The organism is Arthrobacter sp. Bi26, assembly GCF_918697925.1.
Lineage (GTDB): Bacteria > Actinomycetota > Actinomycetes > Actinomycetales > Micrococcaceae > Arthrobacter.
The window spans coordinates 1-57,671 of record NZ_CAKKMF010000022.1 but is presented as its reverse complement, the minus strand read 5'-3'; the positions used below and the strand labels follow the sequence as shown (position 1 = coordinate 57,671).

Annotated in this window: 48 protein-coding genes, 4 tRNA genes, 1 pseudogene and 1 riboswitch (1 of these 54 running past the window's edge); of the genes and pseudogenes, 43 read left to right on the top strand and 10 right to left on the bottom strand. The window is 67.4% G+C overall.

All coding sequences use genetic code 11. The features are described from left to right. On the top strand, positions 1-1,277 hold the 3' portion of the coding sequence (gene ettA / locus LQV16_RS08145; protein WP_229993392.1) for an energy-dependent translational throttle protein EttA. The gene continues 406 nt to the left of window position 1, outside the view; only the last 1,277 of its 1,683 coding nucleotides appear in the window; its start codon lies off the left edge, out of view; its stop codon occupies positions 1,275-1,277. Between the two features lie 97 nt (positions 1,278-1,374). On the opposite strand, the gene LQV16_RS08140 is transcribed toward ettA, so the two are convergent. Next, a complete protein-coding gene (locus LQV16_RS08140; RefSeq protein ID WP_229993391.1) occupies positions 1,375-2,355 on the bottom strand; it encodes an acyl-CoA thioesterase II in 981 nt (326 codons plus the stop codon). A 96-nt stretch (positions 2,356-2,451) separates the two neighbouring features. On the opposite strand from LQV16_RS08140, the gene LQV16_RS08135 reads away from it, so the two are divergent. Further along, positions 2,452-3,111: a hypothetical protein gene (locus LQV16_RS08135; RefSeq protein WP_229993390.1), complete on the top strand. Its 660-nt coding sequence runs from the start codon at positions 2,452-2,454 to the stop codon at positions 3,109-3,111. A gap of 22 nt (positions 3,112-3,133) precedes the next feature. On the opposite strand, the gene LQV16_RS08130 is transcribed toward LQV16_RS08135, so the two are convergent. Both LQV16_RS08130 and LQV16_RS08125 read right to left on the bottom strand, forming a co-directional pair. Further along, the gene (locus LQV16_RS08130; protein ID WP_223979482.1) at positions 3,134-3,592 is read right to left on the bottom strand and encodes a globin; all 459 of its coding nucleotides are present in this window, start codon (positions 3,590-3,592) and stop codon (positions 3,134-3,136) included. Positions 3,593-3,596: 4 nt separating this feature from the next. Then, positions 3,597-4,256 (bottom strand): mechanosensitive ion channel domain-containing protein, encoded by a 660-nt coding sequence (locus LQV16_RS08125; RefSeq protein WP_229993389.1) that lies wholly within the window; start codon positions 4,254-4,256, stop codon positions 3,597-3,599. A 136-nt stretch (positions 4,257-4,392) separates the two neighbouring features. Between LQV16_RS08125 and LQV16_RS08120 the strand changes: the two genes are divergently transcribed. Then, the gene (locus tag LQV16_RS08120; RefSeq protein ID WP_229993388.1) at positions 4,393-5,406 is read left to right on the top strand and encodes an NAD-dependent epimerase/dehydratase family protein; all 1,014 of its coding nucleotides are present in this window, start codon (positions 4,393-4,395) and stop codon (positions 5,404-5,406) included. A gap of 18 nt (positions 5,407-5,424) precedes the next feature. Here LQV16_RS08120 and LQV16_RS08115 read toward each other — a convergent pair whose 3' ends face one another. Together LQV16_RS08115 and pepN are read right to left on the bottom strand one after the other, a co-directional pair. Next, positions 5,425-5,910 carry an OsmC family protein gene (locus LQV16_RS08115; protein WP_229993387.1) on the bottom strand — a complete coding sequence of 162 codons (486 nt, stop codon included), beginning with the start codon at positions 5,908-5,910 and terminating at the stop codon, positions 5,425-5,427. Positions 5,911-5,995: 85 nt separating this feature from the next. Beyond that, on the bottom strand, positions 5,996-8,551 hold the full coding sequence (pepN, locus tag LQV16_RS08110) for an aminopeptidase N (RefSeq protein WP_229993386.1): 2,556 nt from the start codon (positions 8,549-8,551) through the stop codon (positions 5,996-5,998). 805 nt (positions 8,552-9,356) lie between these two features. Between pepN and LQV16_RS08105 the strand changes: the two genes are divergently transcribed. The 3 genes from LQV16_RS08105 (at position 9,357) to LQV16_RS08095 (ending at position 11,974) form a co-directional block, all read left to right on the top strand. Further along, positions 9,357-10,358: a hypothetical protein gene (locus LQV16_RS08105; protein WP_229993385.1), complete on the top strand. Its 1,002-nt coding sequence runs from the start codon at positions 9,357-9,359 to the stop codon at positions 10,356-10,358. Positions 10,359-10,508: 150 nt separating this feature from the next. Then, positions 10,509-11,000, top strand: a complete 492-nt coding sequence (locus LQV16_RS08100; RefSeq protein ID WP_290369349.1) for a ribose-5-phosphate isomerase — start codon at positions 10,509-10,511, stop codon at positions 10,998-11,000. Then, positions 11,000-11,974, top strand: a complete 975-nt coding sequence (locus LQV16_RS08095; RefSeq protein ID WP_229993384.1) for a DNA glycosylase — start codon at positions 11,000-11,002, stop codon at positions 11,972-11,974. Before LQV16_RS08100 ends, LQV16_RS08095 begins: the two co-directional genes overlap by 1 nt. 128 nt (positions 11,975-12,102) lie before the next feature. Here LQV16_RS08095 and LQV16_RS08090 read toward each other — a convergent pair. Further along, positions 12,103-12,173, bottom strand: a tRNA-Gly gene (locus tag LQV16_RS08090). Positions 12,174-12,304: 131 nt separating this feature from the next. Between LQV16_RS08090 and LQV16_RS08085 the strand changes: the two genes are divergently transcribed. The 8 genes from LQV16_RS08085 (at position 12,305) to LQV16_RS08050 (ending at position 20,337) form a co-directional block, all read left to right on the top strand. Beyond that, positions 12,305-12,379 (top strand) — tRNA-Pro (locus LQV16_RS08085). A gap of 68 nt (positions 12,380-12,447) precedes the next feature. Continuing rightward, a complete protein-coding gene (gene tig / locus LQV16_RS08080; RefSeq protein WP_229993383.1) occupies positions 12,448-13,839 on the top strand; it encodes a trigger factor in 1,392 nt (463 codons plus the stop codon). 298 nt (positions 13,840-14,137) lie between these two features. Next, the gene (locus LQV16_RS08075) at positions 14,138-14,776 is read left to right on the top strand and encodes an ATP-dependent Clp protease proteolytic subunit (protein ID WP_229993399.1); all 639 of its coding nucleotides are present in this window, start codon (positions 14,138-14,140) and stop codon (positions 14,774-14,776) included. A 38-nt stretch (positions 14,777-14,814) separates the two neighbouring features. Beyond that, a complete protein-coding gene (locus LQV16_RS08070; RefSeq protein ID WP_026266422.1) occupies positions 14,815-15,474 on the top strand; it encodes an ATP-dependent Clp protease proteolytic subunit in 660 nt (219 codons plus the stop codon). Positions 15,475-15,607: 133 nt separating this feature from the next. After that, positions 15,608-16,888 (top strand): ATP-dependent Clp protease ATP-binding subunit ClpX, encoded by a 1,281-nt coding sequence (clpX, locus tag LQV16_RS08065; protein WP_229993382.1) that lies wholly within the window; start codon positions 15,608-15,610, stop codon positions 16,886-16,888. Positions 16,889-17,015: 127 nt separating this feature from the next. Next, positions 17,016-17,621 carry a DsbA family protein gene (locus LQV16_RS08060; RefSeq protein WP_229993398.1) on the top strand — a complete coding sequence of 202 codons (606 nt, stop codon included), beginning with the start codon at positions 17,016-17,018 and terminating at the stop codon, positions 17,619-17,621. A 354-nt stretch (positions 17,622-17,975) separates the two neighbouring features. After that, positions 17,976-19,889: a glycoside hydrolase family 15 protein gene (locus tag LQV16_RS08055; RefSeq protein WP_229993381.1), complete on the top strand. Its 1,914-nt coding sequence runs from the start codon at positions 17,976-17,978 to the stop codon at positions 19,887-19,889. Between the two features lie 154 nt (positions 19,890-20,043). Further along, the gene (locus LQV16_RS08050; protein ID WP_229993380.1) at positions 20,044-20,337 is read left to right on the top strand and encodes an antibiotic biosynthesis monooxygenase; all 294 of its coding nucleotides are present in this window, start codon (positions 20,044-20,046) and stop codon (positions 20,335-20,337) included. Between the two features lie 101 nt (positions 20,338-20,438). Here LQV16_RS08050 and valS read toward each other — a convergent pair whose 3' ends face one another. Continuing rightward, entirely contained in the window at positions 20,439-23,057 is a 2,619-nt protein-coding gene (valS, locus tag LQV16_RS08045; RefSeq protein ID WP_229993379.1) for a valine--tRNA ligase, read from the bottom strand. 94 nt (positions 23,058-23,151) lie between these two features. Here valS and LQV16_RS08040 point away from each other — a divergent pair, with 94 nt between their 5' ends. The 3 genes from LQV16_RS08040 to LQV16_RS08030 all read left to right on the top strand — a co-directional run bounded on the left by LQV16_RS08040 (position 23,152) and on the right by LQV16_RS08030 (position 25,591). Continuing rightward, positions 23,152-23,541: a DUF488 family protein gene (locus tag LQV16_RS08040; protein WP_229993378.1), complete on the top strand. Its 390-nt coding sequence runs from the start codon at positions 23,152-23,154 to the stop codon at positions 23,539-23,541. A 27-nt stretch (positions 23,542-23,568) separates the two neighbouring features. Continuing rightward, complete coding sequence (locus LQV16_RS08035) at positions 23,569-24,360, top strand: SDR family oxidoreductase (protein WP_229993377.1); 792 nt, start codon at positions 23,569-23,571, stop codon at positions 24,358-24,360. A gap of 166 nt (positions 24,361-24,526) precedes the next feature. After that, positions 24,527-25,591, top strand: coding sequence for a glycerophosphodiester phosphodiesterase (locus LQV16_RS08030; RefSeq protein WP_229993376.1), 1,065 nt, complete (start codon positions 24,527-24,529; stop codon positions 25,589-25,591). Here LQV16_RS08030 and LQV16_RS08025 read toward each other — a convergent pair. Then, positions 25,588-26,649, bottom strand: coding sequence for an endonuclease/exonuclease/phosphatase family protein (locus LQV16_RS08025; protein WP_229993375.1), 1,062 nt, complete (start codon positions 26,647-26,649; stop codon positions 25,588-25,590). The genes LQV16_RS08030 and LQV16_RS08025 overlap by 4 nt on opposite strands. Positions 26,650-27,079: 430 nt before the next feature. On the opposite strand from LQV16_RS08025, the gene ileS reads away from it, so the two are divergent. From ileS to ndk, 4 genes are all read left to right on the top strand, one after another. Then, entirely contained in the window at positions 27,080-30,430 is a 3,351-nt protein-coding gene (ileS, locus tag LQV16_RS08020) for an isoleucine--tRNA ligase (RefSeq protein ID WP_229993374.1), read from the top strand. A 3-nt stretch (positions 30,431-30,433) separates the two neighbouring features. Then, positions 30,434-31,792, top strand: a complete 1,359-nt coding sequence (locus LQV16_RS08015; RefSeq protein ID WP_229993373.1) for a folylpolyglutamate synthase/dihydrofolate synthase family protein — start codon at positions 30,434-30,436, stop codon at positions 31,790-31,792. A 3-nt stretch (positions 31,793-31,795) separates the two neighbouring features. Beyond that, positions 31,796-32,251, top strand: a complete 456-nt coding sequence (locus LQV16_RS08010; protein ID WP_229993372.1) for a DUF4233 domain-containing protein — start codon at positions 31,796-31,798, stop codon at positions 32,249-32,251. Between the two features lie 83 nt (positions 32,252-32,334). Then, positions 32,335-32,748 carry a nucleoside-diphosphate kinase gene (gene ndk / locus LQV16_RS08005; protein ID WP_090578496.1) on the top strand — a complete coding sequence of 138 codons (414 nt, stop codon included), beginning with the start codon at positions 32,335-32,337 and terminating at the stop codon, positions 32,746-32,748. A gap of 97 nt (positions 32,749-32,845) precedes the next feature. Here the strand turns inward: ndk and LQV16_RS08000 are convergent, their stop codons facing one another. Continuing rightward, a complete protein-coding gene (locus LQV16_RS08000) occupies positions 32,846-33,517 on the bottom strand; it encodes a vitamin K epoxide reductase family protein (protein WP_229993371.1) in 672 nt (223 codons plus the stop codon). 478 nt (positions 33,518-33,995) lie between these two features. Here LQV16_RS08000 and LQV16_RS07995 point away from each other — a divergent pair, with 478 nt between their 5' ends. The 20 genes from LQV16_RS07995 to LQV16_RS07900 all read left to right on the top strand — a co-directional run bounded on the left by LQV16_RS07995 (position 33,996) and on the right by LQV16_RS07900 (position 54,625). Beyond that, positions 33,996-37,238 (top strand): Rne/Rng family ribonuclease, encoded by a 3,243-nt coding sequence (locus LQV16_RS07995; protein ID WP_229993370.1) that lies wholly within the window; start codon positions 33,996-33,998, stop codon positions 37,236-37,238. Positions 37,239-37,384: 146 nt separating this feature from the next. Beyond that, a riboswitch (TPP riboswitch) is annotated at positions 37,385-37,481 on the top strand. Beyond that, complete coding sequence (locus LQV16_RS07990) at positions 37,464-39,173, top strand: bifunctional hydroxymethylpyrimidine kinase/phosphomethylpyrimidine kinase (RefSeq protein ID WP_290369348.1); 1,710 nt, start codon at positions 37,464-37,466, stop codon at positions 39,171-39,173. (Overlaps the previous riboswitch by 18 nt.) Positions 39,174-39,576: 403 nt before the next feature. After that, positions 39,577-39,885: a 50S ribosomal protein L21 gene (gene rplU / locus LQV16_RS07985; RefSeq protein WP_018773353.1), complete on the top strand. Its 309-nt coding sequence runs from the start codon at positions 39,577-39,579 to the stop codon at positions 39,883-39,885. Positions 39,886-39,947: 62 nt separating this feature from the next. Beyond that, entirely contained in the window at positions 39,948-40,211 is a 264-nt protein-coding gene (gene rpmA, locus LQV16_RS07980; RefSeq protein ID WP_009372867.1) for a 50S ribosomal protein L27, read from the top strand. Positions 40,212-40,328: 117 nt separating this feature from the next. Then, the gene (obgE, locus tag LQV16_RS07975) at positions 40,329-41,918 is read left to right on the top strand and encodes a GTPase ObgE (protein WP_229993369.1); all 1,590 of its coding nucleotides are present in this window, start codon (positions 40,329-40,331) and stop codon (positions 41,916-41,918) included. Next, positions 41,908-43,080 carry a glutamate 5-kinase gene (gene proB, locus LQV16_RS07970; RefSeq protein ID WP_229993368.1) on the top strand — a complete coding sequence of 391 codons (1,173 nt, stop codon included), beginning with the start codon at positions 41,908-41,910 and terminating at the stop codon, positions 43,078-43,080. The genes obgE and proB overlap by 11 nt, the downstream gene beginning before the upstream one ends. 26 nt (positions 43,081-43,106) lie before the next feature. Further along, positions 43,107-44,504 carry a glutamate-5-semialdehyde dehydrogenase gene (locus LQV16_RS07965; protein ID WP_229993367.1) on the top strand — a complete coding sequence of 466 codons (1,398 nt, stop codon included), beginning with the start codon at positions 43,107-43,109 and terminating at the stop codon, positions 44,502-44,504. 80 nt (positions 44,505-44,584) lie between these two features. Next, entirely contained in the window at positions 44,585-44,824 is a 240-nt protein-coding gene (locus tag LQV16_RS07960; RefSeq protein ID WP_229993366.1) for a hypothetical protein, read from the top strand. A gap of 13 nt (positions 44,825-44,837) precedes the next feature. Then, on the top strand, positions 44,838-45,563 hold the full coding sequence (gene nadD, locus LQV16_RS07955; protein WP_290369347.1) for a nicotinate-nucleotide adenylyltransferase: 726 nt from the start codon (positions 44,838-44,840) through the stop codon (positions 45,561-45,563). 7 nt (positions 45,564-45,570) lie between these two features. Beyond that, on the top strand, positions 45,571-46,782 hold the full coding sequence (locus LQV16_RS07950; RefSeq protein WP_229993365.1) for a hypothetical protein: 1,212 nt from the start codon (positions 45,571-45,573) through the stop codon (positions 46,780-46,782). A gap of 183 nt (positions 46,783-46,965) precedes the next feature. Beyond that, positions 46,966-47,367: a ribosome silencing factor gene (gene rsfS / locus LQV16_RS07945; RefSeq protein ID WP_229993364.1), complete on the top strand. Its 402-nt coding sequence runs from the start codon at positions 46,966-46,968 to the stop codon at positions 47,365-47,367. Between the two features lie 154 nt (positions 47,368-47,521). Next, positions 47,522-47,594, top strand: a tRNA-Ala gene (locus tag LQV16_RS07940). Between the two features lie 188 nt (positions 47,595-47,782). After that, positions 47,783-47,858, top strand: a tRNA-Ala gene (locus tag LQV16_RS07935). A gap of 219 nt (positions 47,859-48,077) precedes the next feature. Beyond that, positions 48,078-48,899, top strand: a complete 822-nt coding sequence (locus tag LQV16_RS07930) for an amino acid ABC transporter substrate-binding protein (protein WP_229993363.1) — start codon at positions 48,078-48,080, stop codon at positions 48,897-48,899. A 36-nt stretch (positions 48,900-48,935) separates the two neighbouring features. After that, positions 48,936-49,601: an amino acid ABC transporter permease gene (locus tag LQV16_RS07925; protein ID WP_229993362.1), complete on the top strand. Its 666-nt coding sequence runs from the start codon at positions 48,936-48,938 to the stop codon at positions 49,599-49,601. Then, entirely contained in the window at positions 49,588-50,424 is an 837-nt protein-coding gene (locus tag LQV16_RS07920) for an amino acid ABC transporter ATP-binding protein (protein WP_290369346.1), read from the top strand. The genes LQV16_RS07925 and LQV16_RS07920 overlap by 14 nt, the downstream gene beginning before the upstream one ends. A 71-nt stretch (positions 50,425-50,495) precedes the next feature. Continuing rightward, positions 50,496-50,861 carry a zinc ribbon domain-containing protein YjdM gene (locus LQV16_RS07915; RefSeq protein ID WP_229993361.1) on the top strand — a complete coding sequence of 122 codons (366 nt, stop codon included), beginning with the start codon at positions 50,496-50,498 and terminating at the stop codon, positions 50,859-50,861. Positions 50,862-50,874: 13 nt separating this feature from the next. Continuing rightward, positions 50,875-52,029 carry an NAD(P)-binding domain-containing protein gene (locus LQV16_RS07910; RefSeq protein ID WP_229993360.1) on the top strand — a complete coding sequence of 385 codons (1,155 nt, stop codon included), beginning with the start codon at positions 50,875-50,877 and terminating at the stop codon, positions 52,027-52,029. A 106-nt stretch (positions 52,030-52,135) separates the two neighbouring features. Beyond that, positions 52,136-53,266, top strand: a complete 1,131-nt coding sequence (locus tag LQV16_RS07905) for a class I SAM-dependent methyltransferase (RefSeq protein WP_229993359.1) — start codon at positions 52,136-52,138, stop codon at positions 53,264-53,266. 156 nt (positions 53,267-53,422) lie between these two features. Beyond that, entirely contained in the window at positions 53,423-54,625 is a 1,203-nt protein-coding gene (locus tag LQV16_RS07900; RefSeq protein ID WP_229993358.1) for an ROK family transcriptional regulator, read from the top strand. 52 nt (positions 54,626-54,677) lie between these two features. On the opposite strand, the gene LQV16_RS07895 is transcribed toward LQV16_RS07900, so the two are convergent. Beyond that, positions 54,678-54,881, bottom strand: coding sequence for a hypothetical protein (locus LQV16_RS07895; protein ID WP_229993357.1), 204 nt, complete (start codon positions 54,879-54,881; stop codon positions 54,678-54,680). A gap of 429 nt (positions 54,882-55,310) precedes the next feature. Here LQV16_RS07895 and LQV16_RS07890 point away from each other — a divergent pair, with 429 nt between their 5' ends. Together LQV16_RS07890 and LQV16_RS07885 are read left to right on the top strand one after the other, a co-directional pair. Continuing rightward, positions 55,311-56,318, top strand: a complete 1,008-nt coding sequence (locus tag LQV16_RS07890; protein WP_229993356.1) for a methylenetetrahydrofolate reductase — start codon at positions 55,311-55,313, stop codon at positions 56,316-56,318. A gap of 45 nt (positions 56,319-56,363) precedes the next feature. Then, positions 56,364-57,671: pseudogene (locus LQV16_RS07885) on the top strand (5-methyltetrahydropteroyltriglutamate--homocysteine S-methyltransferase); the annotation flags it as partial.

Sequence of the window (57,671 nt, the reverse complement as noted above, 5' to 3'; positions counted from 1 at the left end):
CCTGGGATATCGATTCCCAGCTGGAACAGGCCATGGACGCACTGCGCTGCCCGCCCGCCGATGCCGATGTCACCCTGCTCTCCGGTGGTGAGCGCCGCCGCGTCGCGCTGTGCAAGCTCCTGCTGCAGAAGCCGGACCTGCTGCTGCTCGACGAGCCCACCAACCACCTCGACGCCGAGAGCGTGCTGTGGCTCGAACAGCACCTCTCCAGCTACTCCGGCGCCGTCCTGGCCGTCACCCACGACCGTTACTTCCTTGACCACGTGGCCGAGTGGATCGCCGAAGTGGACCGCGGCCACCTCTACCCGTACGAGGGCAACTACTCCACGTACCTGGAGAAGAAGCGCGCCCGCTTGGAAGTCCAGGGCAAGAAGGACGCCAAGCAGGCCAAGCGCCTGACCGAAGAACTCGAATGGGTCCGGTCCAACGCCAAGGGACGCCAGACCAAGTCCAAGGCCCGTCTGGCCCGCTACGAGGAAATGGCTGCGGAGGCGGACCGCACCCGCAAGCTCGACTTCGAAGAGATCCAGATCCCGCCGGGACCGCGCCTGGGCGGACTCGTGCTGGAGGCCAAGGATCTCCAGAAGGGCTTCGACGATCGCACCCTGATCGACGGACTGTCCTTCACCCTGCCCCGCAACGGCATCGTTGGCGTCATCGGCCCCAACGGCGTCGGCAAGTCCACGCTCTTCAAGACGATCGTGGGCCTGGAACCGCTCGACGGCGGCGAACTGAAGATCGGCGATTCCGTCAAGATCTCCTACGCCGACCAGAGCCGCGGCGGCATCGACCCCAACAAGACGCTGTGGGAAGTCGTGTCCGACGGTCTCGACTACATCCAGGTCGGCCACGTCGAAATGCCCTCCCGCGCCTACGTGGCCGCCTTCGGCTTCAAGGGTCCGGACCAGCAGAAGAAGGCCGGGGTGCTTTCCGGTGGTGAGCGCAACCGCCTCAACCTTGCGCTGACCCTCAAGCAGGGTGGCAACCTGCTGCTGCTCGACGAACCGACTAACGACCTCGACGTCGAAACCCTCAGCAGCCTCGAAAACGCCCTGCTCGAATTCCCGGGCTGCGCCGTCGTCGTCTCGCACGACCGCTGGTTCCTGGACCGGGTGGCCACCCACATCCTCGCCTACGAAGGCGACGAGGAGAACCCCTCCAAGTGGTACTGGTTCGAGGGCAACTTCGAGTCCTACGAGGAGAACAAGGTCGAGCGACTGGGCCCGGACGCGGCCAAGCCGCACCGCGTAACGCACCGCCGCCTCACCCGCGACTAAGCCCACACGGCTTCAGCGCCATGAAAAAGCCGGCTCCCCGCGGGGAGCCGGCTTTTGTGTGCCGTGGTGTCTAAGTGCCAGCGAGCGGACGGGCGGGCTAGCTGCGCTCGGCCTTGCGCATCTGGTGCTGCAGCACCTTGGACTGGACGGCGCCCTTGACCTTGTTCTTCAAATCGTTCGGGACGCGGACCATGCCTTCCTGGGCCACCGTCGCCACGTGCCGGCCGTCCCGGCTGAAGATCTTGCCGGTGGCGAGGCCCCGTGCGCCCTGGGCGCTGGGCGATTCCTGGACGTACAGGAGCCATTCGTCGACCCTGACCGGCCGGTGCCACCACATGGCGTGGTCCAGGCTTGCCACGGACATCCCGGGCGTAATCCAGCTCATCCCGTGCTTGCGGAGGATGGACTCCAGCAGGGTGTAGTCGCTCGCGTAGGCCAGGGCGGCCCGGTGCACGCCGGCGTCGTCGGGCATCGGGCCGAAGGTCTTCATCCAGACGGCGTTGCGTGCGTCCTTGGGCCCCTTGGCCGAGACATACAACGCCGGATCGACGTGGCGGATATCGAACGGCCGCTCGTACGCCCAGTGCCGGGCCACGGGGTGATCGAACTTGCCCAGCAGGTCGGCAGTGCTGGGCAGCGATTCGGGGTCCGGGATCCCGGCGGGCATCTCGGACTGGTGCTCGATCCCCTCGTCCTCGGCCTGGAAGGACGCGATCATCGACAGGATGGGCATGCCCTCCTGGTAGGCGTGGACCCGGCGGGCCGAGAACGACCGGCCGTCGCGCAGGCGCTGCACGCCGAACGTGATCGGCTTGTTGGCGTCTCCTGGCCGGAGGAAGTAGCCGTGCATGGAGTGCACACTGCGGTCCGGATCGACGGTGCGGCTGCCGGCTATCAGGGACTGCGCCAGCACCTGGCCGCCGAAGACGCGGTGCCTGGGCTGCTGCTGGGAGGGGCCCATGAAGATGTCCTCGTCCGTCCGCGCGCCCTCGAGCTCGCCGAGGTTGAGGAGTTGGATGAGCGAGGAGGTGGGGTCCTGGGTCGGGAGCCCCAGCAGTCCGGCTTCGGCTTCAGTCATGGTCTGACTCTAGACGGCACAGTCACACTGCTCAAAAGGGACACTGCTCAAAAGGCGGCGCGGCTCCCGAGAGGCGCAGCCGGTAGAGTCGGTAGTGTGTCTGATGTCCTAAACCAGCCCCTGCAGTTCTCCGATCCCCGCGACCTCGACGACCTGCGCACCTTCGCCACGCGCGCCAAGTCCATTGACGACGGCGCCATCCGGCTCCAGGCCGCGGGCCCAGTCCTGGCCGCCTACGTCTGCGTCCTGCGGCCCCGGCTCCTGGGCGAATCCACCCCCACCATCCTGGGCCTGCGGACCATGGCGCTGGCGCAGCCGGCGGACACTGACGTCACCGTGCCGCTGTCCGCCGTGCTGGACCGTTTGGCACGGGCGGGGGAGCACGACGTCGAACTCCCCGTCCCGCCGGTGACCGTCAGCGAGTCGTGGGCCGGGATAGGGGCGCCGCGGGCCGGCTGGGAACCGCTCGGCACCGTCCAGGACACCGTCCTGCGGGCCGCCGCCGAGGCCGGCATCAGGGAGATCGCCGCGATCATCCCGGACAAGCCGGGCGCGCTGATCGTCAATAACGCCCGGGCAACGGTCTGGGGCCGGGAACTGCCCGACGCCGCCGGGCTGCCGGCCGGCGCCGCGTTCGCCGCCCTCACCCTGGGCTTCCTGGCCGACGGCGAACAACGGCTCTACCGGGCCGGGCGCTGGTTCCGGCTCAGCGGCACCCGCGGCCACGTGCTGGTCCGGACCGGCACCGGGCTCTAGGAAGCTTCCCGGCACCCTCCGCTCAGGCCTCCGACGGGCTGTTCACCATGGAAAGGGCTGCCCGCTCCATGTAGTCCCAGAGCGTTCCCTCGTACAACGGCGGCAGCTCCAGGGCATCCACCGCGGCGCGCATGTGGAACAGCCACCGTTCCTTGGCCTCCGGCGTCACCCGGAACGGCATGTGGCGCATCCGCAGCCGCGGGTGCCCGCGCTCCTCGCCGTAGGTGGTGGGCCCGCCCCAGTACTGTTCCAGGAACATCAGGAAACGCCGCTTGGCCGGGCCGAGGTCCTCTTCCGGGTACATGGCGCGCAGCAGCGGATCGGTCGCGACGCCGTCGTAGAAGACGTCGATGAGCTTCACAAAAGTCTCGTGGCCGCCCACGGCATCATAGAAGTTGTCTGTGTAGCCGGGCTGGCTGAATGGATCGTTTTGCAGCAGCTGCCTGGGCTGGCTGGGTTCGCCGGCGCTGGGAATCGTCATTTCTCTATTCTCCGGCCTTCTGCTGGGGTGCGCTGTCGGCCTCGTCCGCCGGCGGTGTCTCCGGCGGAATGTAGGTGCCTTGGGAGCGGTTGCCCACGCGCAGGATTTCGCCGTTGCGCAAGTACCAGATGGTGCCGTCGTCGGACCGGACCCGGGTGATCCGCAGGTTCATGGCCTCGACAGTGCCCACCACCTCGGAGGTCTCGATGATGTCGCCAATGCCGTACTGGTCCTCGATCGTGATGAAGATGCCGGCGAGGAAGTCGCGGATCAGCTGCTGGGCGCCGAAGCCGATGGCCACACCGAGGATGCCGACGCTGGTCAGGATCGGGGCAATGTCCACGTTCAGGTTCTTGAGCACATACACGATGGTGAGGACGGCCACCAGGACGCCGACCACGCTGCTGAGCAGTGCGCCGATTGTCTGTGCCCGCTGGACCCGGCGCTCATGGTCCAGGGCGCGGAAGGCCGGAGCCACCCAGCGGAAGTGCGGCTTCTTGAAGAGCGTGCTGCCCGAGGCGACGCGCTTGGTGATGACGGAGATCACGAAGGATGCCACTAGCCACACGGCGACGCCGATCCCCAGGCTGATCAGGGCACCCGGCAGGTTGACGGCCGCGATGTCTTGGGCGGTGATTGGTTCGATGGTGGTAAGGCTGATCATCGGCGGGGGAAAACTCCTTGTTGCTGCGTCCCTGCTGCCGGCCGGCAGCGGGGCTGGGCGTCCGGATAGGCGGCCGGCGTTCGCCGGGCGCATAACACTCTGGTCTACTTCAACATTAGCGCCGTAGCGTGGCTCCATGCGCATCCTGGTACTCGGCGGAACGGTCTTCCTGTCAGCAGAAATAGCCCGGCAGGCCCTGGCCGCCGGCCACGACGTCACCTGCCTGGCCCGCGGTAACGTCGCTGCGCCGCCCGACGGCGCTACCTGGCTGCGCGCGGACCGCTCCCAGGGGAAGGCCGCCTACGAGGAGGCCGCCGGCAGCGGCGGGTGGGACGCCGTCGTCGACGTTTCGCGGGATCCTGGCCAGGCGCGGGAGGCGCTCGAGGCGCTGGCCGGCTCGGCCCGGCACTGGACCTTCATCTCCAGCTGCTCTGTCTATGCGGACCATTCGGTGGCCGGCGCCGCCGAAGATGCCCAGGTGCTTCCGCCGCTGGCGCCGGGGACGGAACTGAGCATGGATAACTACGGCGAGGCCAAGTCCGCGATCGAGCAATGGACCCGCCAACTGGCAGGGGACAAGGCGCACCTCTGCCGTGCCGGCCTGATCGGCGGACCCGGGGACGGCTCCGACCGTTACGGGTACTGGCCGGCCCGTTTCGCCCGGGACAACTATCCCGTCCTGGTCCCGGACATCCCCACCGACGCGACCCAGATCATCGACGTCCGCGACCTCGCGGCCTGGATCCTCACCGCCGCCGAAAACGGGATCACCGGGGCACTGAACGCCGTCGGCGAACCGGTCCCCTTTGCCGCCTACCTTGAGGAGTCGCGTCAGCTCGCCGACGCCGACTCCGAGGCCGTTGTGGCTCCCGAGGACTGGCTGGCGTCCCACGGCGCGAACTACTGGGCCGGTCCGGACTCGCTGCCGCTGTGGCTGCCGCCCGGCCATGATGGCTTCGAGACCCGCAGCAATGACGCTGCCCGGGCAGCCGGGCTGTCCATCCGGCCCTGGATGGACACGCTGCGGGACACCTTGGCGGATGAACGCCGCCGCGGACTCGGCCGCGAACGCAAGGCCGGGATGAGCCCGGAGACGGAACGCCGGATCGTGTCCGAGTACAAGGCAGAGGCCTCAGCCGGGCCCGGCTGACGGTGCCGGCTGACCTGTTCAGTCTGTCTGGCCCTCCACCACAGCCGTGGGCTCGTGCAACACCGGGAAGTTGACGCTGCGGGCAATGAAGCAGAGTTTGTTGGCCAGGACGTGAAGCTCCTCCAGAACATCCGGGGCCGCCGGTCCAGCCACCGTCACCGTGGGCTTCAGCGTGACGGATTCGAACTGCCCGCTGCCGTCCCGGTTGGTCCGCATCAGGCCCTCGGCCCGGTCCTCATAAGCTGTCACCACCACGCCGTGCTTCACGGCCACGTGCAGGAAGGAGAGCATGTGGCACTGCGAGAGCGCGGCCAGGAGCAGCTGTTCGGGGTTGTAACGCTGCCGGTCCCCGTGAAAGGTCGGATCGGCGGAGCCGCGCAACACCGGCACCCCGGGGATCTCGACGTCGTGGTCGCGTGAGTAACCGCGGTATGTGGACGTCCCGGACCCGAGGTTCCCAGTCCAGCGGACAGTCAGCGCGTAGCGGTGTTCGTCAAGGCTCATGCGGCCAGTCTAGAACGACGGAACCCCGGCGCCGCGCGGGGGCGGCACCGGGGTTCCAGGATCGTCGGGGCAGGCTGTTGGCGTCCTAGCCGACGTCAGCCTGGCGGGCCCGCAGGGAGCGGGCCACGCCGTCGCGGTTCTCCAGCATCATCCGGCGCAGCGCCGAGCTGTCCTCCGGCAGCGAGGCCAGGAACTCATCCGTGCGGTCCACGGTGGCCTGCGTGGTCAGCTGGGCCGGGTAGAGACCGACGACGATCTGCGAGGCCAGCGCGTGGGTGCGGTTGGCCACGATGCCCGGGACGGCCTCGAAGTACTTCTCGGCGTACGGCTCCAGCAGGGACGTGTCCAGGACCCGGGTAAAACCGGTCACCGCGGAGCCCTGCAGGGCGTTGGACAGATCGCCCTTGACCACAATCGATTCCCAGGCTTCGGCCTTGGCCTCCGGAGTGGGGATGGCGGCCTTGGCCAGGGCCGCCGCGTTCTGGCCGTTGGAGGTGTTGTCGTGCGCCAGTTCCTCGTCGATCCGCTCCTGCCCGGCGCGGCTGCCTGCCACGAGGGACGCCAGCAGCTCCCACCGCAGGTCCTGGTCCACGCTCAGCCCGTCGAGGGTGAGCGAGCCGTCCAGCAGCCCGGACACCGTGTCCAGCTGCCCGGCGCTGCGGGCCAGCAGGGCGTAGGACTTCACGAACTGCAGCTGTGCGTCCGAGCCGGCAGGCACCGCCGAGGCGAGCTCCCAGAGCTTGTCGGCCGCGGCTACGGCAGTGGCCGCCTGGTGCTCCTCGGCCACGTAGAAGGTCAGCGTGGTGGCAAGCTGGCGGAGCTGGACCATGATCACGGAGGAATCGGATTCCTCGGCAATGTTGGCCAGGATCAGGTCCACGTACCCGCGGGCCGGGGATTCGCCGTCGCGCGCCGCGTCCCAGGCCGAGCCCCACACGAGGGTGCGCGGGAGGCTCTGGCTGAAGTCCTTCAGGTGCGCCGTTGCGGTGGCGAGGGACTTCGGATCCAGGCGGACCTTGGCATAGGCGAGGTCGTCGTCGTTGAGCAGGATCAGGTCCGGCTGGGCCAGGCCGGCCAGGGCCGGAACTTCGGTGCGCTCGCCGTCGACGTCGAGCTCCTCGCGGTGCACCCGCTCCAGCCTGCCGGCGCCGTTGAGGTTGTAGAAGCCGACGGCGAGGCGGTGCGGCCGCAGCGTCGGTTCGCTCTCGATCGCCGACTGCACGATGGCGAAGGAGCCGATGGTGCCGTCCGCGTCCGCCGAGATCTCCGGTGTCAGGGTGTTGACGCCGGCGGTTTCCAGCCAGAGCTGGCCCCACCTTTCGAGGTCACGGCCGCTGGCCTTCTCGAGTTCGGCCATGAGGTCGCTGAGCTCGGTGTTCTGCCAGGCGTGCTTGCTGAAGTACTCGCGCACCCCGGACATGAATTCCTCCGGGCCCACCCAGGCGACGAGCTGGCGCAGCACCGAGGCGCCCTTGGCGTAGGTGATGCCGTCGAAGTTCACCTCAACGTCCTGGAGATCGTTGATCTCGGCAAAGATCGGGTGCGTGGTGGGCAGCTGGTCCTGCCGGTACGCCCAGGACTTCTCCACGGACGCGAAGGTGGTCCAGGCGTGGTCGAACTCGGTGTTCTCCACGGCGGCCAGGTGGGACATGTATTCGGCGAAGGACTCGTTGAGCCAGAGGTCGTTCCACCAGCGCATCGTCACGAGGTCACCGAACCACATGTGCGCGAGCTCGTGCAGCACGGTGATGGCGCGGCGTTCCACCTGGGCATCGGTGACCTTGCCGCGGAAGACGTAGCCTTCAAGAATGGTGACGGCCCCGGCGTTTTCCATGGCGCCGGCGTTGAACTCCGGCACGAAGAGCTGGTCGTACTTCTCGAACGGGTACGGGCAGCCGAACTGGGCCTCGAAGAACTCGAAACCCTGCCGGGTGAGCTCGAAGATGTTCTCGGCATCGAGGTACTGCATGAGCGACTTGCGGGCGAAGATGCCCAGCGGAGTGACCCGGCCTTCCGCCGACGTGACTTCGCTGCGCACCGACTGGTACGGCCCGGCAATGAGCGCGGTGACATAGGAGGAGAGCCGCGGAGTGGGGGTGAACTCCCAGACGGAGCGGGCGCCCCCGTCCGCGCCCGGGATGGTCTCCACCGGCACCGGTGTGGGGGAGTTGGACACGAGGTCCCAGTGCGAGGGGGCGGTGACGGTGAAGGTGAAGCTGGCCTTGAGGTCGGGCTGTTCGAAGACGGCGAACATGCGCCGCGAGTCCGGGACCTCGAACTGCGTGTACAGGTAGACCTCGTTGTCCACCGGATCCACGAAGCGGTGCAGGCCTTCGCCGGTGTTCATGTAGGGCGCGTCGGCGACCACGAGCAGGTGGTTCTCGGTCGCCAGGTCCGGGAGCTGGATCCGGACGCCGTCGGAGACCTCGCCCGGGTCCAGTTCGCGGCCGTTGAGGCTCACGCTGTGCACGGCGTGGGTCACGGCGTCGATGAAGGTCGAAGACCCAGGCTTGGCCCTGAACTTCACGGCCGTGGTGGACCCGAAGACTTTCTCGCCACGCGTCAGGTCAAGGCTGACCTCGTAGGAGTCGACGTCGATCAGGGCGGCGCGCTCGCGGGCTTCGGCGCGGGTCAGGTTCATACCGGGCAAAGGGGCCTCCAGAAGAAGATGGATACTGCCGGCCGGACGCAGCCGCCGGCGATACTGTGAAATTATTCTTTCACGTCAGCGGCCTATGGCAAGTTAGCCCGATCACAATGTCCGGCGCCAACGCCCCTGCACCGAGTCCACGATTTGCCACGAATGGCCGCTAAGCCGATGCCCTTGGCGGCCATTCGTGTCAGATGAGTGCGGTGGGGCGGCGCGGCGTGGCGGGCACGTTGAGGTTGCCCCGGCTTCGGACCCGGGCACGGACCTTCGGAACCGGGGTGTGTGGTTTGCCCGTGTGCGCTTGAACTTCGATCCAAGTGCTTCCCGGAGCTCCGCCGGCACTCTCTCCATCGATTCGCCGCAGATGGCCGCTATGCCACCGTGCTTAGCGGCCATTCGTGTCAAGTGAGTGCTCTGTAGGGCGGGCACGTTGGCGTCGCCCCGGCTTCGGCCCCGGACTTGAACCAGGGCCGGGAGTCCAGCCGCGCTCCGTCAGCGCCGCGCGCACCCGGGTAACCGCGGCCGGCTCCATCCCAGGGGCGAACGGGGTCAAATGCCATTGGGTCAATACGACGACGCGCCACCCGGCATCCCTGGCGTTCTCATCCCGGAAGATGTCGCTGCGACGCTGGGCCGGACTGGCGTGATGCCCGCCGTCGTACTGAATCGCGATCTCTTCTTGCTCGTGGGCGGGTCCTGTACAACGCGCCTGATCCCACGTTTCCCTCCCGTCGACCTCCTGACCTGCGCGCACGTCCCCAGATCCCTCAAGGTGCGGCGGGGGTAGCGTTGGGGTATGGGAAAGATCCGTTACTCAGTCGATGCCAGGGCGCTGCGCTTTGCCATCGGTTTCCCCCTGATGCTGGCGGCCGGATTCGTGGTGTGCGCGCTTCTGGTGCGCCCGGATTTGCCCGAACCGCTGGCCGTCCGCTGGACTGGTGCCGGTGCCGCCGACTTCGCGCCGTTCACCGCCGTCACGGGAGCAGGTGCCGCGCTGATCGTGGTGATCGGCTGGGCCGTGCTGCTGCAGGCCGTTCCGCTGTCCCGCCCCGTGATGATGCGCCGCATCATGATGGGCGCCGGCCTGGCCATGAGCCTCTTCGTCACCACCGTCTTGGCAGCCGTGCTCGTGGGCCAGCTGGGATTGCCCGATGCGCGGGGATCCCATGTGGACGCCTCCGTTCTGGCCCTCGGCAGCGGCGCGGCCCTCGCCCTGGGCGTCGTCATGGGTTTCGTGTTCAAGGCCGACGAACGCTGGTCTGTCGATGACGACCTCGCCGTCCGCCAGGCCCTCGAGCGTGAACAGGATCCGGAACTGGCCAGGGACCGGGTCAGCCTCTGGGTCCACGCCCGCAGCTCGATCTTCGTCATGCTCGGCATCGCGACGCTTCTGCCCGCCGCCCTCCTCACCATTGCCGTGCCGTGGCTTGCTGCCCTCCTGGTCGCCGCGGCCCTGGTGGCCGCGGCGTTCCTGGTGGCCCGGATCCGGGTTGACCGCGGCGGCCTGCACGTCTTCGCGGCAGGCTTCGTCCGGGTCATGGAAGTTCCGGCCGCGGCCATCGACGCCGCCACGCCCCGGGACGTCACGGCGGCGGACTATGGCGGGTGGGGATACCGGATCCACGGCAACACCACGGCGATGCTGGTCAGCAGCGGCCCCGCCGTGGTCATCGACCGCTCGGACGGGCGGCGGCTGGCGGTTAGCGGCGGAAGCGCCACCGCGGCGGACAACATGGCCCAAACGCTTTCCCGGGTGGCGGACAGGGCCCGGCGGAACGGCGGGACACCCGCGGTGTAACTCGTCCGTGTAAACAGCCGTGTAACACGAGAGTCCCGTGAGGCATCCGGCCAGCTAGAGCACCGCCCCGGAAGGCTCGGCCTAGTACGCTTGGACCAGACCCCAACCGCCCCCGGCCGCCGCCCGGCGCCGCAACCGAACGGAACAGCCGTGACCATTTCTGACTTCCCCCGCGTGCACATCGCCACCGACCACGCCGGCATGGAGCTCAGCGCCCACCTCGTCAGCCACCTCAGTGCCAAGGGCTACGAGGTGCTGGACCACGGACCCAAGGTCTACGACGCCCTGGATGACTACCCGTCGTTCTGCATCAACGCCGCCCTCGCGGTCGTCGCGGACCAGGAAGCCGGAACCCGCGCCCTGGGCATCGTCCTCGGCGGCTCTGGCAACGGCGAACAGATTGCCGCCAACAAGGTCAAAGGCGTGCGCGCCGCGCTGGCGTGGAACCTCTCCACGGCGCAGCTTGCCCGCGAACACAACGACGCCAACGTCGTCGCCGTCGGCGGCCGCCAGCACAGCGTCGAGGAGGCCACGGAAATCATCGAGGCCTTCCTGACGGAGCCGTTCAGCAACGACGAGCGCCACGTCCGCCGGATCGGCAAGATCGCCACATACGAGCGCACCGGCGAGGTCATCGACTAGTGCCGGAAGGGCATTCCGTCCACCGGCTGGCGCGCCAGTTCGGTGACGTTTTCGCAGGCGAGAGGCTGACAGTCTCGAGCCCGCAGGGCCGGTTCGCGCCCGGCGCCGCACTGCTGGACGGCCACGTCATGACAGCCGCGACCGCGCACGGCAAGCACCTCTTCCTCAAGTTCGAGCACGGGCTGGACCTGCATGTCCACCTCGGCCTCTATGGCGCCTGGAATTTTGGCGGCGACGCCAGCTTCCGCGGCGCGTCCAGCATCGGCGCGCCCCGGAAGGTGGGGGAGCGGGAGGTCTACGACGACGACAGCGCGGCTGAGCCGGCCGACGTCGTCGCCGCCTCGTCTGCATACGCAGGGCCGCCCGCGCCGGTGGGCGCCGTCCGCGTCCGGCTGGTGAGCAGGCACGGCTGGGCCGATCTCCGGGGCGCGACCACGTGCGAGGCAATCACGGAACCGGAGGCGGCGGCCGTGCTGGCGCGGCTCGGCCCGGACCCGCTGCGCAACCGGTCAGGCGACCGGGACGCCTTCACCGCCACGGTGGCGGGCAAACGAACACCGCTGGCGGGCCTGCTCATGGACCAAAAGGTGATTGCCGGCGTCGGGAACGTCTACCGGGCCGAACTGCTGTTCCGGCAGCGCCTCAACCCCTGGCTGCCCGGGGCTGAACTGTCAGTGGACGCGGCCCGCCGGCTCTGGGACGACACCGTGGCAATGATGTCCGACGGCGTCCGGGACGGACGGATCATCACGACGCCGCCGCGCTACTGGAATGGGGCCGGTGCCGGCGCGTCCCGTCGCGTGCTGCCGGAACCGGATGAGGCACACTTCGTCTACCGCCGGCACGGGCTGGACTGCCGTGACTGCGGCACGCCCGTGGCGCTCACGGAGTTGGGTGCGCGGAAACTGTACTGGTGTCCGCAGTGCCAGCAGGCCGGAGCAGGCATAAACGAAGCAGGCATGAAGCAGGCATGAAAGACGCATGACAGAGGCATGAATCGGGCATGAAAGATGCATGACAGAGGCATGAATCGGGCATGAAAGATGCATGAGGGCAAGAAAAAAGCCCCTCTCGCAGAGGGGCTTTTTTCGTCATTTTTCCGAGGGGACGACGGGAATCGAACCCGCGTAATCAGTTTGGAAGACTGAGGCTTTACCATTAAGCTACGTCCCCGGGAACCTGCTGGAACTCCAGCATAACTTCCGGTCGGCTGTGCAAGCCGGATACAACTAAACCCAATTCAGGGCCCCGGTGTCAAATGTGCAAATCGGCAGTGGATGACCGTAGACTGTTCTGTGCACTTACGGGGTGTAGCTCAGCTTGGCTAGAGCGCCTGCTTTGGGAGCAGGAAGTCGCAGGTTCAAATCCTGTCACCCCGACTCTGCAAGCACTGCCAGCACGTGGCAATGCAGAACCCCATACCCCCCAAACCAGGAGTACTTAGACTGTGAAGAGCGCTGTCGAGAACCTCACCCCCACGCGGGTCAAGCTCAATGTTGAGGTCCCCTTTGAGGAATTGAAGCCCAGCATCGCAGAGGCATACAAGACTGTTGCTTCGCAGATCCAGGTCCCCGGTTTCCGCAAGGGCAAGGTCCCCTCCAAGCTCATTGACCAGCGCGTTGGCCGCGGCTACGTCCTGGAGACGGCCATCAACGAAGGCCTCAACGGCTGGTACCAGGCCGCCGTGCAGGAAACCGGCATCCGCCCCCTGAGCCGTCCCGAGGTCGAGATCACCGAGGTTCCGGACCCGTCCGCCACCGACGGTGAGCTCAAGTTCCACGCCGAGGTTGACATCCGCCCCGAGATCGAGCTGCCTGACTACGCCGGCATCAAGGTTGAGGTCGCTGCCGCCGAGTCTTCGGACGCCGACGTCGACAAGGCCCTGGACGAGCTCCGCGGCCGCTTCGGCACGCTGAAGTCCGTAGACCGTCCGGCCGCCGATGGCGACTTCCTGACGATCGACATCGCAGCCTCGATCGACGGCGCAGACGTTGACTCCGCCTCCGGCCTGTCCTACCAGGTTGGCGCCGGCACCATGCTCGAAGGCCTCGACGAGGCCGTCACCGGCCTCAGCGCCGACGAGGACGCCATCTTCGACACCACGCTGGTTGGCGGCGAGCACGCCGGCGAGTCCGCCCAGGTCAAGGTCACCGTCAAGGCCGTCAAGGAGCGCGAACTCCCCGTCGCCGACGACGACTTCGCCCAGCTCGCCAGCGAATTCGACACCCTGGCCGAACTCCGTGAGGACCTCGCCAAGCAGGCCGCCGAGTCCAAGGTTGTGGACCAGGGCGTCGAGGCCCGCGACAAGGTCCTGGACAAGCTCGTTGAGCTCGTTGAGGTTCCCGTCCCGGCATCGATCGTCGAAGAGCAGCTTGAGCAGCACTTCAACGCCGAAAACGCCCACGGTGAAGGCGAGCACGACACCGAGGAGCACCGCGCCGAAGTCAAGGCCAACACCGAGCGCGCCTTCCAGAACGAGATCATCCTTGACGCAATCGCCGAAAAGGAAGAAGTCAACGTCAGCCAGAACGAGCTGATCGACTACATCGTCACCACCGCCAGCCAGTACGGCATGGACCCGAACCAGTTCGCCCAGATCATCGATCAGAGCGGCCAGGTTCCCATGATGGTTTCCGAGGTCCGCCGCCGCAAGGCACTGGCCGTCGTATTGGGCCAGGCCGAGGTTACCGACTCCGAGGGCAACAAGGTTGACCTGAGCGATTTCGTCCGCCCCGGCGACGAGGCAGCCCCGGCCGCCGAGCCCGTTGAGGAAGCAACCGCAGAGGATGCAGCCACCGAGGCCACGCCGAGCGATGACCCCGCAGCAGTGAAGTTCTAGCATTGCCGCTGACGGCCCCCGGATCACCGATCCGGGGGCCGTTCGTTTTAAGCCCCCCGCCTGCCGGCCGTGTCCTGTTGACGCAGCCAGTTAAGCGCCGCGAAGGCCGTGCCTCCGGGACCCGGCTTGCGCGGTCCCGGCAATCGTGCGCCGTCAGCGAACAGCCCGGCGCCAGCGAACAAAGCGGGCGTGAAAACGGTTAGTGTCGCTGTAGGAAAGTTCAGTGATGTCGTCCAATGGCGTCACCGTCGCCAGCGAGAGGTAAGTACATATGTCACAGCAAGCAGGGGCACCCCGGATGGCCACGGTCGATCCGGCAGCCCAGGATAACTACATTTACAACCGCCTGCTGAAAGAGCGCATCATCTGGCTCGGCTCCGAGGTCCGCGACGATAACGCCAACGCGATCTGCTCCCAGCTGCTGCTGCTCTCGGCGGAAAATCCTGAAAGGGACATCTACCTTTACATCAACTCACCCGGCGGCTCCGTCACCGCCGGCATGGCCATCTACGACACCATGCAGTTCATCCCGAACGATGTTGTCACGGTTGCCACCGGCCTCGCCGCGTCCATGGGCCAGTTCCTGCTCTCCTCCGGCACCAAGGGCAAACGCTACGCCACCCCCAACGCCCGCATCCTCATGCACCAGCCCTCCGGCGGCATCGGCGGCACGGCGTCGGACATCAAGATCCAGGCCGAGCTGATCCTGCACATGAAGAAGGTCATGGCCGAGCTGACCGCTGACCAGACCGGCCAGAGCGTGGACACCATCCTCAAGGACAACGACCGCGACAAGTGGTTCACGGCCCCGGAAGCCCTCGAATACGGCTTCTTCGACAAGATCGCGGCGCACGCCGGATCCGTGGCCGGCGGCGGCGGAACCAACGCCAATGGCTCCGGCAACGCCGGCGGCGCTGCGACAGCCACCGAGAACTGACCGGCAGGTAGACAGCAATGAATTCAGGAGCAATGAACATGAACTACAACTTCGGTTCGACTGCCGGCAACCTGCCGAGCAGCCGCTACGTGCTGCCCCAGTTCGAAGAGCGCACCCCCTACGGCTTCAAGCGCCAGGACCCGTACACCAAGCTGTTCGAGGACCGCATCATCTTCCTCGGCGTCCAGGTCGACGACGCCTCGGCCGACGACGTGATGGCCCAGCTGCTGGTGCTCGAGTCCACGGACCCGGACCGCGACATCACGCTCTACATCAACTCCCCGGGCGGCTCCTTCACCGCCATGACCGCGATCTACGACACCATGACGTACATCCGGCCCGAGATCCAGACCGTCTGCCTCGGCCAGGCGGCCAGCGCCGCCGCCGTGCTGCTCGCGGCCGGCACGCCGGGCAAGCGCCTCGCGCTGCCGAACGCCCGCGTGCTGATCCACCAGCCCTCACTGTCCGGCGGACAGGGCGGGCAGGCCTCGGACCTGGAGATCCAGGCCGCCGAGGTCATGCGCATGCGGTCCTGGCTTGAGGACACGCTGGCCAAGCACTCCGGCCGAACGCCGGAACAGGTCAACAACGACATCGAGCGGGACAAGATCCTCACGGCCGCCGAGGCCATGCAGTACGGCCTCATTGACCAGGTCCTCGATTCCCGCAAGATCAAGCCCCAGGCAATCGCGCGCTAATCAGCAATTCGCGACGCGCCGGTGCGGCACTTTTACTTGGCCGCACCGGCGTCCGCTTTCCACCCAACAGGCCCAAAGTGACCTAGAGTGGAACATGTCACAGGCAGCAGCAAGCTACTAAAGGGGTTCACACATGGCTCGGATTGGCGAGAGCACTGATCTGCTGAAGTGTTCTTTCTGCGGAAAGAGCCAGAAGCAGGTCCGCAAGCTCATTGCCGGGCCCGGCGTCTACATCTGCGACGAGTGCATCGAACTCTGCAACGAGATCATCGAAGAAGAACTCGCGGAAGTAGCTGACCTGGGCAGTTTCGAGCTGCCCAAGCCCCGCGAGATCTTTGATTTCCTGCAGGAATATGTGATTGGCCAGGAACCCGCCAAGCGGTCGCTTGCCGTCGCGGTGTACAACCACTACAAGCGGATCCAGGCCGGCCACGCGCCGAAGAGCGGCAGCCTCGCCGACGGCGTGCACCACGACGACGTCGAGATCGCCAAGTCCAACATCCTGCTGATCGGCCCCACCGGCTGCGGCAAGACCTACCTGGCCCAAACCCTGGCCCGCCGCCTCAACGTCCCGTTCGCCGTGGCCGACGCCACGGCCCTGACGGAGGCCGGTTACGTCGGTGAGGATGTTGAGAACATCCTCCTCAAGCTCATCCAGGCCGCCGACTATGACGTCAAGAAGGCCGAGCAGGGCATTATCTACATCGATGAGATCGACAAGATCTCACGCAAGAGCGAAAACCCGTCCATCACCCGGGATGTCTCGGGTGAGGGCGTGCAGCAGGCGCTCCTGAAAATTCTCGAAGGTACCGTGGCCTCGGTCCCGCCGCAGGGCGGACGCAAACACCCGCACCAGGAATTCATCCAGATTGACACCACCAACGTGCTGTTCATCGTGGCCGGAGCTTTCGCGGGGCTCGAGGACATCATCGGTTCGCGTTCCGGACGCAAGGGCATCGGCTTCGGCGCCCCGCTCAACGAGGTCAAGAACACCACGGATTCTTACGGCGAGGTCATGCCGGAAGACCTGCTCAAGTTCGGGCTGATCCCGGAATTCATCGGCCGGCTGCCCGTCATCACGACCGTCTCGAACCTGGACCGCGCCGCGCTCATCCAGATCCTGTCCACGCCGAAGAATGCCCTCGTCAAGCAGTACCAGAAGATGTTCCAGCTCGACGGCGTCGAGCTCATCTTCGAGGACGAGGCCCTGAACACCATTGCCGACCAGGCGCTGGAGCGCGGCACCGGAGCCCGGGGGCTCCGCGCCATCATGGAGGAAGTGCTGCTCCCGGTCATGTTCGACCTCCCCAGCCGTGACGACGTCGCGAGCGTCGTAATCACGGAAGAGGTCGTGACCAAGAAGGCAGCGCCCACGATGATCGCCCACGACGTCAAGCGCCGCAAGTCCGCCTGATCCGGACCAGGCCAGCACGGGAATAAACAACCCGTAACGGTCGCTGTGATCCTTGGCGCGCCGTGTAGGTGATCTGCCTCAGCGTATCCCCCAGACTTCCTTAAGGAGAACACCTGTGCCTGAAACCATGACCAACAAAGCCGACTTCTGGTTCGACCCGATGTGCCCGTTCGCCTGGGTTACCTCCCGCTGGATCGGCGAGGTGGAAGAAGTCCGTGACATCAAGACCGAGTGGCATGTGATGAGCCTCGCCGTGCTCAATGAGGGCCGCGAGGAGCTGCCCGAGCAGTACCGGGAGTTCATGAAGAAGGCGTGGGCTCCCGTCCGCGTCATCACTGCCGCCGCTGAACAGCATGGTGCGCAGTACATCAAGCCGCTCTACGACTCCATGGGCACCAAGATCCACAACGAGGGCAACAAGGATATCGACGAGGTCATCGCCAAGTCGCTGGCCGAGGCGGGACTGCCGGCCGAGCTTGCGGCCGCCGGCCAGAGCGACGAATTCGATGCGCAGCTCCGCACCAGCCATGAGGCAGGCATCTCCCTGGTCGGACAGGACGTGGGCACGCCCGTCGTCGCCTTCAACGGCACGGCCTTCTTCGGCCCGGTCCTGACCCGCATCCCGCGCGGCGAGGAAGCCGGACGGATCTGGGACGCCACCGTGACCCTGGCTTCCTTCCCCTACTTCTTCGAAATCAAGCGCAGCCGGACCGAAAGCCCGGTCTTCAACTAGGCCTGAAGACACCGCGCCGGGTACTCTGCCCGGCCTGCCAGGAGCCCCGGCAGAACTACTCCGATGTAGTTCTGCCGGGGCTCTTGTGTATGCCAGACGGGGGGACAACAATAGAACTTACCCACTTCGAAAGAAGAGGGACGCAGGAACCAAAGATTCAGTGACACTCATCCGACGCAGCCTTCGGCAAAGTCAGATGATGGCTACCAGTGACGAGGTAGGAAGACCTGAAAGTCTAAGGATCCCGCCAGATTGTCTAAGACGTCACGTGACAATCGAAAAGTCGAAGCCCCACCAACGGCTAAACGCTGATGGGGCTTCCCCTTTGCCCAAAAACTGGCCAGAGTGTGCCCCATGAGCAGTTTCCAGAGCGGTGAACCAATCGCGGACTACGCACTCCTGTCCGACTGCCGCTCCGGTGCTCTGGTCAGCGCGGCGGGTTCTGTGGACTGGCTTTGCTTCCCCCGCTTTGACAGCCCCTCCGTGTTCGGCCGGCTCCTCGGCCCGGACGCGGGATTCTGGTCGATCCGGCCCGCCGGCGCCCACACCTCGACAAGGCGCTACCTCGGACCCACGCTGGTCCTGGAAACCACCCACATCACCGCCGGCGGGTGCATGACCGTCACAGATGCCCTCGCCCTCGGGGACGGCCGGCGCGGCCACGAGCTCGGGGCGGACTCCCCGGGCACCCTCCTGCGCCAGGTGTCCTGCACGCAGGGTTCCGTCGACGTCGACATCGTCCTGTGCGCCCGACCCGACTACGGCCTCGCGAGGCCACTTCTCACCGCGGCCGACGGCGGTCTCCTCATCCGCGCGGGGGATGTGGTCCTGTCGGTCTCGACCCCGGCGGCGTTCCGGCTGGGCACCGACACCAGCACCGGCGCCGGCACCGACACCCGCTCCGGCACCGACACAGTGCACGCACGCCTGAGCCTCCGCGCCGGCGACGTTGCAGGCTTTGCCCTCCAATCCCGGGTCCTCCACTCCGGGTCCGGAGACTTCCATCCCGGCGGGCACGGTGCCCCCGTGTTCTGGAGCCAGGATGAGATTGGGCGCAGGCTCGAGGACACCGTGCAGGGCTGGGCCAGCTGGTCCGGGATGCACCAGAACTACCGCGGCCCCTGGCAGGAGCTCGTGGCCGGCAGCGGAAGGGTCCTGCAGGCGCTGAGCTACTACCCGAGCGGCGCGATCGTCGCCGCCCCGACCACGTCGCTGCCGGAGGTGGCCGGCGGCACGCGCAACTGGGACTACCGCTACAGCTGGATCCGGGACGCCAGCATGACCCTGCAGGCCCTCTGGGTGGCGGCCTGCCCGGACGAGGCCGGGAAGTTCTTCCAATTCCTGGCCACCGCGGCGGCCAGCCAGCTGGCCGGAGGCGAGGAACTGCAGATCATGTTCGGCATCGGCGGGGAACGTGAACTCCCCGAACGCGCGCTCGGCCACCTGCCGGGGTGGCGCGCCAGCACCCCGGTACGGGTGGGCAACGGCGCCTGGAACCAGCGCCAACTCGACGTTTACGGCGAACTTCTCGACGCCGCCGCCACCTTGCCGGAATACCTCGCGGAACTGGCACCGGAGACACGGAAGTTCCTTGCCGACGCCGCGGACACTGCCGCCGCGCGCTGGAAGTCCACCGATCACGGCATCTGGGAAGTCCGCGGGGAGCGGCGCCACTACCTGCACTCCAAGCTCATGTGCTGGGTTGCCGTGGACCGCGCCATCTCCCTCGCCGGCATCCTGCAGTCAACAGAAAAAGTTCCGCACTGGACCGAGGCGCGGGACGCGATCGCGGCCTCCATCCGCACTGAGGGATGGAGCGAAGCAGCGAACGCCTACACCCAGGCCTACGGATCCGACGATCTCGATGCTTCTGCCCTGATGCTCGCCATCGTGGGATTCCTGCCGGCGGACGATCCCGGCATGATCGCCACGATTGAGGCTATCGAGGAGCGGCTCACGGACCCCCGCGGCCTCGTGTACCGCTACCTCGCCGACGACGGCATGGCAGGGGAAGAGGGCACGTTCCTGCTGTGCACCTTCTGGCTGGCGCACGCCCTGGCCCTGGCCGGACGCACCCAACACGCCCGGGCTGTCTTCGAACGGGCGGCCGCGTTTGCCACCGACCTGGGCCTGATGGCCGAAGAGGTCGCCCCGGACAGCAGCGAGCTGCTGGGCAACTTCCCGCAGGCGTTCAGCCACATCGGCCTCGTCAACGCGGCCTGGGCGATCAGCGAAGCGGAACGGCACAGCCGGGAATCCGGCGTCTAGCAGCGGAAGCCGGCCGGCGGATCGGGACCGAAGGAACAAGCCCTGTGGCAACGGTGTTGCCTCTGTTGGCAGGCAGCGGTCCGGGTGCCGTGATGTGAAGCATCCCGCCTGGCGGCGTCCTGTGTCCTGAGCCCACCCCGATCATTGGAGCACCATGCCCATCACCGCCCATTTTGACCTGAACTTCAAAACCGAAGCCGTGTCCACGGCCGCGGCCGTGCTCCGCGACATCCTTTCCGCTACCCGGGCGTTTGACGGCTGCCTCGGCGTCGATGTGCTGGTTGACAGCACGGATCCGGCGCACGTTCTCGTGGTGGAACAGTGGGCGTCGCTGGAGCACGACGAGGCCTACCGCACCTGGCGGGCCGGCGACGGCGCGAGCGGGCTGGGAGAGCTCCTGGCCGCTCCGCCGGTGCTGACGCGCTTCGAGATGTCCTTCAAAATCTGAGGCGCCCGGACGGCAAAGACCTGGTAAACAAAAGAGAACCCTCGGCCCGGCCTGGGCCGGGCCGAGGGCCCTCTTCCTCGGTATCGATGTGGCCGCAGGCCTTACGCCTGGGCCGGCGGCTCGGCCGGAGCCAGTACGACGTCACTCACACTGAGTTCTCCCTCGCCCGCGACCAGCGCCAGCTCACGCGCGTTGGCGGCGGCCTTGAGGTCGCCGAGACCGGCCTTCAGCTGCGTCGTGAGGGATTCCGAGGCCGTGATCGTCGCTGACAGCACCTCGGTACGCTGCTTGACCTTCGCCTCGGACTTGGCCTTGCGGATGCCGCTGAGCGCTGTGCCGACCGTGGCCAGGAGGGTCGTGTCGCCGTCGACCGCGACGGCGGACGGCCACTGGGCGCGGTGCACGGAACCGGTGCGCCACCAGCTCCAGACCTCCTCCGTGGCGAACGGCAGGAACGGCGCGAAGAGCCGCAGGAGGGTGTCCAGGCTTGTCGCCAGCGCGGCCAGCACGGACGCCTGCTGCTCCTCGCCGGCCGCACCATAGGCACGGTCCTTGATGAGCTCCACGTAGTCGTCCGTGAAGTTCCAGAAGAAACTCTCCGTGATCTGCAGGGCCCGGGCGTAGTCGTAGCCCTCGAACGCCTTGGTGGCCTGGGCGACAACATCGGCGAGCTGGGCCAGGACGGCCCGGTCCAGCGGGTTGCTCAGCACGGACACGTCGCCGGAAACGACGGAGTCCTCGGTGGCACCCAGGTTCAGGACAAACTTGGAGGCGTTGAGCAGCTTGATGGCCAGGCGGCGGCCGATCTTCATCTGCGCGATTTCGTAGGCGGTGTCCGCGCCGAGTTTGGCCGAGGCCGCCCAGTAGCGCACGGCGTCCGAGCCGTACTCCTCGAGGACATCGGTGGGCACGATGACGTTGCCCTTGGACTTGGACATCTTCTTCCGGTCCGGGTCCAGGATCCATCCGGAGATGGCCGCGTGCTTCCACGGAGCCGTGTTTTGCAGCGCATCGGCGCGGACGGCGGAGGAGAAGAGCCAGGTCCGGATGATGTCGTGCCCCTGCGGGCGCACGTCGAAGGGGTAGACCTTGGCGAACAGTGCCTCGTCGGTGCTCCAGCCGCCCACGATCTGCGGCGTCAGCGAGGACGTGGCCCAGGTGTCGAGGACGTCCGCGTCGCCGGTGAAGCCGCCCGGCACATCGCGCCGGGCTTCTTCGTAGCCCGGGGCGGCGTCCGCCGCGGGATCCACGGGGAGCTGCGCGTCGGACGGGACGATCGGGGCGTCATATTCGGGGTTGCCGTCGGCATCCAGGGGGTACCAGACCGGTACCGGCACGCCGAAGAAGCGCTGGCGGGACACGAGCCAGTCGCCGTTGAGCCCCGAGATCCAGTTCTCGTAGCGGGAGCGCATGAAGGCGGGGTGGAACTCGATCTCGTTGCCGCGGCCGATCAGCCGTTCGCGGCGGTCCTCGTCGCGGCCGCCGTTGCGGATGTACCACTGGCGTGAGGTGACGACCTCGAGGGGCTTGTCGCCCTTCTCGAAGAAGTTCACGGGGTGCATGATCTTCTTGGGCTCGCCGTCGAGCAGTTCCGCGGCGGCCAGGAGCTCCACCACGCCTTCCTTGGCGCTGAACACCGTCTTGCCGGCGATGGCCGCGAAGTTGGCGCGGCCTTCTTCGGTGGTGATCCAGTCCGGGGTCTCGCCGATGATGCGGCCGTCGCGGCCCACGATTGCGCGGGTGGGCAGCTGCAGTTCGCGCCACCAGGTGACGTCGGTGAGGTCGCCGAAGGTGCAGACCATGGCGGCGCCGGAGCCCTTGTCCGCCTTGGCGAGCGGGTGGGCCTTGACCTCTACCTCGACGCCGAACAGGGGGGAGGTGACTTTCTTGCCGAACAGCGGCTTGTAGCGCTCGTCGTCGGGGTTCGCCACGAGCGCGGCGCAGGCGGCCAGCAGCTCGGGGCGGGTGGTCTCGATGTAAATCTTCTCGCCGTCTTCGGTGAAGAACGGGTAGCGGTAGTAGGCGCCCGCGACTTCGCGGTCCTCCAGTTCGGCCTGGGCCACCGCGGTGCGGAACGTGACATCCCACAGCGTAGGCGCCTCGGCCATGTAGGCGTCGCCGGCGGCCAGATTGGCCAGGAAGGCCCGCTGCGAGATCGCGCGGGACTTGTCATCGATGGTCCGGTAGGTCAGGTCCCAGTCCACGGACAGGCCGAGGGTCCGGAAGAGGTGCTCGAAGACCTTCTCGTCCTCGACAGCGAGCTCTTCGCACAGCTCGATGAAGTTCCGGCGCGAGATGACGTCGAAGTCGCGCTGGTTCTTGGCCGGCTCGGCCGGGGGGCGGTAGCCGGCGTCGTAGGTGACGGTGGGGTCGCAGCGCACGCCGTAGTAGTTCTGCACGCGGCGCTCTGTGGGCAGGCCGTTGTCGTCCCAGCCCATGGGGTAGAAGACGTTCTTGCCGGTCATGCGCTGGTAGCGCGCCAGGACGTCGGTCTGCGTGTATGAGAACATGTGTCCGACGTGAAGGGATCCCGACGCCGTGGGCGGGGGAGTGTCGATCGAGTAGACCTGCTCCCGGGTGGTGTCCGGGTTGAACTTGTAGGTCCCTTCGTCAAGCCAGCGCTGCGTGAGCGCCTCTTCCAGCCCCTCCAGGGCGGGCTTGTCCGGAACGTTGATGGGGGCGGTGGTGGGCGTGTCTGTACCCTGATTGTCTTCAGCCATGGGTCAATTCTTGCAGTTCTTTTCAGTCCGTTTCACCTAATCGCGGCAGTCCACTGCAATGAACCGCACTATGCGAGGGCAATCCACTGCACTAATGTCCAGCACTATGGAGAAATCTGGGGCCAGATTTGCGATCAAGCGCATCTATGATGACCCCTCCGACGACGACGGCTGCCGGGTCCTGGTGGACCGGCTCTGGCCGCGGGGAGTCAGCAAGGAACGGGCCCACCTGGAGCTCTGGCTCAAGGACGTGGCACCGTCCCCGCCGCTGCGCAAGGAGTTCGGGCACATGCAGGAACGGTTCGCGGACTTCCGGGCGGCCTACGAGGCGGAGCTGGAAACCAACCCCGCCGTGCAGACGCTCTACGGACTCGCGGCGGAGCACGGGAAAGTGACGCTGCTGTTCGGTGCACGGGACCCGGAGACCAACCATGCCCGGGTGCTGCAGGAGTTCCTGGAGCACAGCAGCAACAGTAGGAAATGAGCCCGGCGTTGCCGTTAGGGTGGTGCCATGACTGAGGGAATAGACAACAGCGCAAAAGAAGTCAACGCAACAGCAGCCAAAGCAGCAGTAGTCACCGGCGCCAGCACCGGAATCGGCGACGCCACGGTGCGTGCGCTCCGCAAGGAAGGCTGGACCGTCTTCGCCGTCGCCCGCCGCGCCGACCGGCTCGAGGCGCTCGCCGCCCAAACCGGTGCCATCGCGCTTCCCGCCGACGTGACCGACGACGCCGATGTGGCCCGGCTGCTCGAGGAGGTGACCCGGGCCGGCGGCATCGACACGTTGATCAACATCGCCGGCGGTGCCCGCGGCGCCGACAAGGTTGCCGGAGCCAAGACCGAGGACTGGGAATGGATGTTCCAGGTCAACGTGCTGGGCAGCATGAAGCTCATCCGCGCGTTCCTGCCCATGCTGCGTGCCTGCGGCGAGGGCACCGTGCTGAACCTGACCTCCACCGCCGGGCTCTCGGCCTACGAGGGCGGCGGCGGCTACAACGCGGCCAAGTTCGCCCAGCACGCCCTGACCGGCGCCCTGCGGCTCGAAGAGGCCGAGCACAACCTCCGCGTGATCGAGGTGGCCCCCGGCCTGGTGCAGACCGAGGAGTTCGCCCTCAACCGCCTCGGCGACCAGGACGCGGCAGCCAAGGTCTACGCGGGAGTCGAGAAGCCACTGACGGCCGCCGACGTCGCCGATGTGGTCCGCTACGCCGTCGTGGCGCCGCACCACATCAACCTGGACCAGATCGTGATCCGCCCGGTGGCCCAGGCGGCCAACTACAAGCTGATCCGCAAGAGCCAGTAGGGCAGGTCTGGGCTTAGGTCCAGCCGCGTGGGCCGGGACGTCCGGCGGCGACTCCGGCCGTTCACCGTGGCGTCGTGTGCCGGTCAGGCTGCGCTGGTCCGGAGTTGGCCGCGGCGGGGCAGGGTGGCCCGTGCAACTGCACACCACCAGAGTGGAGAACTTTCCCATGCGAACCCCGACGAAGCTCGGCGCTGCCGTACTCAGCGCAGCCCTGCTGCTCGCCACCTCGGCCCAGGCAAACGCGGTCCAGGCCCCCGCGGCCGACACCAACGCCAACGGCCAGGACAACCACTTCGATCTCCAGGCCCACCGCGGCGGCATCGGCCTGACTGTCGAGTCAACCCTGGCGTCCTTCGCCAAGGGGATCGAGACCGGCGTCTCCACCCTCGAGCTTGACCTCCAGATCACCAAGGACGGCCACGAGGTCATCACCCACGACCGCAAGATCAGCGGCCAGAAGTGCCTGGACACGGCTCCTGTCACACCGAACGACCCCCAGTTCCCCTACGTCGGCAAGTACGTCAGGGACCTGACGTTCGCGCAGGTCCGCAGCCTGGACTGCGGCAGCCTCACGCTTCCCCAGTTCCCGGGCCAGGTTGCCTCCCCGGGCGCAAAGATGCCCACGCTGGCCGAGGTCTTCGCGTTGGCGGACTCCTACCGCGCCAGCCAGGTGAAGTTCAACATCGAAACCAAGGTGGAGGCCGGCGCGCCGCAGGAAACCGCACCGCGCGAGCAGTTCGTCGACGTCGCTCTCCGCGAAATCACGGCAGCCCACATGCAGAGCCGTGTCTCGATTGAGAGCTTTGATTGGGGTGCATTGCGCCTGGTCCAGCAGCGCGATCCGCAGATCCGCACTGTGGCCCTGACCAACAAGGACTTCCTCCAGGCGGGCCAGCCCGGCAAGTCGCCGTGGCTGGGCGGAATCGACGCCGATGACTTCGGCGGTGACCTTGTCGCCGCGGCCTCCTCCCTTGGCTTCGACGCCATCTCTCCGGTGCACGGCGCGCCGCAGAACGGCGCCGTGACGGATCCGGGCTATGTTCCCTATGCCACCGCCGACATGGTCCGCCGCGCCCACGCGGCAGGCATGCAGGTCATTCCGTGGACCGTTGATGACAAGCCCACCATGCGCGCGCTCATCGGTGCGGGTGTGGACGGGCTGATCACGGATTACCCGGACCGGCTCCGGGACGTGATGGCCGAGTCCGGCATGAAACTGCCGCGCAGCTAGTCCTCCGCCGGGACGGACAGCGTGGCCAGAACCGCCGCGTGGTCCGTCCCGGCTACCGGCATCACGGAATAGCCGCCGCTGCGAACCTGCGGGCCGGTCACGATGTGGTCGATCACCACGCCCGGCAGCGGGGGGCCATCCATGGGCCAGGTCGGAACCAGGCGGGCCAGGGCCGCGGCCCCGGCGTCGACGAGGGGGCCGCCGGGCCCGGCCCCCTCCGGCCCCTGAAGCATTTGGCGGAACTCGGCGTGATCGAGGGTGGCGTTGAAGTCGCCCAGCAGCAGCAGGTTGCCCCGACGGGCGGCAAGGCGGCCCAGGGCGGCCAATTCGCTCCGCCACTGCCCGGCCCGGCCCCAGACCGGTGCCTTGGTGTGCACGTTGGTCACGGCAAGGGAGACCGGCCGGCCGCCGGCGTCGAGCTCCAACTGCACCGTGGGCATGTGGAAGGCGGAACCGTCCACGGAGTCCAACGGAACGATCGGGCGGGAGGAGTACACGGCTCCGCCGCCCGCGCCGTCCCTCGAGCGGCTGATCCGGTGCGGAAGCAGCGCGCCCAGCCCCTCAGCATCCAGCCGTTTTTCCAGGGCGGGGGAGAGTTCCTGGACGGCAAGGAGCGAGACGCCGTTTTCGCGCACCAGCCGAACCACCTCCGCGGCGTCCGCCTGGCCCTTCCAGGCGTTGAGGGTCATGACCTTCAGTTCCGCCGCCGGCGGGCGTGTCGTGGCCTGTTCCTGCCCTGTGCTCTGTTGCTCTCCATGCGGCGGATCGGCCTGCCGGGCCAGGAACCGGTCCGCCACCCGGTCCGGCGGGAACAGCCAGAGCAGCTGGAGGGCCAGGAGGGCACCGGCCGGGAGGGCCGCCCAGGGACGCCGTGCCGGCATCGCCAGCAGGAGGGCGGCGCCGGCGGGGAGCACGAACCAGGGTGTGAAGGCCACGAGCTGGACCACAGGCGCCGGCCACGGCGCCGGGACCGCCCGGAACACGGACACCACCACCACGGGCGCGGCGCAGAGGGCGGAGGACAGGTGCCAGCGGCGGCTTGAGCTGCGGCTCTTCACGGGTCGGCCCGAGGCGGCGGGACGGTCATGGCACGAGTCTATGCAGTCGGGCCGCCGGCGTCGCCCCTGGCCGCGGAGTTTGCTGCGCTGTGAAAGCCCGTATTTTCTCCGGTACCATCGACTTAGCAGCTTTGACCCGGCCATCACCGGTGAGCTTCCGGAAGAACACCCCCGCGTGCGGTGGAGACTCAGTCGCCACTGCGGGTGCCAGGGCCAGTAGAACCGGACGGGTAAGCCCGTCACAGCAGTAATGAGCGGCCGACGCCGGTGCAGCCCCTTTCTGGAAAAGGTGCGGTCCGGTGGAGGTAAGTGAGGTGGTACCGCGGTGCCGGTGTTGTCGAAAGACAGTTGTTGTCAAAAGACAGTGCAGGGGCCGTCCTCGCATCCTGAATGAATACATGTGTTCACCAGCTCAACCCAGGATGTCGAGATGACTTATTACCCCAAGGCCGCCGCCGCAGGCGCCGGCTCCACCACCTCCGCTTCCCACACCTCTGGTGTTCCGGTCTCCGTGAAGTTCCCGGAGATCGAAGAGCGCATCCTCAAATACTGGGACCAGGACGGCACCTTCCAGGCCAGCATCGACCAGCGCGATGCTGGCAAAGACGGGTCCAACGAATTCGTCTTCTACGACGGCCCGCCCTTCGCCAACGGCCTGCCGCACTACGGCCACCTCCTGACCGGCTACGCCAAAGACCTCGTGGGCCGCTACCAGACCCAGCGCGGCCGACGCGTCGAGCGACGCTTCGGCTGGGACACGCACGGCCTTCCCGCCGAGCTGGAAGCCATGAAGCAGCTTGGCATGACGGACAAGACCCAGATCGAGGCCATGGGCATCGACAAGTTCAACGACGCCTGCCGCGCCTCCGTCATGAAGTACGCCGACGAGTGGAAGAGCTACGTCACCCGCCAGGCGCGCTGGGTGGACTTCGAGAACGACTACAAGACGCTCAACGTCGAGTACATGGAGTCCGTGCTGTGGGCTTTCAAGCAGCTCCACGAAAAGGGCCTCACGTACAACGGCTACCGCGTCCTGCCGTACTGCTGGAAGGACGAGACGCCGCTGTCCAACCATGAGCTGCGCATGGACGACGACGTCTACAAGAACCGCCAGGACCAGACCGTCACGGTCACGTTCCCCATCACGGCGGGTGAATCGGAGCTGTCGCGGCAGCTCGCCGGGGTGCAGGCGCTCGCCTGGACCACCACGCCCTGGACGCTGCCCACGAACCTGGCGCTCGCCGTCGGGCCCGACATCAGCTACGTGGTCCTGCCGGCCGGCCCGCACGGGATCAAGGCCGCGGCAGCCGAAGCGCCCGTCACGGGCAGCTTCCTGCTCGCCGCTGACCTCCTTGGCGCCTACGCCAAGGACCTCGGCTACGGTGACGGGGCCGAGGGCGCCGCCGCCGCGGAAGCCGCCATCACCTCCCGCCACACCGGCGCCGAGCTCGACGGCCTGAGCTACGAGCCGCTCTGGGACTACTTCCACGACGCCGAAAAGTACGGCACCGAGAACGCCTGGCGCTTCCTCGAGGCCGACTACGTCACCACCACCGACGGCACCGGCATCGTCCACCAGGCACCGGCCTACGGCGAAGACGACCAGAAAATCTGTGAAGAGGCCGGCATCCCGGTGGTCCTCTCGGTCGACGAAGGCGCCAAATTCCTCCCGCTCTTCGGCCACGGCGACCTCGCCGAAATCGCCGGGCTGCAGGTGTTCGAGGCCAACAAGCCCATCACCCAGGTGCTCCGCGCCCAGGGCCGCCTGGTCCGCCAGGCCAGCTACGAGCACAGCTACCCGCACTGCTGGCGCTGCCGCAACCCGCTGATCTACCGCGCGGTGTCCTCCTGGTACGTCGAGGTCACCAAGTTCAAGGACCGCATGTCCGAGCTCAACCAGGACATCAACTGGATCCCGGGCAACGTCAAGGACGGCCAGTTCGGCAAGTGGCTCGCCAACGCCCGCGACTGGTCCATCAGCCGCAACCGCTACTGGGGCAGCCCCATCCCGGTCTGGCAGTCCAGCGACCCCGACTACCCGCGCACCGACGTCTACGGCTCCCTGGCCGAGATCGAGGCCGACTTCGGCCGCCTGCCGCTGAACAAGGCCGGCCAGGTGGACCTGCACCGGCCCTTCATCGATGAGCTGACCCGCCCGAACCCGGATGACCCCCGCACCCCGGAGGAGGGCCAGTCCGTCATGCGCCGGGTCGAGGACGTCCTGGACGTCTGGTTCGACTCCGGGTCCATGCCCTACGGCCAGGTGCACTACCCGTTCCAGAACGAGGAATGGTTCGACACCCACAACCCGGCGGACTTCATCGTCGAGTACATCGGCCAGACCCGCGGCTGGTTCTACATGCTGCACATCCTCTCCACCGCGCTGTTCGACCGCCCGGCCTTCCGCAACGTCATCAGCCACGGCATCGTGCTGGGCTCGGACGGGCAGAAGATGTCCAAGAGCCTGCGCAACTACCCGGACGTCTCCGAGGTCCTGGACCGCGACGGCTCCGACGCCATGCGCTGGTTCCTGATGTCCAGCCCCATCCTGCGCGGCGGCAACCTTGTGGTCACCGAGCAAGGCATCCGCGACGGCGTCCGCCAGGTCATCCTGCCGCTGTGGAACGTGTACAGCTTCTTCACGCTGTACACGAACGCTTCCAACGGCGGGACAGGGTATGACGCCAAGCTCCGCTATGACGGCTACGCCGACACCCTGGACCAGTACCTCATGGCCAACACCGGGGACCTCGTCCGGAACATGACCGCCCAGCTGGACAGCTACGACATCTCCGGCGCCTGCGACGAACTGCGCAGCTACCTTGACATGCTCACCAACTGGTACGTCCGCCGCAGCCGCCAGCGCTTCTTCGACGAGAGCGTTGATGCCTTCGACGCGCTCTACACCGCACTGGAAACCGTCTCCCGCGTGGCCGCGTCCCTGCTGCCGCTGGTCTCCGAGGAGATCTGGCGAGGCCTCACCGGGGGGCGCTCCGTGCACCTGGCCGACTGGCCGGACGCCGGACTGTTCCCGGCCAACCCGGGACTGGTCGAAGCGATGGACCGTGTGCAGCAGATCTGCTCCACCGGCTCCTCGCTGCGCAAGGCCGCGAACCTGCGCGTGCGCCTGCCGTTGCAGGAACTCACGGTCGTGGCTCCCGGCGCGGACGCGCTGGGAGGCTTTGCCGCCGTCGTCGCCGATGAACTGAACCTGCGCTCGGTCCGCCTGCTCGACGCCGATGCCGCCTCCCCGGAGGAGTTCGGCATCGAGCAGAAGCTCGTGGTCAACGCCCGGGCCGCCGGCCCGCGCCTGGGCAAGAACGTCCAGCAGGCCATCAAGGGCTCCAAGTCCGGTGACTGGTCGGTCAGCGAAGCCGGGGTGGTCACCGCCGGCGGCCTCGAGCTCGAGCCGCAGGAATACACCCTGGAAACCGTCGTGGCTGAAGCCGCGGAGGGAACCGGAGCCGGTCCTGCCACAAGGGCCGCCGCAGTGCTTCCCGGCGGCGGGTTCGTGGTCCTGAACACCGAGGTCACCCCGGAACTGGAGGCCGAGGGCCTGGCACGCGACATGGTCCGCGCCATCCAGCAGGCCCGCAAGGACGCCGGACTCAATGTCAGCGACCGGATCAGCACCTCCGTCACGGCCAAGCAGGACGTCGTCGAAGCCCTGCTGGCCAACGCGGCGCTGGTCAAGACCGAAACCCTGACCATCGAGCTGGAAACTGTGACGGCCGACATCAAGGAACCGCTGGTCAGTGTTGCAAAGAAAGTTGGGGCCTAAACCATGACCGACGAATTCTCCGTAGAAAGCGTCTACGCCGAGCTGCTGGGCCGGGCGCCGGAAAACAAGATGGAACCTCGGCTCGCCCCGCTGCACCGTGCCATGGAAATCCTGGGGGAGCCGAACAAGGCGTTCCCGATCATCCACGTCACCGGCACCAACGGCAAGACGTCCACGGCCCGGATGATCGAGGCCGGGCTGCGGGCCCACGGCCTGAGCACGGGCCGGTACACGAGCCCGCACCTGTCCAAGGTCACCGAACGGATCAGCATCGACGGCGCCCCGGTGCCGGATGAGACGTTCGTCCGGATCTGGGACGAGATCCGGCCCTACCTGCAGATCGTGGACAGCGAACTCGAGGCGGCGGGCCAGCCCCGGCTGACCTACTTCGAGTGCCTGACCATCTTGGGCTTCGCGGTCTTCGCCGACCAGCCGGTCAACGTCGCGGTGATCGAAGTGGGCCTCGGCGGCATCACCGACGCCACGAACGTCGGCGACGGCCAGGTGGCCGTGGTCACCCCGATCTCCCTGGACCACACCGATTTGCTGGGCGACACCACCGGGGACATCGCCTTTGAGAAAGCCGGCATCATCAAGCCCGGCGGCTTCCTCATCAGCGCGGCGCAGCCCGTCGACGCGGCCCAGGTCCTCCTGGAGAAGGCCAAGGAGGTCAACGTGCCGTTCCGCTTCGAGGGCGTGGAGTTCGGCGTTGAATCCCGCACCGTCGCGGTGGGCGGCCAGATGGTCACCATCCAGGGCATCGCCGGCCGCTACGAGGACCTGCTGGTGCCGCTGCACGGCGCGCACCAGGCCGAGAACGCCGCCGTCGCAATTGCCGCGCTGGAAGCGTTCTTCGGCGGGGAGAAGGCGATCGACGCCGAGATCCTGCAGGAGGCCTTTGCCTCTGTCACGTCCCCGGGGCGGCTCGAGGTGGTCCGCACCTCACCGACCATCATCGTGGACGCGGCGCACAACCCGGAGGGCATCCGGGTCTCCGCCGAGGCCATCCACGAGGCCTTCAACTTCACCAAGCTGGTGGTGGTGGTTGGCGTGCTGCGGGAAAAGGACGCCGAGGAGATCCTGCGCCAGCTCAAGGAATCCCTGGGCGGCCTGGCCACCGAATACTGCTTCACCGAGTCCAACTCGCCCCGCGCCGTCCCGGCCGAGGACCTGGCTGAGGTCGCCATTGATCTTGGCTTCGGCGAGGACAACATCCATGTCGCTGCAAAGCTCGACGACGCCATCGAATGGGCCGTGGAACGCGCCGAAGCCGATGACGAACTCGCCGGCGGCGTCCTGGTGACCGGGTCCATCACGCTCGTCGCGGACGCCCGCATCCTGCTCGGAAAGGCGGACGCGTAAGCGATGGCGAAACTCACCAAAGCCCAGCGCGAATGGCGTCCGGGCATGCCCAAGAAGCGGCGTTCCACGAAGGTCATGTTCGCCTCCACGGTCCTGTTGCTGGAAGCTTTCGTGGTGCTCTTCGGAACACTGGCCGTCTTTGGCCTGCACCGGAACGAATATCCTGCGGCCCTGGTCTTCTCCGTGGGGATCGGCCTGTGCCTGGTCTTCATCTTCACCTGCGCGGTCCTCTCCAAGCCGTGGGGAGTGGCCCTGGGCTGGATCCTGCAGCTCGTCCTGATACTGGGCGGCCTCGTGGAGCCTGCCATGTACCTCGTCGGCGCGCTCTTCGCCGTGGCCTGGTGGTACGGGGTCCGGACCGGCATCCGGATTGACCGGGAGGCCGCGCAGCGGGAGCGCGAGCAGGCTGAATGGGATGCGGCCCATCCCCAGGGCCCCGCGCCCGGCAACGGCGCCTGAACCAGCGACTGAACCTGCGCCCGGCGCTTGGGCCGCACCCCGTAGACTTGACCCGAACCCCACCCCAACACATTGGAGCAGCTGTGAGCATTGAGCGCACCCTCGTCCTGATCAAGCCCGACGGCGTCGCCCGCAACCTGTCCGGCGCCATCCTGAGCCGGATCGAAGCCAAGGGCTACACCCTGGCCGAGCTCAAGAAAGTCGATGCGAACCGCGAGCTGCTCGAGCAGCACTACGAGGAGCACGTCGGCAAGCCGTTCTACGAGCCGCTGGTTGAGTTCATGCTCAGCGGCCCGGTGGTCGCCGCAATCTTCGAGGGCCACCGCGTGATTGAGGGCTTCCGTATCCTCGCCGGGACCACGGACCCGACGACGGCGGCGCCCGGCACCATCCGCGGCGACTTCGGCCGCGACTGGGGCCTGAAGGTACAGCAGAACCTGGTCCACGGCTCGGATTCGGTGGAATCCGCCGAGCGCGAGATCAAGATCTGGTTCTAGGAATTTCCTGGACCCTCGCCTCACCGAGGTGACAGATAAGGCCAATGTTCACGCTGAACATTGGCCTTAACTGTTATCTCGCGGCGTTCGGGAGTGCTTAGTAGCCGGAGGTCCCGATGAAGACCTGGATGAAGGCGAAGAAGATTGTCGCGATGACGGCGACGTACAGCAGCGCCGTGATGATCCAGCCCGAGTCGCCGATCACCTTGGTGGGACCGGCGGGCAACGCGATCACCCCGTGGGAGATGTTGCGGACGCTCACCCAGACGAACAACGGGATCATCACGGCCCAGACGATCATGCAGAACGGGCAGAGGATGTGGATGGCGTACAGGGCCTGGGACCAGAGCCAGATAACGAACGCGAAGCCCAGCGTCACGCCCGCCTGCAGCCCCAGCCAGTACCACCGGGCGAATCTTGCGCCGGCCAGGATGCCCATGGCCGTGGTGATGATCACGGCGAAAGCCACGATGCCGATGAACATGTTCGGGAAGCCGAACACAGAACTCTGCGGCGTCTGCATGACCTGGCCGCAGGAGATCCACGGGTTCACGTCGCAGACCGTGACGTGGTTGGGGTCCTTCAGGACCTCCAGCTTCTCCAGCACCAGGGCGCCGGAAGCGAGCCAGCCAACGACGCCGGTGATCAGCAGGAGCCAGGCGAACGGGCGGTCGCGGGTCATCGTGGGAAGGGAGCGGTCCGCGGGCGCCGGGCCGGAACCCGGGTGCTGTACGGTCGCGTCACCGGCAGTGCTGGAGATGCTGGGCATGGAATATGAGTCCTTTGATCGTCTTGACCGTGTTCTTCTGGCCCGATTCTAACGCCGCAGGCTGGGCAGCGGCGGAGAACGGCCCCTGCCGCCCTGCCCAGCCGCTCCGAAAGCACTTCAGGCCCCGCCTACGCCAGCTTTGGCGGCTCCTGTGAGACAATGATCGTGGCTGGAACCCGATCCACATCCGGATTCCGGTCCGGCGATTTTGTTTCAAGACCGCCAATGATGAGCAGGGAGCTGCGGATCCTCTGATTCCAGCTGTCCCGCAATGCCATTGGACGGCACCTGGTTGTGGCGTGTAGGTCAACGGGTTCCAAAACAATCTCGCCGGCCCTCCAGGGCTGCCGCACCCCACTGCCGGTGCGAACCTGAGGGTATCCAATTGACTTCTGTCAATGCCTGCGGGTGTTGACGCATATTTGCCCCAACGGGCGCCGAATGTGGCGGCGCATCAGGGGCAGGAGTGTCGCCACAGATGGATAATGACCAGGTTGTAGCCGGTAACGAAGAACTAGTAGCCGCCGGGGAAGCAGAAGCAACTGCGGAAGCGGAAGCTCCGGCAGCGCCGAAGAGGGCCGTCCGGACCCGCCGGAAGGCGCCCGTCGCAAAGGTCAACGCCGCGGCCGCCGCGGAGGCCGTGGCTGAAGCCGCGGTGCTGGCCGAAGCGGCCGGCTCGGATGAGCCCGTCGCCGCGCGCCGCAAAGCAGCCGACGCCGAAACCGCCGTACCCGAAACTGCTGCCCCCGAAACTGCTGTAAAGGCGCCCGCACGGCGCACCCGTGCCCGCAAGCCTGTTGCCGCCCCGGAACCGTTGCCTGCCTTCGCTGAAGAGCCCGAAGCCAACGCGCCTGCCGCGGCAGAGGCTCCCGAGGCGGCCGCTGCTTCCGACGACGCCGCCGTCACGGAGACGGCCACAGAGAAGGTCGCAGAGACGGCCCCAGAGAAGCCGGTCCGGCGCCGCGCCAGCCGTGCCAAGGCCGCACCGAAAGCCGAAGACGTACCCGCAGTAGCGGTCCCGGCCGAAGAAGCCGAGCCGGCAGAAGCCGCCACGGCGGCCGAACCTGCGCAAGCCCCCGCCGCGGCCCAGCCCGAAGGGCCGGAAGCCCTGCCCGAGGAAAGCCCGGCCACGTCGCTGTTCATGGAACCGGGTGCCCTCACTTCCGTGATCTTCCAGGCCCCCGACCTCAGCACCGTGGTGCGCCCGGTCCCCGTTGCCGCAGCAGCAGCGGAGCCCGAGGAGGAAGAAGGCGACGAGGACGAGGACGCCGGCAGCCGCCGTCGACGCCGCAGCCGTGGCCGGCGCGGGCGCACCCGTACGTCCGCCGAGTCCGACACCGAGTCCGAAGGCGCCGAGGACGAGGGCGACGAAGGTTCCGAGGCAACCCTTGAGGATGGCGTGACGTCGCGCCGCCGCCGCCGCCGTCGCCGCGGCGACCAGGACCTGGAACTGACCGGTGGGGAAGGCGACGATCCGCCCAACACGGTGACCCGCGTCCGTGCGCCGCGGGCCATGGCCGAGGCGCCGGTCAACAACCGCGTCACGTCCGTCAAGGGCTCCACCCGCCTGGAAGCCAAGAAGCAGCGACGCCGCGAATCCCGCGACACCGGCCGCCGCCGCACCGTCATCACCGAGGCCGAGTTCCTGGCCCGCCGCGAGTCCGTGGACCGCCAGATGATCGTCCGCCAGCGCGACGACAGAATCCAGATCGGGGTCCTCGAAGACGGCGTCCTGGCCGAACACTTTGTGTCCAAGACCCAGCAGGATTCCCTGATCGGCAACGTCTACCTGGGCAAGGTCCAGAACGTGCTGCCGTCCATGGAAGCCGCATTCGTGGACATCGGCCGCGGCCGCAACGCCGTGCTCTACGCCGGCGAAGTGAACTGGGAGTCCGTCAACCTCGAAGGCAAACAGCGCAGGATCGAGAACGCGCTGAAGTCCGGCGACTCCGTGCTGGTCCAGGTCACCAAGGACCCGGTCGGCCACAAGGGGGCCCGCCTCACCAGCCAGATCTCGCTGCCCGGCCGCTACCTTGTGTACGTGCCCGGCGGCTCCATGACCGGCATCTCCCGCAAGCTGCCCGACGTCGAGCGCAACCGCCTCAAGCGGATCCTCAAGGACCGCCTGCCTGAGGACGCGGGCGTCATTGTCCGCACCGCGGCCGAGGGTGCCTCCGAGGAAGAGCTGACGCACGACATCAACCGGCTCCGCGCGCAGTGGGAGGGCATCGAGAGCCAGTCGACGTCGACCAAAATCCTCGCCCCCGAGCTGCTCTACGGCGAACCTGACCTGACCATCAAGGTGGTCCGCGACGTCTTCAACGAGGACTTCTCCAAGCTGATCGTCTCCGGCGAGGAAGCCTGGGACACCATCGAGGCCTATGTCACCTACGTGGCACCGGACCTCGTGGGCCGGCTCGAGAAGTGGACCAAGGACACGGACATCTTCGCTGCCTGGCGCATCGACGAGCAGATCCACAAGGCCCTGGACCGGAAGGTCTTCCTGCCCTCCGGCGGTTCCCTCGTGATCGACCGCACCGAAGCCATGACCGTGGTGGACGTCAACACCGGCAAGTTCACCGGCTCCGGCGGCAACCTCGAGGAAACCGTCACCAAGAACAACCTGGAAGCGGCCGAGGAAGTCGTCCGGCAGCTGCGCCTGCGCGACATTGGCGGCATCATCGTGATCGACTTCATCGACATGGTGCTCGAATCCAACCGCGACCTCGTGCTGCGCCGCATGGTGGAGTGCCTGGGCCGGGACCGGACCAAGCACCAGGTGGCCGAGGTGACCTCGCTGGGCCTCGTGCAGATGACCCGCAAGCGGATGGGCACCGGGCTGCTGGAAGTCTTCGGCGAACAGTGCGAAACCTGCGCGGGCCGCGGCATCGTCACCCACGACGAACCGGTGGAACACCGCCGCGCCAACACGGTTGCCGCGGAGCACTATGTGCCGCGCGCCGAGGCGCAGCCTGCTGCCCGCACGGAGCGCAAGAGCCGTCGCCGCGGCAGGGGAGGCCAGGGCCCGGAGACGGCGCCGGCCGCACCCGCAGCCGTCCACGTCGAGCCCACCGAGGCCGAACGCCACGCCAAGGCTGAAGCCACCCGGGCCGCGCTGGCCAACATCGCCGCCGCGGCGCACGCCGCGCACCTGCACGACGGGGAGGCAGCCGCTGCCAGCGACGCCGGGGCCCGTAAGGCCGCCGTCGACGCCGTCACGCAGCTCGCGGCCGCCGAAGAGGCAGCCGGACGTCCCGCGACCGTGCTGACGTTTGGCGGTGAGCAGGTGGCCCTGCCGTTCGTGGAGCACGCCGAGGACACGCCGGAACCGGCCCTGACCCTGGACCTGCTGACCGAGGCCTTCGCCAACCTGGGCGACGCCGAGGCCGGCAAGCCGGCCGGGATGGACGCCGTCCAGGCCCCGCCCTCCGCGGCTTCCGCGGCACCGGAGGCGCCCGCAGCCGTGCGCACTGCGCAGGCGCCGGCTTCGCGGACAGCGGACACCACGGTTCGTGGCCGCCGCGGGCGCCGCAACCGGAGCGCCAGCCGCGCCCAGGGCGCTGCGAACGAGACCTCCGTGGAGCATCGCGAGGCGACGCGTCCGGCCGCGGCCGGATCGGTTCACGAGGCCAAGGCACCCGCCGCGGCCAGGCCGGCGTCCATCCCGGCCGGCAACGAGCCGATCATCCTCGGCGTGGGCGTACCGGCGTCGGAGCTGTAGTCCGCCGCGACTGATCGCTTCCCCGACCGGTCCCTTCGACTGGTTGGACTGCGGGACCGGGCCGGAGCGGGCGTAACAATACGTCCGCTCCGGCCCGGTCCCGCTCCTGCGTTAACGGAGCAGCCCGGTGGCAACGGCTAGGCTGGAACACTGACACGGGGTGCCGCGCATCAGCCGGCTGAGATCCAGACCCGTTGAACCTGTCCGGTTAGCACCGGCGAAGGGATGTCTGACTTGTCCGCGAGATCGAATCAGTCCGAGTTTCTGCCCAGCGATTGTCAGACGGCAGGGCCGTCCCCGTCCGTGCCGTCCCCGTCCGCACCCCCGCGCATTCCCCGCGTGCTGGCCATCGCCGGCTCCGACCCCTCCGGCGGGGCCGGGATCCAGGCCGACCTGAAGAGCATTGCAGCGAACGGCGGCTACGGCATGGCCGCCATCACGGCCCTGACGGCCCAAAACACCCAGGGCGTGCGCGCCGTCCACGTGCCCCCGGCCGCGTTCCTCACGGCCCAGCTGGACGCCATCAGCGACGACATCGGCATCGACGCCGTCAAGATCGGCATGCTCGGCGACGCCGCGGTGATCGACGCCGTCCGCAGCTGGCTGGAAAAGGTGCGCCCCGTCGTCGTCGTCCTGGACCCGGTGATGGTCGCCACCAGCGGCGACCGGCTCCTGCAGGAATCGGCCGAGGCCGCCCTGCAGGCCCTCCTGCCGCTGGCGGACCTCATCACGCCGAACCTCGCCGAACTCGCCATCCTGCTCAAAGAGCCCGCCGCGGCCGACTGGGCTGAGGCCTTGGCGCAGGGCAAACGACTGGCGGCCCTGACCGGCACCACCGTGCTGGTCAAAGGCGGGCACCTCAAGGACGGACACTCCCAGGGCGGCCAGCCCGGGGACGGACCCGTCGACGGCGGCGATGCCGCGGAGGGCGGGAACGGCGCGGGCGCCGGCTGCCCGGATGCATTGGTGAACACCGGGGGCCTGCTCGGCCGGGAAACGGTGGTGGTGCCGGGGGAGCGGATCGCCACGCGCAACAGCCACGGCACCGGCTGCTCCTTGTCCTCGGCCATGGCCACCGTGCAGGCCCGGGTGGGGGACTGGGAAGCGGCGTTGCGGGAGGTCAAGCCGTGGCTGCTGGGCGCGCTCCGCGAAGCCGCGGCCCTGGACGTCGGCTCCGGCAACGGTCCGGTCCATCACTTCCACCACATGCAGCAAACTGGCGATGTGCACGCCCTCAAAGACGACCAACGCGGCCAGGGCAGCCTCGACGGCCACGGTCCGGCGGAGGGCGAGTTCGCCGCTGCCTTGCGCGCAGGGGCCGCGGGCGATCTTGACGCCATCTACGCCCTGGACTTCATCCGCGGGCTGGCCGACGGGACCTTGCCCGAGCACGAGTTCGCGTACTACCTCGCCCAGGACGCCATCTACCTCAACGGCTACTCCCGGGTCCTGGCCCGTGCCGCCGCGATCGCCCCCACCGAGGCGGAGCAGCTGTTCTGGGCCCGTTCCGCACAGACCTGCCTGGAGGTCGAATCAGAGCTGCACCGTTCCTGGCTCAGCACCCGCCCCACTGCCCCCAACCTGGGCCCGGTGACGAAGTCGTACGTGGACCACTTGCTGGCCGCCTCGGTGGCCGGCAGCTACGCGATCCTCGTCGCGGCGGCGCTCCCATGCTTCTGGCTCTACGCCGAGGTCGGGGCCACCCTGCACCGGGAATTCCTTGCCGGCGGCGCCCCCGTGGCACACCCCTACGCCGACTGGCTGCGGACGTACGCCGATGAGGACTTCGCCGCCGCGACCCGGCAGGCCATCGCGTACACGGACACGGCGGCCAGACGGGCATCCGGGAGCGAGCGGGAGGCCATGGCCCTGGCTTTCCGGCAGTCATCGGGCTACGAAGTGGCCTTCTTCGACGCGCCGCGGCTGTACGCCTGACACGACCTGGCCCGCACAGCCGGTACGATGGTGGGGCACGGTTCCGGAAGTCGTTGCGGCAGCACAGCATCAAGACGGTCGAGATCACGGTCAAGAACATTGACACGGTCTTTGCTTCAAGACGTTGTGGCGCCTATCACGGACTACCAGCCGGAACCAGCCTCATTTGCGGCCGAAGGCAAAATTAGCGTATTCTAGGTCTTCGGTGCTTACGCCAACACTTGGGTTATGACCCTGAGAACAGCCTGCTTGGAATTCCAAGTGGATTTGTTCCGGGGATAGCTCATGGGTTCCCCCGGGGAATCCACCGGCGTTGAGGCACAGCGTGAGCCGGTCCAAACAATTTGGCCCCAGGTTCCGCACGCAAATCTAGTAATAAACGTCGAGAGAAGTGAGTTCCCCAGTGGTGTACGCGATTGTCCGCGCAGGCGGCCGCCAAGAGAAGGTTTCCGTTGGAGACTTCGTTACCCTGAACCGCGTCCCCGGTGGAGCCGGCAGCACCTTTGAGTTGCCCGCACTGCTCCTGGTGGACGGTGACAAAGTCACGTCTGCTGCTGCGGACCTGGCCAAGGTAACGGTTACGGCTGAGATCCTCGAAGACCTTCGTGGTCCGAAGATCGTCATCCAGAAGTTCAAGAACAAGACCGGTTACAAGAAGCGTCAGGGCCACCGTCAGGAACTGACCAAGGTCAAGATCACCGGTATCAAGTAACTCTTCGTTACTGTTCAGGTTCCAGCAGATTCCCCAGAATTTTTTGAAGGCAGGCATTCCAAATGGCACATAAAAAAGGCGCGAGTTCCACTCGCAACGGTCGTGACTCCAACGCCCAGTACCTCGGCGTCAAGCGCTTCGGTGGCCAGGTAGTTTCCGCAGGCGAGATCATCGTCCGCCAGCGCGGCACCCACTTCCACCCGGGCGCCGGCGTCGGCCGCGGCGGGGACGACACCCTGTTCGCCCTGACCCCCGGTGCTGTCGAATTCGGCACCCGCCGTGGTCGCCGCGTTGTGAACATCGTGGCTGCTGCAGCTGCAGAGTAACAAAACGTTCTAAATCGGTGGGGCGGGCCATTAGGTCCGCTCCACCGGTGTTTTAACCGCATTACAATCATCTTGGGCCCCTTTGTGGGTCCGGGGAACAGCACTGAGGAGATCCACGTGGCGAGCTTTGTAGACCGGGTAGTACTGCACGTATCCGGCGGTACCGGCGGCCACGGCTGTGTCTCCGTTCACCGCGAGAAGTTCAAGCCCCTCGGCGGTCCCGACGGCGGCAACGGCGGCAACGGCGGCGACGTCATCCTGCGCGTCGATCTCCAGACCACCACCTTGCTCGACTACCACCACGCACCCCACCGGCACGCCACCAACGGCGGCCCCGGCATGGGCGACTGGCGCGGCGGCAAGAACGGCGAAACCCTGATCCTTCCGGTGCCCGTAGGTACCGTGGTGAAGTCCAAGTCCGGTGAGGTCCTCGCCGACCTCGTGGGCGAAGGCGACGAATACATCGCCGCCGCCGGCGGCATTGGCGGCCTCGGCAACGCCTCGCTGTCCTCCCAGAAGCGCCGCGCGCCCGGCTTCGCGCTGCTCGGCATCGAGGGTGAATCCAGCGACGTCGTCCTGGAGCTGAAGTCCATCGCTGACATCGCTCTCGTCGGCTTCCCCTCGGCCGGCAAGTCCAGCCTGATCGCCGCCATGTCGGCCGCGCGGCCCAAGATCGCCGACTACCCCTTCACCACCCTCATCCCGAACCTGGGCGTCGTCCAGGCCGGTGAGGTCCGCTTCACCATTGCCGACGTCCCCGGCCTGATCGAGGGCGCCAGCGAGGGCAAGGGCCTCGGCCACCACTTCCTGCGCCACGTCGAGCGCTGCGCAGCCCTCGTGCACGTACTGGACTGCGGCACGCTCGAATCGGACCGCGATCCGCTCTCCGACCTCGCCATCATCGAGGCCGAGCTGGAGAAGTACGCCGTGGACATGAGCTACAGCGGGTCCGACGGCGAAGTGGTTCCGCTGAACCACCGCCCCCGCCTGGTGGCCCTGAACAAGGTGGACCTGCCCGACGGCAAGGACATGGCCGAGTTCGTCCGCCCCGAACTGGAATCCCGCGGCTACAAAGTCTTCGAAATCTCCGCGACGAGCCACGAAGGCCTCCGCCAGCTCGGCTTCGCCATGGCCGAAATCGTCCAGGCCGCCCGCGACGCCGTCGCCGCGACCCCGCCGAAGGTGCAGGCCCCCGTGCTGCGCCCCCGCGCCGTCAACGAGACCGGCTTCACGATCCGCCGCGAAGAGAAAAACCTCGAGCCGCTCTTCCGCGTCCTCGGCGACAAGCCCGTGCGCTGGGTCAAGCAGACCGACTTCACCAATGAGGAAGCGATCGGCTACCTCGCGGACCGCCTGGCCAAGCTCGGCGTCGAAAATGAACTCTTCAAGCAGGGCGCCACACCGGGCGACACTGTGGTCATCGGCGAGGACGACGGCGTCGTCTTCGACTGGGAACCGACCATGATGGCCGGCGCCGAACTTCTCGCCTCACCGCGCGGCACCGACGTGCGCTTCGCCGACATCGGCGACCGCCCGACGCGTGGCCAGAAGCGCGACGAACAGCAGGAGCGGCGCGACGCGAAGGCCGCCGCCCGTGCGGAGCTCGAAGCCGAACGCAAGGCCGGCATCTGGACCGAGTCCGTCAGCGGACGCCGCGCGCGGCAGCCGCTCAAGGAGAGTGGACTGGGCGCAACAGATGACGAGTAAGACCGTCGTCGAGCACCGGTCGCAGCCCCTCAAGGCCCACACCCTCAGCGCCCCGGACCGCAGTGCGCTGTCCGGGGCCCGCCGGATCGTCGTCAAGGTGGGCTCGTCCTCGCTGACGTCCATCAAGGGCGGGATCTCCGAAGAGGCCCTGACCGGCCTCGCCGACGCCTTGGCGCACCAGCGCAACGCCGGCACCGAGATCATCCTGGTGTCCTCGGGCGCGATCGCAGCCGGCCTCGCCCCGCTGGGACTCGAGAAGCGCCCCCGCGACCTCGCCACCCAGCAGGCCGCTGCCAGCGTGGGCCAGGGCCTGCTGATGGCCCGGTACACCCACGCCTTCGGCGCGCACGGCGTCACCGTCAGCCAGGTGCTGCTGACCGCGGATGACCTCATGCGCCGCAGCCAGCACACCAACGCGTTCCGCGCGCTGAACCGGCTCCTGAACCTCGGCGTCGTCCCGGTGGTCAACGAAAACGACACCGTGGCCACCCACGAAATCCGCTTTGGCGACAACGACCGGCTCGCCGCCCTGGTGGCCCACCTGGTCCGCGCCGACGCACTCCTGCTGCTCTCCGACGTCGACTCCCTGTACGACGGCCCGCCGTCGCACGGCGCCAAACGGATTGCGCACGTCTCCGGCCCGCACGACCTCGACGGCGTCTCGATCGGCAGCACCGGCAAGGCCGGCGTGGGCACAGGCGGCATGGCCACCAAGGTCGAAGCCGCCAGCATGGCCGCCGGTTCCGGCATCCACGCCTTGGTCACGTCCACGCCGAATGCGGCTGCGGCACTGGCCGGCGAGGACGTGGGCACGTGGTTCTCCGTCAATGGCGCGCGCAAGCCGATCCGGCTCCTGTGGCTGGCCCACCTGGCCACCGTGCACGGCACCCTGGTGCTCGACGACGGCGCGGTCAAGGCCGTCCGCGACCGCCGCACCTCGCTGCTGCCTGCCGGGATCGCCGCGGTGAAAGGCCACTTCGAGGCCGGCGACGCCGTGGAGATGGTGTCTGTCGACAACACCGTGATTGCGCGCGGGCTGGTCAACTATTCCGCCGCCGAGCTGCCCCAAATGCTGGGCCGCTCCACGCGGGAATTGGGCAAGGCGCTGGGCCGCGGATATGACCGCGAAGTTGTTCATGTTGACGACCTGGTGCTGGTCTAGGTCCACTGGACGCCTAAACTGGAAGCATGACTGAGGCCCTGACTTCCGCCGCCGTGCCCGCCGCCGTGTCTGACGTGCCTGCCGGCACCGTTCCCGCCGGCACTGCCGTACCCACCCAGGGTTTCGGCGCGGCGCCGGATCCGGCAGGGACGCCGGCCACGGCAACGGACATCGAAGCTGCCGTCCACGCGATCGCTGACCGCTCGCGCCACGCTGCCCGCAAGATGGCGCACGCCAACCGGGCCTGGAAGGACCGGGGCCTGCGCGCCATCGGCAAGGCGCTGGTGGAACACAAACACCAGATCCTGGCCGCCAACGCCAAAGATGTCGCGGCAGGCCGGGCCGCCGGCACGAGCGCCGCCCTGCTGGACCGCCTGACGCTGACCGAATCACGCATCACGGCCCTCGCCGCGGCGCTGGAAAACCTCGCCACGCTGCCCGATCCCGTTGGAAACGTCGTGCGTGGCCAGACCCTCCCCAACGGGCTGCGCCTGCGCCAGATCAACGTACCCATGGGTGTGGTGGCCGCGATCTATGAGGCCCGCCCGAATGTCACGGTCGACATTGCCGGACTGGCCCTCAAGAGCGGCAACGCCGTCATCCTGCGCGGCGGGTCCGCCGCCGCCGCCACCAACGCCGCCCTGATCACCATCCTCCGGGATGCGCTGGAATCGGTGGGCCTGCCCGCCGACGCCGTCCAGACCGTGGACCAGTACGGCCGCGACGGCGCCAACGCCCTCATGCGGGCGCGCGGCCGGGTGGACGTGCTCATTCCCCGCGGCGGCCGCGAGCTGATCCAGGCCGTTGTGACGAACTCGTCCGTACCGGTCATCGAGACCGGTGAGGGCAATGTCCACATTTACCTGGACGCTTCCGCCGGCGAGGAAATGGCCGTCGACATCCTCCTCAACGCCAAGACCCAGCGGCCCAGCGTCTGCAACACGGTCGAAACGCTCCTGGTGCACTCCAAGTCAACCGTCCTTCCCGCCGTCGCTTCGGCATTGCGGGCAGCCGGGGTCACCCTGCACGTGGACCAGCGCATCCGCGCCGCACTGCCGGCCTCGATCCAGACGGTGCCTGCCACGGAGGAAGACTGGGCCACCGAATACATGAACCTGGACCTGGCAGTGGCCATGGTGGACAGCCTGGACGAGGCCGTCAGGCACATCCGGAAGTGGACCACCGGCCACACCGAAGCGATCCTGACCAACGACCTCGCCAACGCCGAGCGCTTCATCGCCGAGGTCGATTCGGCCGCCGTGATCGTGAACGCCTCCACCCGCTTCACCGACGGCGGCGAGCTCGGCCTCGGCGCCGAGGTGGGGATTTCCACCCAAAAACTGCATGCCCGCGGCCCCATGGGACTGACGGAACTGACCACCACGAAGTGGATCGTGCAGGGCGAGGGCCAGGTCCGGGGCTAACAACGCTGTAACATGGAACGGAAGACCGGAACGGCGGACACCTCCGCCGTCGTCAAATTTTGAACTCACTAGGGGAGAACATGCTGTCGCAGCAGATCGCCACTTTCGTCGCCGCCGTCGGCGAATCGGGCCACGAGGAACTCGCACCGCTCATCGCACCGCCGTTTGTCATTGGCGGCTCCCTGTTCGTGATTCTGGTCGTCTTGCTGTTGATCACGCTGTCCTACTCCAACCTGGGCAGGCGCCACGTGGCTGTCGAGGAGCACTCGGATCCGCACCGCCAGCACCCGAACAAGCACGATCACAGCCAAGGTCACTAATATTTCCGCCACCATGAGGCAGCGCGGCGCCCAGCGCCGCCTGCGTCTGGGTGTGATGGGCGGCACGTTCGATCCCATCCACCACGGACACCTTGTCGCGGCCAGTGAGGTCGCGGCCAAGTTCGACCTCGACGAAGTCGTGTTTGTGCCCACCGGCCAGCCCTGGCAGAAGATGGCCAAGAAAGTCAGCGAAGCCGAGCACCGGTATCTCATGACAGTCATCGCCACGGCCTCGAACCCCCGCTTCACCGTCAGCCGGGTGGACGTGGACCGTCCGGGACCGACTTACACGATCGACACCCTGCGTGACCTGCACACCCTGCGACCGGACGCCGACCTGTTCTTCATCACCGGCGCGGACGCCCTGGCCCAGATTTTGTCCTGGAAAGACATCGATGAACTCTGGTCCCTCGCTCACTTCGTGGGCGTAACCCGGCCTGGCCACGTTTTGGACGGCATGGGCCGCAAAGACGTCAGCCTCCTGGAGGTCCCGGCCATGGCCATCTCCTCCACGGACTGCCGCACGAGGGTGGCCGAAGGCAACCCGGTCTGGTACCTCGTGCCGGACGGGGTGGTCCAGTACATCGCCAAGTACGGCCTGTACCACGCCAGCACCGACTCAGTCCGCCCCGATTCCGAACACGCTGAGGCCACCAACGCCGGCAACGGCGCGGCAGGGGTCGACCCCGCACAGCACGATCCCACCTTCGAGATAACCCAACCAGCCAGCACTGAATGAGTTTGCCATGAGTCAGGAACAGCCTCCCATCCGCAGCCGCCGCGAAATGCGACAGGCCAGAGATGAACGTCTGGACACTCAGGGACCGGGCGAACCGACCGAGGCCGAAATCACCGGCCGGAGCCGTCGCGTTGCCGACGCTCCCGTGGACTCTGTGCGTGGCGGTGCCGAACGGTCCTCTCAGGTCCGGGCACGGGACCGTGCCGCCTTGCGGACCATCAAGGAACTGGCTGAGAAAGAAGGCCAGCTGGCGCAGGGAGGGCCGCCCACCCGGCGCCAGCTGCGGCTTTTGGAGCTGGCGACCGAAACCGCCCCGGCCACCCAGGCCAACACCATCGTCCCGGTGTCGCCGCGGACCCGGGCCACCCCCGTGGTTTCCCCCGCTCAGAAGGACGCTGCCCCAAAGGATGCCGCCCAGAAGGGCGCGGTTCCGGCTGTGTCAGCATCCCCGGCTCCCAATGCTCCCGCGCCGGACAGCGCCGGACCCGGCCGGCAGACGCCCGAGGGGATGACCGTGGAGCAGGCGCTGGCCGCGCGCGAACTCCTCGCGGAGCAGGCCAAGAACCAAGTGGCCAAGATGGAGCACATCGCGGCCACGGATCCCGACGCCGTTGATCCGGCCGTCCTGGCCGAGCAGATCGCCCTGGCTGAGCGCGCCGCGATACTGAACCGCCGTGCCGCCGCCAAGCAGAAGCTCGCGGAACAAAACAGCCAGCCGGCGGTGCCCCGCAACGATCCGACCACGGCCAACAACCTGGCAATGGTCACGCCCTTGGAATTTGAGAAGGTTCCCGGCGTGGAGCGGCCCGTCATGAAGCGCCCTGCCACGTCGTATGTTCCGGTTGTCACCAACCCGGGTCCCCGGGTGGACGCGCCACGGAAACCCGGCGCGCGGCGTCCGGGCGTGTCCCGCCAGCGGCCCGCAGGCCCGGCTGGCAGCCGGGCAGGCGTCCTGGCCCGCGCAGAAGAAGCCGCCAAGGCCGGAACGGCGCGGCCGGCAAGCGCCGCGGCGAATTCCGCGGGGGAGACGGACGAGCGGTTGGTGGGCGGGGAGCCCGTGGCCGCGAATTCGGCCTACGGACTGGAACCCCTGGATGCCGCTACCGCCGGGCTGGGCCGGGCGCGGCGCCTCCGTCTGCTCCAGCTCGGCGTCCTGGCCCTGGGGATCGTCGCCCTCATCGCCGGCATCACCCTGATCGTCACCGGGCTGGCCCGCTAGGCCGGGGGCCCGTCCAATGGCACCCCACTAAAACGGCACCGCGGCTGTTCGGCCCGTTTCCCACCGCAGCGTTCGCCCGACGGCCACCCAAGTTCAGCTCTTGACCCCACAGTTTTCATTCCAAGACAGTTTTCATTCCAAGCATTTTTCTTCACCATAAATTTCATCACTACAAGGAGTCCCGTGTCTGCAACCGATTCATCCATCACTACCGCCCGCCACGCAGCCCGCGCTGCCTCGGAGAAGCTTGCCGAGGACATCGTGGCCCTGGACGTCAGCGAACGGCTGGCCCTGGCCGACGTGTTCCTGATCGCCTCGGCCCCGAGCGAACGCCAGGTCAATGCGATCGTGGACGGCATCGAGGACGAGCTCGCCAAGTTTGACCAGAAGCCCGTCCGCCGCGAGGGCCGCTCCGGCGGTCGCTGGGTCCTGCTGGACTACTCCAACGTCGTCATCCACGTCCAGCACGAGGAAGACCGCATTTTCTACGCCCTCGAGCGCCTGTGGAAGGACTGCCCCGTCGTCGATCTGCAGCTGGGCGAGGACGCCTCCGCCAAGGCAGCCGCCGCCACGGACACGGAGTAGCAACCCGCGCACCGGCCACGCCCATTGGGGCGAATATGCCCGATTTGGAATTTTCCGAAGGGCTGGTCTAAGATATTTGAGTTGCTTCGGAGAGATCCGGACAAAGAACCGGAACTTTGCGCGTCAGCAGGCGTGCTCGGAGCAGCGAAAATTCGGGGCTGTGGCGCAGCTGGTAGCGCACCTGCATGGCATGCAGGGGGTCAGGGGTTCGAGTCCCCTCAGCTCCACCGGATAATCCGCCGGAATCGAAAGATTCCGGCGGATTTTTTTCTGCCCGGATCCAGGGTGCGGGGCTGCTCCAGGGCGTGCCGGGCGAGCAAATTCACGGGCCGGGGTGCCGATTAGCGCGAACGCGATTTGTGGTTTAAGCTAATCAGGTTGCTTCAGGGAAGATAAGAACTTCCAAGGCAAATGAGGGGCTGTGGCGCAGCTGGTAGCGCACCTGCATGGCATGCAGGGGGTCAGGGGTTCGAGTCCCCTCAGCTCCACCAACCAAGGGAACCACCGTCAGACGGTGGTTCCCTTTTTCGTACCCCCCGCAGGTGTGCAGCCGGTCAGAAAGCGCGTCCGTCAAGACCGTCTCATGACCGGACGTCACAAACTGTCATTTAAGCTCTCCACCCTGAGCTGGACCTTGCTATCGTCGCTAGGAGACGGCCGCCATGCGGCCAGCTGGAAGGCCATTTCCGGCTCCACGACTAAGGACCATCATGAAGCGCACACGACTTTCCGTTATCGGCCTCATTGCAGCAGCTGGACTCGCCCTGGCTGGCTGCGGCTCGGCGTCCACCACTCCGGCCAGCTCGGCGCCGGCCGCCGGTGCGGACACCTCCCTCAGCGACGTCAAGAGCTCGGGCGTGCTCAAGGTCGGCACGGAAGGCACCTACAGGCCGTTCACGTTCCACGCCAACGGCAGCGGTGAACTGACGGGCTACGACGTCGAGATCATGAACGCCGTCGCCGAGAAGCTGGGCGTCAAGCCGGCCTACCAGGAGACGCAGTTCGACGCCATCTTCGCCGGCCTCGACGCCAAACGGTTCGACGTCGTCGCCAACCAGGTTTCCATCACGGACGAGCGCAAGGCCAAGTACGATTTCTCCACGCCCTACACGGTGAGCACCGGCGTCGTCGTCACCAAATCGGACAACAACAGCATCAATTCCTTCGAGGACCTGAACGGCAAGACCACGGCGCAGTCGTTGACGAGCAACTGGTACAAACTGGCGCAGCAGAGCGGTGCGAACGTCGAGGCCGTGGAGGGATGGGCGCAGGCGATCACGCTGCTCAAGCAGGGCCGCGTCGATGCGACCATCAACGACAAGCTGACGTATCTGGACTACCAGAAGACCGACAACGACACCGCCATCAAGGTTGCCGCCGAGACCACTGACAAGTCGCTGAGCGCCTTCGCCCTGCGCAAGGGATCGACCAGCCTGACCGACGCCATCAACAAGGCCCTCGGCGAGCTGGCGGCCGACGGCACCCTGACGAAGATCTCCCAGAAGTACTTCGACGCCGACGTCACGAAGTAGCCCTGTGACAGCCGCCGAGAAACGCCGCGTCCGGGTATGAGCATCAACTGGGAACTCGTGTGGTCATCGCTGGGCCCCCTCCTGTCGGGTGCAATCTTTGGCACTATTCCCTTGGCGCTGGCGTCGTTCAGCCTGGGCCTCCTACTGGCCCTGGTAGTTGCCCTCATGCGGCTGAGCCGCAACCGGCTCATCTCCGCGGTGGCGAGGATCTACATCTCCGTCATCCGCGGAACCCCGCTCCTGGTCCAGCTGTTCGTCATTTTCTACGGGCTCCCGTCCGTCGGAATCACCATCAGCCCCTGGCCCAGCGCCATCATCGCGTTCTCCCTGAACGTCGGCGGCTATGCCGCGGAGGTCATCCGGGCGGCCATCCTGTCCGTTCCCAAGGGCCAGTGGGAGGCCGGCCACACCATCGGAATGTCGCGCCACCAGACACTGGTGCGGATCATCCTGCCGCAGGCGGCGCGGGTCTCGGTCCCGCCGCTGTCCAACACCTTCATCAGCCTGGTCAAGGACACCTCGCTGGCGTCGCTGATCCTCGTCACCGAACTGTTCCGCGTGGCGCAGCAGGTGGCGGCTTTCAGCCAGGAGTTCATGCTGCTGTATCTGGAGGCGGCCGTGATCTACTGGATCATCTGCCTCGTCCTCGCCAGCGGACAGTCCGCCCTGGAGAAGAGATTGGACCGCTATGTCGCCCACTGAACCGCTTCCCCCGGAACCGCTTGAACCGCCGCCCCCTGGGAATACGCTTCCGGACGCCGCTGTCCCGGTGGACGCCCTGCTGACCGTCACGGGCCTGCGCAAGGCGTTCGGCCACCATGTTGTGCTGAAATCCATCGACCTTGAAGTCCGCCGCGGCGAAGTGGTTACGTTGATCGGGCCGTCCGGGTCGGGCAAGACGACAGTGCTCCGGTGCCTGAACGGCCTCGAAATGCCCGACGCCGGCGTTGCCGAGTTCGCGGGGCAACTGACCGTCGACTTTTCCACTCCGGTGGCGAAGAAGCAGGTGCTCGCCTTACGGGACCGCAGCGCCATGGTGTTCCAGCACTACAACCTCTTCCCGCACAAGACCGTCTTGGAGAACGTGATCGAGGGCCCGGTCCAGGTGCAGAAGCGGCCCAAGGCTGAGGCGATCCAGGAGGCACGGGAACTGCTGGAGCGCGTCGGCCTGGCCGGCAAGGAGAACAGCTATCCGTTCGAGCTCTCCGGCGGCCAGCAGCAGCGTGTCGGGATTGTGCGTGCCCTCGCCCTGCGCCCGCAGCTGCTGCTCTTCGACGAGCCGACCTCGGCGCTGGACCCCGAACTCGTGGGCGAGGTGCTGACCGTCATCAAGGAACTCGCGGACGAAGGCTGGACCATGGTGGTGGTCACCCACGAGCTCGCGTTCGCCCGCCAGGTGGCCGACGAAGTCATCTTCATGGACGGCGGCGTGGTGGTCGAGCGCGGCCACCCCGACACCGTGCTGCGGGACCCGCGGGAGGAACGCACGCGGCAGTTCGTGGATCGCCTGCTGAACCCGTTCTGAGGCAACCAGCCAGCGGCGGCCAATAGCGGCCAGCAAAGCGGCGACCCAAAGCGGCGACTAAACTTGGACGCGTGAACGATACCCTGCCCCCGTGCCCCGAATGCTCCAGCGAATACACCTATGAAATGGGGGCGCTCCTGGTCTGCCCGGAGTGCGCGCACGAATGGTCCGCGTCCGCGGAAACTGACACAGACGCCGGCGGCGCCGCCCCTGCCGACGCCGTCGTCAAGGACGCGGTGGGCAACGTCCTCGCCGACGGCGACACCGTCACAGTGGTCAAGGACCTGAAAATCAAGGGCAGCTCCACGGTCATCAAGGTCGGCACTAAGGTCCGCGGTATCCGTCTGGTCAACGGTGTGGGCGACCACGACATCGACTGCAAGGTGGACGGCGTGGGCCCCATGCAGCTCAAGTCCAGCGTCGTCAAAAAGATCTGACCGGGGCCGGAGCGTGACTGTGGAGACGGCGCGCCGGGCCGACGTCGTCGTGGTCGGCGCCGGGCAGGCGGGGCTGTCGGCGGCCTACCACCTTCAGCGCCACGGCTTCATCCCGGCCGGCCCTGCCGGGGCCGGCACGGGGCAGACCGCGGCAGAAGGACCAGCAGCGGCGGAGGCCCCGCCTGCGGGGACGTATGTCGTGCTCGACGCCGAGGACGGGCCCGGCGGCGCCTGGCGGCACCGCTGGAAGAGCCTGCTCATGGCCACGGTGAACGGCATCAGCGACCTCCCGGGAATCCCACAGCCCGACGTGGATCCCGCCGAGGCCAGCTCCAGTTTCCTCACCCGCTATTTCGGCGGGTACGAACACGACCTCGGCCTCGCGATCGAGCGGCCCGTTAAAGTGCACTCGGTGACCCGGGAAGACGCTGATCCCGCCGGACGGTTGACCATCACCACTTCCAGCGGCGGGTTCTCTGCCCGCGCCGTGATCAACGCGACCGGCACCTGGACCCGGCCGTTCTGGCCCATCTATCCGGGCAAGGCCAGCTTCCGCGGCCGGCAATTGCACGTTGCCGACTACGTTTCCGCCGGCGAATTCCGCGGCCAGCATGTCATCGTGGTCGGCGGCGGGATCTCGGCTGTCGGGCTGCTCGATGAAATCTCCAAGTTCACCAGCACCACGTGGTTCACGCGCCGGGTACCTCTCTGGCGCGAGGCCGCCTTCGACCGGCAGGCGGGCCACGACGCCGTCGCCCTCGTTGAGGAGCGGGTGCGCCAGGGCCTCCCGCCGCAGAGCGTCGTCTCCGTGACGGGCCTGATCTGGACCCCGGCCCTGCGCGCCGCCGCGGCGCGCGGCGTCCTTGACCGGCACCCCATGTTCACCGCGATCGAGCCCGACGGCGTGCGGATGGCTGACGGCAGCTTCCTGGCCGCCGGGGTAATCCTGTGGGCCACGGGATTCCGGGCCGAACTCGAACACCTCGCCCCGTTGCACCTGCGCGGACCTGGCGGCGGCATCGCGATGGACGGCACCCAGGTCGCGGCCGAGCCGCGGGTCCACCTCGTCGGCTACGGGCCGTCCTCGTCCACGATAGGCGCCAACCGTGCCGGCCGGGCCGCCGTGGCGGGCATCGTCACACTGCTGGCCCGGACCGGTATAACGTAAAACGTAAAACGTAAAACACTGCAGTGCAGTACCCAGGGCCCACGTACCGGGTCCCGGCACCCCAGCCAAATTCCCAAGCCCAAGTAGAAACGGCGGCACAACGCGCGTGACGGACAACAACTTCGAATCGCTCTTTGCCCGGCTGGGACGATTCCCCGACGTCGAGGCCGCCAACCTGCAGGCCTGGGATGCCACGGACAAGCTCCTGCTGGAGGCCGCCGCCGGCCTGCTGCAGCCCGGGGGACGGCTCACGGTCATGGGGGACCGGTACGGCGCCCTGACACTCGGGGCGCTGACGCTCGGGGCGCACCCTGTCCGGGTCCACCAGGACCTCATCACCGGTGAACGGGCGCTGCGGGCGAACGCCGAGGCCCTGGAGATCGACGCCGGCTTCGAACACCTCCCGTTGGGCGCCGGCCTGTTGGAGGGCGCGTCACTGGTCCTGCTCCAGTTGCCCCGGTCCCTGGCGGAACTCGAGGAGATCGCCGACGCCGTCGCCCGCTACGCCGCTCCCGACGTCGTGCTGCTGGCGGGCGGACGCGTCAAACACATGAGCCTGGGCATGAACGCTGTGCTGGCGCGCTACTTCGAGGACGTCCAGCCCCAACTGGCCCGGCAGAAATCACGGCTCCTGCTGGCCCGGCGCCCCAAGCCGGTCCCGGCCGCGCTGCCCTTCCCGGTCACTGAGGTCAATGACGAACTGGGCCTCACGGTCTGCGCACGCGGCGCCGTGTTTGCCGGCACCGGGCTGGACATCGGAACCAGGTTCCTGCTGGACTTCCTGCCCCGGATGCCGCACGCCACCCGTGCCGTTGACCTTGGCTGCGGCACCGGAATCCTCGCCGCGATGTACGCCCGTGCCAACCCCGGCGCCCGCGTCACCGCCACGGACCGGTCCGCGGCCGCCGTCGACTCTGCCCTCGCCACGTCCCGGGCGAACGGCCTGGACGGCCGGATCGACGTGCTCCAGGACGACGCCATGAGCTCTCTGCCGGACGCCGGCGCGGACCTGGTCCTGCTCAACCCGCCTTTCCATCTTGAAGCGGCCGTCCACTCCGGCGCAGGGATCAAGCTGATCGAAGCGGCAGGCAGGGTGCTCGCCCCGGGCGGGGAGCTCTGGACCGTGTTCAACAGCCACCTGCACTACCGGCCGGCACTCGAACGCCTGATCGGGCCCACCCGCGAGGTCGGCAGGAATCCGAAGTTCACCGTGACGGCAAGCACCCGGCGGCCGTAGCGGCAGAAACATTGTGTCTGAAAAGCGCAAGTGTGGGCGCAGGCCTGCACGTAACGTACGATTCTGACAACTGCTGTGCGTGGCCAAAGACGTTTAGAGGTATCAGTGACCGAGTTCCGGCAACCCTCTCCGAGGCGAGGGACCAACCTACCGAAGATGGGTGACTTCAACCTCACGGTCATCTTGGACGCCATCCGCCGCGCGCCGGGCGGCTTGAGCCGGGTGGAGCTCGCCCAGATCGTCGGACTCTCGCCGCAGACCATCTCCAATATTTCCCGCCGCCTGCTGGACCAGCACCTGATCGTCGAGGCAGGCAAGGAAGGCACCGGACCGGGCAAGCCAAGGACCATGCTCCGGCTCAATCCCGCAGGAATGTATGCGGTGGGCGTGCACCTGGACCCCGCCGTACTTACGTTCGTCGTGCTGGACCTGCTCGGCGCCGTCGTCAGGCACTCACGGATCAGCACCCCGCCCGGCACCGACCCCCGGGCGGTCATTGACACCATCTCGGACGAAATCAAGCGGCTCATCATGGACTCCGGGGTGGACCCGGACCGGATCGCCGGGCTCGGGGTTGCCTCACCGGGCCCCATCGACCTCAACGACGGCGCCGTCGTGGACCCGCCCCTGCTGCCGGGCTGGGACCACGTGGGGCTGCGGGATGCCCTGGCCGAAGCCACGGGCCTGTCCACGATCATGGACAAAGATGTGACCGCCGCAGCCGTGGCCGAAACCTGGGCCGGCGGCCCCAGCGGCGAGGGCAGCTTTGTCTTCATGTACATGGGGACCGGGATCGGCTGCGGGATCGTCCTCAACGACGAAGTGGTCCGCGGAACCTCGGGCAACGCCGGGGAAATCGGACACATCATCGTGGACCCGGGCGGCGCCCTTTGCGACTGCGGACAGCGCGGCTGCGTGAAATCCTCCGCCATTCCGCAGGTCCTCGTGGCGCAGGCCGAGGCGGCCGGCGTACTGGATGGATCGCTCCAGGAAAGGAGCGCGCCGGCGGTCCAGGAGCGGTTTGCCCAGTTGTGCGCGATCGCCGACGCCGGCAACGAAGAGGCCAAGGAAATCATTCGACGGTCCGCCGTGCTTGTGGCCCGTGCCGTCTCGGCCATCACCAACGCCCTGGACGTGGACCGCGTGGTCTTTGGGGGCCCGTTCTGGACGTGCCTCTCAGCGGCCTATCTGGAGCTGATCCCGGCCCTGGTAGACGCGAACAGCGCCACCCGGAAGATCCACGGGATCGAAGTGGTGGGCACAGGAGTGGGCGAGGACGTCGGCGCCGTCGGTGCCGCCTGCCTGGTGCTGGAACACACGCTTGCCCCGCGCTCCCAGCGCCTCCTCCTCGAAGGATAGACGTCGCTGGTGGGCTGACCCGGCCCGGCCGCCTCAGCGGGCCAGCCGGGCGTCAGTCGATGTCCTCAACGACCGTCCCATAAGGAATAGTGTCGTCCAGATGCGCCTGGTGGCCGGTGGGGCCGCGGTTGTAGGAGACCCGCACCCCGTGCGACTTATCTGCGGCCGACTGCATGAGGACGGGCCGGACCGTGTTGATGAAGCTCTCGCTCTTGCCGGCGAGGTACTCCTTGTAGCTGGCTGGAAGCTGAATCATGGCAACAGGATAGTCCTGACCGCGTGCGTTGGGGAGAGCGGCCGTGCCGGCCGGAAACCGCCCCTTCGGCGAACATAATTCTGCCCGGCACCGCAAACGGCCGTAAAGGTGCGTCTTAATTCGGGCGCCGACTTGAAGGGCCCCGCTGCCCGGCCTTAGAGTTCTATACAAGTTACCTCAGTAACGTGTCAGCGATCCTCCGCTGAAGGCTGCCCCCAAGGCAGCCCAGGAGGGTGTGGGTGCCCCCATGTGGGCCTGACATTTGCTCACGGACAACTTCGTATCAGGCGTAACAGTCGCGGCTGCGCCCTGCTGAAGTTCCCTCCGTGTTCCCCAAACTCAATTCACTGCCGACGGTGTTTCCGTATCTGTATCCGGTCATCCGGGTTTCCGGTCTCCTGACGGCAGTGTTCACAGCCAAGGACGCAAATGTCACCACCAAGCCTTATCGACACCCATCCCAATCTTGGCGGCGCAGCCCCTGTTGCGCTGTCCTACGAGCTGTTTCCGCCGCGGTCGCCCGCGGCCGCCGAATCCCTCTGGACCACCATCGGCGAACTGGAAGCCACGGACCCGGACTACGTCTCCGTGACCTACGGCGCCAGCGGCTCCAACCGCAGCACCGCCGTCGAACTCATCAACCGGCTCGTGCAGGAAACGACGCTCCGGCCCCTGGCCCACCTGACCTGCGTTGGGAACTCCCCGCAGGAACTGGCGGAGATCATCGGCGAACTGCTCGACGTCGGTGTCCGCGGCATCCTCGCCCTGCGCGGTGACCGGCCCAAAGACGGCGTAACCCCGCCGCCGGGATCGCTCCGGTACGCCCAGGACCTGATCGAACTCATCCGCCGCGTGGAGCAGCGCCGCTCGGCACTGCTGTGCGCCGGCAAGGTGGCGGTCGGCGTCGCCGCCTACCCGACCCGGCACCCGGAATCCCCGAGTGAGGCGCACGACATCGAGGTCCTGCTGGCCAAGCAGCGCTCCGGCGCCGACTTCGCAATTACCCAGGTCTTCTTCCACACCGAGCAGTACGCCGACCTCCTGACCCGGGCACGCCGGGCCGGGGTCACCATACCGATCATTCCCGGGGTCATGCCGCTGACCAGCCTCCGGCGGCTCGCCCGCCTCGGCGAGCTGACCGGCGTGGAACCGGCCCCGGAACTCATCGAACGCCTCGCGGCCGCCGATACCGACGCCGAACGGACCCGGATCGGGGTCAGCGCCACGGTGGATCTCGCCAACGCGGCCCTGGCCGCCGGGGCCCCCGGCATCCACCTTTACACGTTCAATGAGCACGCCGCCGCCCTGGACGTGCTGGACAAACTCGCCCTGCCCCGGCCGCGAAGCGGCAACCGCGGCAACCGGCAGGGCGGCAACCGGCACGGCGCCGGCCGCATCAGCGCCTCCCGGCGTGCCGCCAGCCAGCTCGCCAGCTGAGCACCCACCTCCGTCATCTGTCAACGACAACTTCAAGGACTTCCCATGACTGAACTTCTCACCACCCCCTTCCCGTCCGCCTCGATCCTCGGCTACCCGCGAATCGGCCGCCGCCGCGAACTCAAGAAAGCCGTCGAGGCCTACTGGGCCGGCAAGATCGACGCCGCAGCCCTGGACGCCGCCGCCAAGGAAATCCAGCTCGGCACCGCCAAGCGCCTCCAGGGCCTTGGCCTGACTGAAGCCGCGGCCGTCCCCGGCACCTTCTCCTACTACGACCAGGTGCTCGACGCCGCCGCCCACCTCGGCGCCGTGCCGGCCCGGTTCGGGAACCTCCTCAACGCTGAGGGACAGCTCGACATTGACGGCTACTTCACCCTGGCCCGCGGCAACAAGGAACAGCAGCCGCTGGAAATGACCAAGTGGTTCGACACCAACTACCACTACCTCGTGCCGGAAATCGGCCCGGAGACCAACTTCGCGCTGACCTCCAACCGGATCGTCGAGGAATTCGAGTACGCCCTCGCCAACGGCGTGGAAACCCGCCCGTACATCGTCGGCCCGGTCACGTTCCTGCTGCTGAGCAAGGCCTCCGACGACGCCCCGGCCGGCTTCAGCCCGCTGTCCCGCCTCGAGGACATCCTCCCCGTGTACGCCGCACTGCTTCAGAAGCTTGCCGCCGCCGGCGCCAGCTGGGTCCAGCTCGACGAGCCCGCCCTCGTGGTGGACCAGGACACCCCGGCCGTGGAAATCCAGGCCGCCGTCGCCCGTTCCTACGAGGCCCTCGCCGCCACGGCCCAGCGCCCGCAGCTTTTCGTCTCCACCCCGTACGGCGCGCTCAACGGCCAGCTCGGCACGCTCGCCGCCACCGGCATCGACGCCCTGCACCTGGACGTCTTCAAGGGCGAGGTCCCGTCCGCCGCGGCCCTGGCCGCGCTGGGCAACAAGACCCTCGTCGCCGGCGTCGTGGACGGCCACAACATCTGGCGCAACGATCTCGCCGCCTCCGCGAAGAAGATCGCCGAACTGAAGAAGTCGGTGGCCAAGCTCGCCGTCAGCACCTCCACCTCCGCCCAGCACGTCCCGCACGACGTCGACGAGGAAGTCCAGCTGTCCGAGCAGCTGCGCAGCTGGCTGGCCTTCGCCGACCAGAAGGCCGTTGAAGTTGTCACCCTCGCCGGTCTGCTGAGCGACCCCGAAGCCGTCCAGCCCGCCATCGACGAGGCCACCCGCGTCATCGCCTCCCGCGCCGAGGCCGAGGGTGTCCGCCGCGGCGACGTCCGGGCCCGCACCTCCGCCCTGACCGACGCCGACTTCAACCGCTCCGCCTACGCGGTCCGCGAGGCAGCCCAGGAG

Excerpts from the sequence above, each read along its gene's own strand:
- LQV16_RS08070 (WP_026266422.1), top strand. The coding sequence starts at position 14,815 with ATGAACTACAACTTCGGTTCGACTGCCGGCAACCTGCCGAGCAGCCGC.
- LQV16_RS08055 (WP_229993381.1), top strand. The coding sequence starts at position 17,976 with ATGAGCAGTTTCCAGAGCGGTGAACCAATCGCGGACTACGCACTCCTG.
- LQV16_RS07900 (WP_229993358.1), top strand. The coding sequence starts at position 53,423 with ATGGGTGACTTCAACCTCACGGTCATCTTGGACGCCATCCGCCGCGCG.
- LQV16_RS08125 (WP_229993389.1), bottom strand. The coding sequence starts at position 4,256 with ATGATCAGCCTTACCACCATCGAACCAATCACCGCCCAAGACATCGCG.
- LQV16_RS08130 (WP_223979482.1), bottom strand. The coding sequence starts at position 3,592 with ATGACGATTCCCAGCGCCGGCGAACCCAGCCAGCCCAGGCAGCTGCTG.
- LQV16_RS08120 (WP_229993388.1), top strand. The coding sequence starts at position 4,393 with ATGCGCATCCTGGTACTCGGCGGAACGGTCTTCCTGTCAGCAGAAATA.
- LQV16_RS08060 (WP_229993398.1), top strand. The coding sequence starts at position 17,016 with ATGACCAACAAAGCCGACTTCTGGTTCGACCCGATGTGCCCGTTCGCC.
- LQV16_RS08015 (WP_229993373.1), top strand. The coding sequence starts at position 30,434 with ATGACCGACGAATTCTCCGTAGAAAGCGTCTACGCCGAGCTGCTGGGC.
- LQV16_RS08035 (WP_229993377.1), top strand. The coding sequence starts at position 23,569 with ATGACTGAGGGAATAGACAACAGCGCAAAAGAAGTCAACGCAACAGCA.
- LQV16_RS08050 (WP_229993380.1), top strand. The coding sequence starts at position 20,044 with ATGCCCATCACCGCCCATTTTGACCTGAACTTCAAAACCGAAGCCGTG.
- LQV16_RS07890 (WP_229993356.1), top strand. The coding sequence starts at position 55,311 with ATGTCACCACCAAGCCTTATCGACACCCATCCCAATCTTGGCGGCGCA.
- nadD (WP_290369347.1), top strand. The coding sequence starts at position 44,838 with ATGAGGCAGCGCGGCGCCCAGCGCCGCCTGCGTCTGGGTGTGATGGGC.
- LQV16_RS08000 (WP_229993371.1), bottom strand. The coding sequence starts at position 33,517 with ATGCCCAGCATCTCCAGCACTGCCGGTGACGCGACCGTACAGCACCCG.
- LQV16_RS07990 (WP_290369348.1), top strand. The coding sequence starts at position 37,464 with ATGTCTGACTTGTCCGCGAGATCGAATCAGTCCGAGTTTCTGCCCAGC.
- rpmA (WP_009372867.1), top strand. The coding sequence starts at position 39,948 with ATGGCACATAAAAAAGGCGCGAGTTCCACTCGCAACGGTCGTGACTCC.
- clpX (WP_229993382.1), top strand. The coding sequence starts at position 15,608 with ATGGCTCGGATTGGCGAGAGCACTGATCTGCTGAAGTGTTCTTTCTGC.
- LQV16_RS07995 (WP_229993370.1), top strand. The coding sequence starts at position 33,996 with ATGGATAATGACCAGGTTGTAGCCGGTAACGAAGAACTAGTAGCCGCC.
- LQV16_RS07895 (WP_229993357.1), bottom strand. The coding sequence starts at position 54,881 with ATGATTCAGCTTCCAGCCAGCTACAAGGAGTACCTCGCCGGCAAGAGC.
- LQV16_RS07965 (WP_229993367.1), top strand. The coding sequence starts at position 43,107 with ATGACTGAGGCCCTGACTTCCGCCGCCGTGCCCGCCGCCGTGTCTGAC.
- LQV16_RS08140 (WP_229993391.1), bottom strand. The coding sequence starts at position 2,355 with ATGACTGAAGCCGAAGCCGGACTGCTGGGGCTCCCGACCCAGGACCCC.
- LQV16_RS07920 (WP_290369346.1), top strand. The coding sequence starts at position 49,588 with ATGTCGCCCACTGAACCGCTTCCCCCGGAACCGCTTGAACCGCCGCCC.
- LQV16_RS08115 (WP_229993387.1), bottom strand. The coding sequence starts at position 5,910 with ATGAGCCTTGACGAACACCGCTACGCGCTGACTGTCCGCTGGACTGGG.
- LQV16_RS07930 (WP_229993363.1), top strand. The coding sequence starts at position 48,078 with ATGAAGCGCACACGACTTTCCGTTATCGGCCTCATTGCAGCAGCTGGA.
- LQV16_RS08030 (WP_229993376.1), top strand. The coding sequence starts at position 24,527 with ATGCGAACCCCGACGAAGCTCGGCGCTGCCGTACTCAGCGCAGCCCTG.
- LQV16_RS08040 (WP_229993378.1), top strand. The coding sequence starts at position 23,152 with ATGTCCAGCACTATGGAGAAATCTGGGGCCAGATTTGCGATCAAGCGC.
- pepN (WP_229993386.1), bottom strand. The coding sequence starts at position 8,551 with ATGAACCTGACCCGCGCCGAAGCCCGCGAGCGCGCCGCCCTGATCGAC.
- ileS (WP_229993374.1), top strand. The coding sequence starts at position 27,080 with ATGACTTATTACCCCAAGGCCGCCGCCGCAGGCGCCGGCTCCACCACC.
- LQV16_RS08075 (WP_229993399.1), top strand. The coding sequence starts at position 14,138 with ATGGCCACGGTCGATCCGGCAGCCCAGGATAACTACATTTACAACCGC.
- LQV16_RS08010 (WP_229993372.1), top strand. The coding sequence starts at position 31,796 with ATGGCGAAACTCACCAAAGCCCAGCGCGAATGGCGTCCGGGCATGCCC.
- proB (WP_229993368.1), top strand. The coding sequence starts at position 41,908 with ATGACGAGTAAGACCGTCGTCGAGCACCGGTCGCAGCCCCTCAAGGCC.
- valS (WP_229993379.1), bottom strand. The coding sequence starts at position 23,057 with ATGGCTGAAGACAATCAGGGTACAGACACGCCCACCACCGCCCCCATC.
- LQV16_RS08105 (WP_229993385.1), top strand. The coding sequence starts at position 9,357 with ATGGGAAAGATCCGTTACTCAGTCGATGCCAGGGCGCTGCGCTTTGCC.
- LQV16_RS07960 (WP_229993366.1), top strand. The coding sequence starts at position 44,585 with ATGCTGTCGCAGCAGATCGCCACTTTCGTCGCCGCCGTCGGCGAATCG.
- LQV16_RS07950 (WP_229993365.1), top strand. The coding sequence starts at position 45,571 with ATGAGTCAGGAACAGCCTCCCATCCGCAGCCGCCGCGAAATGCGACAG.
- LQV16_RS07925 (WP_229993362.1), top strand. The coding sequence starts at position 48,936 with ATGAGCATCAACTGGGAACTCGTGTGGTCATCGCTGGGCCCCCTCCTG.